This is a genomic window from Vibrio sp. Vb1574 (assembly GCF_033338675.1).
This window is the reverse complement of the sequence record NZ_JAWOTC010000006.1, coordinates 173,015-218,523: the sequence shown is the minus strand read 5'-3', so window position 1 is coordinate 218,523 and position 45,509 is coordinate 173,015. Positions and strand designations below refer to the sequence as shown.

The 45,509-nt window shown below is 43.6% G+C and carries 31 protein-coding genes (1 of these 31 cut by a window edge); 16 read left to right on the top strand and 15 right to left on the bottom strand.

Annotation, left to right across the window (positions count from 1 at the left end; all coding sequences use genetic code 11):
* Positions 1-6,166, top strand: a 6,166-nt coding sequence (locus tag R7O12_RS07200; protein ID WP_318125720.1) for a Calx-beta domain-containing protein, incomplete at its 5' end; no start/stop codon positions are given.
* 52 nt (positions 6,167-6,218) lie between these two features.
* On the opposite strand, the gene R7O12_RS07195 is transcribed toward R7O12_RS07200, so the two are convergent.
* Positions 6,219-7,412, bottom strand: coding sequence for a class I SAM-dependent methyltransferase (locus R7O12_RS07195; RefSeq protein ID WP_318104610.1), 1,194 nt, complete (start codon positions 7,410-7,412; stop codon positions 6,219-6,221).
* A 161-nt stretch (positions 7,413-7,573) separates the two neighbouring features.
* Entirely contained in the window at positions 7,574-8,977 is a 1,404-nt protein-coding gene (locus R7O12_RS07190) for a methyl-accepting chemotaxis protein (protein WP_025766604.1), read from the bottom strand.
* Between the two features lie 90 nt (positions 8,978-9,067).
* On the opposite strand from R7O12_RS07190, the gene yccX reads away from it, so the two are divergent.
* Entirely contained in the window at positions 9,068-9,340 is a 273-nt protein-coding gene (gene yccX / locus R7O12_RS07185) for an acylphosphatase (RefSeq protein ID WP_017634611.1), read from the top strand.
* 2 nt (positions 9,341-9,342) lie between these two features.
* Here the strand turns inward: yccX and R7O12_RS07180 are convergent, their stop codons facing one another.
* Positions 9,343-9,672, bottom strand: coding sequence for a TusE/DsrC/DsvC family sulfur relay protein (locus R7O12_RS07180; protein WP_005377396.1), 330 nt, complete (start codon positions 9,670-9,672; stop codon positions 9,343-9,345).
* 408 nt (positions 9,673-10,080) lie between these two features.
* Here R7O12_RS07180 and R7O12_RS07175 point away from each other — a divergent pair, with 408 nt between their 5' ends.
* On the top strand, positions 10,081-10,455 hold the full coding sequence (locus tag R7O12_RS07175; RefSeq protein WP_042523006.1) for a chromosome partitioning protein ParB: 375 nt from the start codon (positions 10,081-10,083) through the stop codon (positions 10,453-10,455).
* 76 nt (positions 10,456-10,531) lie between these two features.
* Here R7O12_RS07175 and R7O12_RS07170 read toward each other — a convergent pair whose 3' ends face one another.
* From R7O12_RS07170 to R7O12_RS07150, 5 genes are all read right to left on the bottom strand, one after another.
* Positions 10,532-11,194, bottom strand: a complete 663-nt coding sequence (locus R7O12_RS07170; RefSeq protein ID WP_025766607.1) for a Bax inhibitor-1/YccA family protein — start codon at positions 11,192-11,194, stop codon at positions 10,532-10,534.
* Between the two features lie 249 nt (positions 11,195-11,443).
* Positions 11,444-12,193, bottom strand: coding sequence for an amino acid ABC transporter ATP-binding protein (locus R7O12_RS07165; protein ID WP_005377400.1), 750 nt, complete (start codon positions 12,191-12,193; stop codon positions 11,444-11,446).
* A 23-nt stretch (positions 12,194-12,216) separates the two neighbouring features.
* Positions 12,217-13,314 carry an amino acid ABC transporter permease gene (locus R7O12_RS07160; protein ID WP_017821868.1) on the bottom strand — a complete coding sequence of 366 codons (1,098 nt, stop codon included), beginning with the start codon at positions 13,312-13,314 and terminating at the stop codon, positions 12,217-12,219.
* A gap of 1 nt (position 13,315) precedes the next feature.
* Complete coding sequence (locus tag R7O12_RS07155) at positions 13,316-14,521, bottom strand: amino acid ABC transporter permease (RefSeq protein ID WP_005377402.1); 1,206 nt, start codon at positions 14,519-14,521, stop codon at positions 13,316-13,318.
* Between the two features lie 218 nt (positions 14,522-14,739).
* On the bottom strand, positions 14,740-15,768 hold the full coding sequence (locus R7O12_RS07150; RefSeq protein WP_005377403.1) for an amino acid ABC transporter substrate-binding protein: 1,029 nt from the start codon (positions 15,766-15,768) through the stop codon (positions 14,740-14,742).
* Between the two features lie 460 nt (positions 15,769-16,228).
* Here R7O12_RS07150 and R7O12_RS07145 point away from each other — a divergent pair, with 460 nt between their 5' ends.
* Positions 16,229-17,149, top strand: coding sequence for a bifunctional precorrin-2 dehydrogenase/sirohydrochlorin ferrochelatase (locus tag R7O12_RS07145; RefSeq protein WP_318104606.1), 921 nt, complete (start codon positions 16,229-16,231; stop codon positions 17,147-17,149).
* A gap of 116 nt (positions 17,150-17,265) precedes the next feature.
* Here R7O12_RS07145 and R7O12_RS07140 read toward each other — a convergent pair whose 3' ends face one another.
* Positions 17,266-17,748 (bottom strand): YajQ family cyclic di-GMP-binding protein, encoded by a 483-nt coding sequence (locus R7O12_RS07140; protein WP_005377415.1) that lies wholly within the window; start codon positions 17,746-17,748, stop codon positions 17,266-17,268.
* Positions 17,749-17,769: 21 nt separating this feature from the next.
* The gene (locus R7O12_RS07135; protein ID WP_206959240.1) at positions 17,770-18,828 is read right to left on the bottom strand and encodes a 3-deoxy-7-phosphoheptulonate synthase; all 1,059 of its coding nucleotides are present in this window, start codon (positions 18,826-18,828) and stop codon (positions 17,770-17,772) included.
* Positions 18,829-19,202: 374 nt separating this feature from the next.
* Between R7O12_RS07135 and R7O12_RS07130 the strand changes: the two genes are divergently transcribed.
* On the top strand, positions 19,203-19,700 hold the full coding sequence (locus tag R7O12_RS07130; RefSeq protein WP_005377418.1) for a DUF4442 domain-containing protein: 498 nt from the start codon (positions 19,203-19,205) through the stop codon (positions 19,698-19,700).
* A 33-nt stretch (positions 19,701-19,733) separates the two neighbouring features.
* On the opposite strand, the gene R7O12_RS07125 is transcribed toward R7O12_RS07130, so the two are convergent.
* The gene (locus R7O12_RS07125; protein WP_005377421.1) at positions 19,734-21,086 is read right to left on the bottom strand and encodes a hypothetical protein; all 1,353 of its coding nucleotides are present in this window, start codon (positions 21,084-21,086) and stop codon (positions 19,734-19,736) included.
* A 192-nt stretch (positions 21,087-21,278) separates the two neighbouring features.
* On the opposite strand from R7O12_RS07125, the gene R7O12_RS07120 reads away from it, so the two are divergent.
* Positions 21,279-22,112: a S1 RNA-binding domain-containing protein gene (locus tag R7O12_RS07120; protein ID WP_318104604.1), complete on the top strand. Its 834-nt coding sequence runs from the start codon at positions 21,279-21,281 to the stop codon at positions 22,110-22,112.
* Positions 22,113-22,395: 283 nt separating this feature from the next.
* On the opposite strand, the gene rsmF is transcribed toward R7O12_RS07120, so the two are convergent.
* From rsmF to R7O12_RS07100, 4 genes are all read right to left on the bottom strand, one after another.
* Positions 22,396-23,832: a 16S rRNA (cytosine(1407)-C(5))-methyltransferase RsmF gene (rsmF, locus tag R7O12_RS07115; protein ID WP_318104601.1), complete on the bottom strand. Its 1,437-nt coding sequence runs from the start codon at positions 23,830-23,832 to the stop codon at positions 22,396-22,398.
* A 150-nt stretch (positions 23,833-23,982) separates the two neighbouring features.
* A complete protein-coding gene (locus R7O12_RS07110) occupies positions 23,983-26,631 on the bottom strand; it encodes an MlaD family protein (RefSeq protein ID WP_318125719.1) in 2,649 nt (882 codons plus the stop codon).
* Positions 26,624-27,874, bottom strand: coding sequence for a paraquat-inducible protein A (locus tag R7O12_RS07105; protein ID WP_017821871.1), 1,251 nt, complete (start codon positions 27,872-27,874; stop codon positions 26,624-26,626). The genes R7O12_RS07110 and R7O12_RS07105 overlap by 8 nt, the downstream gene beginning before the upstream one ends.
* 24 nt (positions 27,875-27,898) lie before the next feature.
* Positions 27,899-29,695: an ABC transporter ATP-binding protein gene (locus R7O12_RS07100; protein WP_021033889.1), complete on the bottom strand. Its 1,797-nt coding sequence runs from the start codon at positions 29,693-29,695 to the stop codon at positions 27,899-27,901.
* A 92-nt stretch (positions 29,696-29,787) separates the two neighbouring features.
* Here R7O12_RS07100 and R7O12_RS07095 point away from each other — a divergent pair, with 92 nt between their 5' ends.
* The 10 genes from R7O12_RS07095 to rlmKL all read left to right on the top strand — a co-directional run.
* The gene (locus R7O12_RS07095; RefSeq protein WP_005377433.1) at positions 29,788-30,261 is read left to right on the top strand and encodes a GAF domain-containing protein; all 474 of its coding nucleotides are present in this window, start codon (positions 29,788-29,790) and stop codon (positions 30,259-30,261) included.
* Positions 30,262-30,358: 97 nt separating this feature from the next.
* A complete protein-coding gene (proQ, locus tag R7O12_RS07090; RefSeq protein WP_005377435.1) occupies positions 30,359-30,985 on the top strand; it encodes an RNA chaperone ProQ in 627 nt (208 codons plus the stop codon).
* A gap of 17 nt (positions 30,986-31,002) precedes the next feature.
* Positions 31,003-33,009 (top strand): carboxy terminal-processing peptidase, encoded by a 2,007-nt coding sequence (gene prc, locus R7O12_RS07085; RefSeq protein ID WP_017634279.1) that lies wholly within the window; start codon positions 31,003-31,005, stop codon positions 33,007-33,009.
* Between the two features lie 194 nt (positions 33,010-33,203).
* Entirely contained in the window at positions 33,204-33,869 is a 666-nt protein-coding gene (locus R7O12_RS07080; protein WP_005377438.1) for a hypothetical protein, read from the top strand.
* A 226-nt stretch (positions 33,870-34,095) separates the two neighbouring features.
* Positions 34,096-36,702 (top strand): aminopeptidase N, encoded by a 2,607-nt coding sequence (gene pepN / locus R7O12_RS07075; RefSeq protein WP_258667029.1) that lies wholly within the window; start codon positions 34,096-34,098, stop codon positions 36,700-36,702.
* A gap of 65 nt (positions 36,703-36,767) precedes the next feature.
* Positions 36,768-36,986 carry a DUF2835 domain-containing protein gene (locus R7O12_RS07070; protein ID WP_005377440.1) on the top strand — a complete coding sequence of 73 codons (219 nt, stop codon included), beginning with the start codon at positions 36,768-36,770 and terminating at the stop codon, positions 36,984-36,986.
* A gap of 201 nt (positions 36,987-37,187) precedes the next feature.
* Positions 37,188-42,029, top strand: coding sequence for an NAD-glutamate dehydrogenase (locus R7O12_RS07065; protein WP_005377441.1), 4,842 nt, complete (start codon positions 37,188-37,190; stop codon positions 42,027-42,029).
* 311 nt (positions 42,030-42,340) lie between these two features.
* The gene (gene pyrD, locus R7O12_RS07060; protein WP_318125718.1) at positions 42,341-43,351 is read left to right on the top strand and encodes a quinone-dependent dihydroorotate dehydrogenase; all 1,011 of its coding nucleotides are present in this window, start codon (positions 42,341-42,343) and stop codon (positions 43,349-43,351) included.
* A 168-nt stretch (positions 43,352-43,519) separates the two neighbouring features.
* Positions 43,520-44,062: a cell division protein ZapC gene (locus R7O12_RS07055; protein ID WP_318104597.1), complete on the top strand. Its 543-nt coding sequence runs from the start codon at positions 43,520-43,522 to the stop codon at positions 44,060-44,062.
* A gap of 486 nt (positions 44,063-44,548) precedes the next feature.
* Positions 44,549-45,509: the start of a bifunctional 23S rRNA (guanine(2069)-N(7))-methyltransferase RlmK/23S rRNA (guanine(2445)-N(2))-methyltransferase RlmL gene (gene rlmKL, locus R7O12_RS07050; protein ID WP_025766615.1), read on the top strand. 1,160 nt of this gene lie beyond the right edge of the window; only the first 961 of its 2,121 coding nucleotides appear in the window; its start codon is at positions 44,549-44,551; its stop codon lies off the right edge, out of view.

Sequence of the window (45,509 nt, the reverse complement as noted above, 5' to 3'; positions counted from 1 at the left end):
GAACTTAGGTGACACCGAAGTTGGAGACTTAGGCACCTTAGAATACAACACAGGCTCCGGTTGGGTTGCAGTGCCAAACGATGGTGTGGTGACCGTGCCAGCAGGGCAAACTGAGTTTGATGTGCGTATTGCTTCCATTGATGATGCTGTTTATGAAGGTCCAGAAGATTTCAGTGTGACAGTGACTGGCATTGGCGCAGTGCAAGGTAGCGATACCGGTACGGCGACGATTGTGGATGACGGCAGTGGTCCAGGTCCTGATCCGGATGATGACCGCCCGAATGTGACTATTTCAGATGCTGGCACCATCAATGAGGGTGAGACAGCGAACTTCAAAGTGACGCTGTCGAATGCCTCCGAGTCCACTGTTCAAGTCGAGCTAGGCCTGAACTTAGGTGACACCGAAGTTGGAGACTTAGGTACCTTAGAATACAACACAGGCTCCGGTTGGGTTGCAGTGCCAAACGATGGCGTGGTAACGGTGCCAGCAGGGCAAACCGAGTTTGATGTGCGTATCGCTTCCATTGATGATGCTGTTTATGAAGGTCCAGAAGATTTCAGCGTGACGGTGACTGGCATTGGGGCGGTGCAAGGCAGCGATACGGGGACAGCAACGATAGTGGATGACGGTACGGGTCCAGGACCTGATCCGGATGATGACCGTCCAAGCGTGACTATTTCAGACGCTGGCACCATCAATGAGGGTGAGACAGCGAACTTCAAAGTGACGCTGTCGAATGCCTCCGAGTCCACTGTTCAAGTCGAGCTAGGCCTGAACTTAGGTGACACCGAAGTTGGAGACTTAGGCACCTTAGAATACAACACGGGTAATGGTTGGGTTGCAGTGCCAAACGATGGTGTGGTGACCGTGCCAGCAGGGCAAACTGAGTTTGATGTGCGGATTGCTTCCATTGATGACGCCGTTTATGAAGGGCCTGAAGATTTCAGTGTCACGGTAACTGGCATTGGGGCGGTGCAAGGCAGCGATACGGGAACGGCAACGATAGTGGATGATGGCAGTGGTCCAGGCCCTGATCCGGATGATGACCGCCCGAATGTGACTATTTCAGACGCTGGCACCATCAATGAGGGTGAGACAGCGAACTTCAAAGTGACGTTGTCGAACGCCGCCGAGTCTACAGTTCAAGTCGAGCTAGGCCTGAACTTAGGTGACACCGAAGTTGGAGACTTAGGCACCTTAGAATACAACACAGGCTCCGGTTGGGTTGCAGTGCCAAACGATGGTGTAGTAACGGTGCCAGCGGGGCAAACTGAGTTTGATGTGCGTATCGCTTCCATTGATGACGCCGTTTATGAAGGCCCAGAAGATTTCAGTGTGACGGTGACTGGCATTGGTGCGGTGCAAGGCAGTGATACGGGGACAGCAACGATCGTGGACGATGGCACGGGTCCAGGCCCTGATCCGGATGATGACCGTCCAAGCGTGACTATTTCAGACGCTGGCACCATCAATGAGGGTGAGACAGCGAACTTCAAAGTGACGCTGTCGAATGCCTCCGAGTCCACTGTTCAAGTCGAGCTAGGCCTGAACTTAGGTGACACCGAAGTTGGAGACTTAGGCACCTTAGAATACAACACAGGCTCCGGTTGGGTGACAGTGCCAAACGATGGCGTAGTAACGGTGCCAGCGGGGCAAACTGAGTTTGATGTGCGTATCGCTTCCATTGATGACGCCGTTTATGAAGGTCCTGAAGATTTCAGTGTGACAGTGACTGGCATTGGTGCAGTGCAAGGCAGCGATACGGGGACAGCAACGATAGTGGATGACGGCAGTGGTCCGGGCCCTGATCCGGATGATGACCGTCCAAGCGTGACTATCTCAGACGCTGGCACCATCAATGAGGGTGAGACAGCGAACTTCAAAGTGACGTTGTCGAACGCCTCTGAGTCCGCTGTTCAAGTCGAGCTAGGCCTGAGCTTAGGTGACACCGAAGTTGGAGACTTAGGTACCTTAGAATACAACACCGGAAGTGGCTGGGTGATAGTGCCAAACGATGGCGTAGTAACGGTGCCAGCGGGGCAAACCGAGTTTGATGTGCGCATTGCTTCTGTTGATGACGCTGTTTATGAAGGCCCTGAAGATTTCAGCGTGACGGTGACTGGCATTGGGGCGGTGCAAGGCAGCGATACGGGTACGGCGACGATTGTGGATGACGGCAGTGGCCCGGGTCCCGATCCGGATGATGATCGTCCAAGCGTGACTATTACCGATGTTGGCACCATTAATGAGGGTGATACGGCGAACTTCAAAGTCACCTTATCGAACGCGTCTGAAGCGGAAACGCAAGTGGAGCTGGGTCTTAATCTCGGCGATACCGAAGCCGGTGACTTAGGTACCTTGGAATACAACACCGGAAGCGGTTGGGTTGCAGTGCCGAACGATGGTGTGGTGACCGTGCCAGCGGGGCAAACTGAGTTTGATGTGCGTATCGCTTCCATTGATGACGCCGTTTATGAAGGTCCTGAAGATTTCAGTGTTACAGTGACTGGCATTGGTGCAGTGCAAGGTAGCGATACGGGGACGGCGACGATAGTGGATGACGGCAGTGGTCCGGGCCCTGATCCGGATGATGACCGCCCGAATGTGACTATTACCGACGCTGGCACCATCAATGAGGGAGATACAGCCAACTTCAAAGTGACGTTGTCGAACGCCTCTGAGTCCACTGTTCAAGTCGAGCTAGGCCTGAACTTAGGTGACACAGAAGTTGGAGACTTAGGCACCTTAGAATACAACACAGGCTCCGGTTGGGTTGCAGTGCCAAACGATGGCGTGGTAACGGTGCCAGCAGGGCAAACTGAGTTTGATGTGCGTATTGCTTCCATTGATGACGCCGTTTATGAAGGCCCTGAAGATTTCAGTGTGACGGTGACTGGCATTGGGGCGGTGCAAGGCAGCGATACCGGTACGGCAACGATTATTGATAATGATGCTCCTCCTTCTATTTCAAATATTGTGAATGCAGTTGTTTCGGAAGAAGGTTTAGCTAATGGTATCCCTGATAATACAGGATCACCTTCAGACACCACTAACTCCGCAAGTTTCTCAGGAACATTCACAGTTGCCGATCCAGACACGGCGAATGTTTCAGTGGTATTGGCAGGCCCTAACAACCTAACATTAGGAGGGGAGCCTATATCGTGGACGTGGGACAACAGTACTCAAACGCTGACTGCGAAAACTGCTCACCTGAGCGTTGTTGCTACTGTTGTGCTGAGCGAGCCTTCAGCTTCAGGTCAAGGCTCTTGGGACTATACTATTACTCTGTTTGAGCCACTTGATCATCCTGTTAATGATGTGGAAGACATCATCAACTTTGATTTACAGATTTCTGTAAGTGATGGACAAACAACAACATCTCAAAGCTTAAATGTGGCCGTTGAAGATGATTGCCCATACGTGCCTGTGGTTGTTCAACCCGTCGATGTGTCGCTTACTGGTGCACCTAACGTTCTGACAGGGCGCATAGATTTTGCAGGAAGTGAGGCAGACGCAACCAGTCGAACATTTGGGGATGTTGTTGTGACTGCAAACGGTTTTGTGTCTGACGAATCTGTGATGCTGGGAACAGCTGAAATCAATCAATCATCAGAAGGGATTGGCGTTAAAAGTTCTGGTAACAACGGCTTCCAATTAGAAAACGAAGTCGATTATCGATTCGCGGGTAATGAGGGTGTATCAGAGCAGTTAATCATAGACTTAGGCAATAAAGTTGCTTACGGAGCAGAAATAGAATTTGAGAAAATGTTTGGTGGTGAACTTGAGAAAGGAATCGCATCTTTTTATAGAGATGGTGTATTAATTGCTCAGCAATCGTTCAGCTCTGACGCAAGCAGTGGTGATTACGCGGCAAATTTCAATGTTCAACAGGGAGGCTTTGATAAAATTATCCTCGAGGCGACCAGTAATGGCAATGGCCCGGATACTGAAGACAACAGTGACTTTACCGTTAAATCAATAACCTTTACAGGTGCGTACTCTGGCGTGCCAATTGCTAGTGCGGATGGGAACCTCGGTGCTGTATATGGAGCTGATGGCCCTGGTTCTATAGTCTTAAATGGAGGTGAGGCTGGTTTAGAGACTCTAGATGGTAAAGACGTGTTGATATACGTTGATCCACAAAACTCTAATAGACTGATTGCAGAGGCTGATGGAGAGCTTGCATTCGAAGTTCAACTTACACCTAGCACTGGAAAATGGGAGTTCTTCCAATACTTACCTTTGACCTCACCTTATGGCGATGGGGATATCGATTTTAACTACACGATTACTGATAATGATGGAGACAGTAAAACGGGGTACTTTTCTGTCAACCCTTACGCCCCACCAATTGTAGAAGGTGTAACTCTAAACGTTTCTGAGGAAGGCTTAAGCAACGCCATTGCTGATGACTCTGCTCTAAACGGCTTTGATGACACAACTGACTCGAGTACTGATGTAGAACAATTGACGCTGGGTCAAACCGTTGATTCTGTTACGCTCAGTGAACCATCTACAGCTCTTACTAGTAACGGGATCTCTGTAACGTGGACGTTATCAAATAACGACCAAATGCTTATCGGTTCAGCGAACGGTGAAGGGGTTATCAAAATATCAGTCAATGATACTGGAGTGGTATCTACGGAGCTTCTTGGTCCGATTGATCACTCCAACCCATCTGGAGAAGACACCTTAAATATTGAGGTGCCTGTGCTTGTCTCGAATGCTCGTGGTCTTACTAACTCCACAACGGTCAACGTTATTGTGGAAGATGACTCACCAGATTCTGCATCTATTATTCACGATGTAGTTGCAGAAACTAAAGAAAGTGCCAACGTTCAGCTCATAATGGATGTCTCGGGTTCTATGCGAACGGATAATCGCTTGCAGATAATGAAAGATTCGGCAACTCAGTTATTGAATCAATATGAGTCTATCGGTCAAACGCGAGTTCAAATTATTACTTATAGCAGTACAGCATCCACTTACGCTATAGGTGCTGCGACGTGGCTGACGGTCGAGGAGGCCAAAGCGTATATTGAGACGCTAACTGCGGGTGGCGCGACTAACTATAACAACGCGCTAAATGAAGCAAAACAGTCATGGGATGATGTAGGTAAGTTAACCAGTGCGTCGAATGTTAGTTACTTCTTGTCAGATGGTCAGCCAAACCCTGCGTCATCATTTATAAACGACGCTCGCGAGCAGAGTTGGATTGATCACCTAACCGATCCTGATAATCAGATAACAGCCCTAGCGTATGGTATGGGCGTTAATCTTATGCCGGAGCAATTAGATCGCGTAGCATATGATGGCTTTTTGAATCAAGACCTTGATGGTGTTGTGGTTCCTGACGTAACTCAATTACCTCCGGTTATGTTGCAGTCAGTGATTCAACCTGTTGGGGGGAACTTGATGTATACCACTTCTCCAGATACAGGTATTGGTGCAGATGGTGGTTATATTAGCGAAATAGAACATGACGGTGTCACTTATTCGTTTGATGGTTCAGACCTAATAGTAACTGACAATAACGATGGTATTTCGCATGCATTTGACGACACAACGATGCAGCTTACTATCTATATCGACAGCAAACATACTCTGGAAATCGACTTAAACGACGGTGCGTATGCATTTTATGGTGCGGTGGGTGATACAGTTGAAACGTTAGACTTCGATTATGTATTGACGGATAACGATGGTGATCAAAGTGAGAACACCCTGCAATTCGTTATTGATGAAAACGGAGGAGTAAATGCTTCAAGTAATGGCTCTGCAAATATTATTGAAGCTGAAGTGGACGTAAGTCATGACATCTTGATCGGTAATGATAACGAGGCAGATGTCTTTAAATGGGTCAACGACTCCTTGGATACAGGAACAGATCTAATTAGAGGTTTTGAGAGAGATTTGGACACCTTAGATCTGAGTGAAGTCGTTGAAGATGCAGGGCACAATACGATAGAAGAACTTCTCAATAGTATTGACTTGAACATTGATGGCGATGACTTATCTCTAGAAATAACCCATAACGATGGAAACTCAATTCAAACTATCGTAATAGAAAACGGGGCGACAGAGTTTAGTGATTTAATCGTGGGAAATGCGGACTTTGAGAGAGATGTGTTATCCGCACTAACTAAGGTTAACTTAGAGCCATAATGAAAAGGGCCAGTAGGCCCTTTTCTTCTGCTTTGTCTTACTTATTCGTAGCCTAAAGCACTTTACATGCAAAACCTTTTAAGTAGAAGCCTTCTGGATATGCTGTATCGGTTGGGTGGTCAGCGGCTTGCTCAAAACGCTCCACAAACTTTACTTGGCGGTTAGCGTCTACGGCTGCATCAGCGATGATTTTCTGGAACAGAACTTGATCCATCAAGCCAGAGCACGAGTAGGTCAGTAGCGTGCCGCCCGGTTTTAGAATTTGCATTGCTAGCATGTTGATGTCTTTGTAACCACGACATGCGCCGTTTAGTTGTGCTTTGCTCTCTGCGAACTTCGGTGGGTCCATGATCACAACATCGAACTGAGTTCCTTGATCACGATACTCACGAAGCAGCTTAAACACGTCTGCATTTAGGAAGACGGCACGCTTCTTCGAAATATCAAACTCGTTTAGTTCTGCGTTGAATTTTGCGGTATCTAAAGCAGGTTGTGACACGTCAGCGTTAATCACACGCTTTGCATCACCTTTTAGAGCGTAAAGTCCGAAGCCACCAGTGTAAGAGAAGCAGTTAAGAACTTCTTTGCCTTTCATATATTTCATCGCTTGCTGGCGACTATCACGTTGATCTAGGTAGAAACCTGTTTTGTGTCCGCCAACGATATCTACACTAATCTTTACGCCATTTTCTTCGATGACGACCGATTTAGGTGGCTCTTCGCCGTGCAAGACGCCCGTGATCTCTTTGAAACCTTCTTTTTTACGAACGGCCACGTCAGAGCGCTCGTACACATTACAATCAGGGAAGCACTCAACCAGAGCGTCAACAATAGCCTGCTTATTGTGTTCTGCGCCAGCACTGAGAAGTTGGCACACAAAGAAATTTTGGTAACGGTCGATCGTAACGCCTGGTAAGCCGTCAGACTCTGCTGCGATAAGGCGATAACCCGTAAGGCCATCACGTTCGATAATGTCTTCACGAAGAAGTTGTGCGTCTTTAAGTCGTTTAACGAAAAACGCGGTGTCGATTTCTTCTTTATCAAAACTCCAAATACGAGCACGAATTTGTGAAGCTGGCGAATATGCCGCCTTAGCTAGCCATTTACCGTCGTGAGTGAATACATCAACCGTTTCGCCAAGAGCAGGTTCGCCCTCAACTTTGTTGATGCCTCGAGAGAAGATCCAAGGGTGCTTGCGCTTGACCGATTTCTCACGACCTTTAACCAAATAGATAGCAGCTGTCATTTCATTAGCTCTTGTTGAATTTTGAAAGGGGCGTATTGTCCGGGATGTGAATGGTAAAAGCAATATCCCTCGGCAATCCAGTACATTGTAGTGACTTTTAAATACAAAAAAGGTCACTAAAGTGACCCTTTTATTTGAATTTGCTGTAACAGATTCCGTTGCTATGCTTTAAGTCCAGTAAGTAGTGCTTCCATGGTGTCGCTTTGCTTACGCAGTTGATCAACGTTTTGTGAAGTCGTGCTTATCATATTGCACACGTTATCTGCTTGAACTCGAATCTCTTCAACGCTTGAGGCGATATTGTCCGCGACTACACCTTGCTCTTCAGCTGCTGTTGCAATTTGAATGCTACTGTCGGAGATAGTTTGATTTTTATCTGCCAAAGAGCCGATTTCGTGATTCACTTCCGTCATGAGGTTTTGTCCCTCATTTGCATTATTAACTGTCACTTCCATCAGCTTAGTAAGCGACTGGCTGTTACGCTGTAACGATTCAATCATCGTTTGGATTTCAACTGTCGCTTGCTGAGTGCGTCCCGCAAGAGCGCGAACCTCATCCGCAACGACCGCAAATCCACGACCTTGTTCTCCAGCACGTGCAGCTTCAATAGCCGCGTTCAGAGCAAGTAGGTTGGTTTGCTCGGAGATCCCATTGATGGTTGTCACGACTTCATCAATTTGTGCTGCATTGGCATCTAACTCGGCAACGGCTTGAGACGCAGATTGAATCTCATTAGAAAGGTTCGAAATCGAGTGAAGCGTATTCTCAACTTTCACTTGTCCAGACTGAGCCACGTTTCGCGCATCATCGGTTTGCGTGCTTGAATCGTGAGCTAGTGTCGCGACTTCTCGAATCGTTGATGCCATCTGTTCAGTTGCACTCGCAAGAGAGTTGAGGTGTTCCTGCTGAGTCGCTGAAATATCTGAACTGTGATGAATCGATTGATTCAGATCTGAGCTAATTTGTTGCATTAACGCCACAGACTCTTGAATCGACAGCACCATTTGTTGCTCTCGTTCTGCAACTTTGTCTATCGTAATAGCAATTTCACTAAACTCGTCGCGAACAGGGAAGAAGTTCATTCTCGCAGTTAAGTCGCCACCCGCAAGAGTGTTTAATGCTTTGTTCATCGTGAACATCGCGCCGCCAATAAACGTCATGATGTAGTAAACGCCAAGAGCGAGAATAAACAAGCTCACACAGATAATGCTTACTTGAGTCGTTGATAGGGCAGCCCATAAAGAAAGTTCATGGTTCGCAACCAAACTGTACGTACCATTTAAAACAGACACGGATTGCGAACCAGAGCCAATAGAAACGGTTTCTGAACCAGCGATGAGGCTTGCTACTTGAGATTGAGAAAGGTTGCCTGCCTCTATCAGACCTTTCATAAGCATGAGCTCTTCTTGGTACATACTTGAGATCAGTGTATTAGCCGCGCTATTAAGGACGAGAGTGAGAATGACTAAAGCAAGAAGAGGGAGAACGAAGAGCAAATAGAACTTTTCTTGAATCTTTAAGTGAATGAGATACTTATCAATCCAGCGGAATGGAATTTCTTTCATAATTATAATAACCGTGCAAAAACCCACTATCCTTAGTGGGGTGAATAGACGAAAAGAATATATCACTCAGTAAAAAGAAGCGGTACAAAGATGAACGTAAAGTGTGAGAGATTTATAGTAAAAGGTCACGTTCAAGGCGTCGGCTTTCGTTACCATACTTCCCATCAAGGATTGAAGCTAGGGTTAACAGGTTATGCGAAGAACCTAAACAATGGCGATGTTGAAGTGATGGCGTGTGGAACAGACGCGCAAATAGTTGCGTTTTCGGAATGGTTACAAGAAGGACCGCGAACGGCAACAGTAGAGCATGTGATGCAGGAACCTGCGTCGTATAAGCCGTTACGCGGTTTTAAAATTTTATGAATCTACAAGCATTTAGCTGGCTTTGGTAGGCCGGCTAATTTGGTTGCTTGTTTGGCTGGCCCCTTTTTAAACAGCTTGAATAGATACTTACTGTTACCTTTTTCTGGGCCGTGCGCTTTTTCCATCGCTTTCACAAGCATACGCACTGCAGGGGAGGTATTAAACTCTTCATAAAAGTCTCGCACAAAATGCACAACTTCCAAATGAGCATCCGTAAGCTCGATGTCTTCTTCTTTTGCTAAAAGCTCAATCATACCTTCTTCCCATTGAGTATGATCCAATAAGTAGCCTTGAGCATCCGTTTCAATTTCTTTGCCGTTGTAAACGAACATAACGTTTTATCCGTTAAGTAAACATGGATGTTTATAGATTAGCGACAGCCGAGAATGTTCTCAACAAAAGAATCTCGAAGTCGTATCGAGCGAAGCAAAAGCGTACAAAATGGTGAGTGTTTTTGACTGAGCTAGGCACTTTGATATAAATGCTCTTTTATTCAAATAAATAGGAAACTATTCAGTTTGTTAGAAATTTTACGGGGTGAGTACCAACGAAATTGCATGGATATCCAGGCTTATTCATTTTTGTTTTGGTTTTTTCTTGGCTACTTGTCTGATTATGGGATTTTATGGGTGAATGAATAGCTGACAACGTTGTGTTTGTTTTCATAGACCGATATTCTCATTGGATTAATGAAAGCCTGTATTCAGGTTAGAAACAACAATGATGACAAGGAGTTAGTCATGTCGAAACAACGTTACATTGAGATTAATGACAATGTAAAATCCACTTGGTCCATCGAGCGAATTTGGCAACTTGCAGAATCCTTACCTGTAGAAGAAATTGCGATTGCTGATATAAAAGGCCCAAATGAAGTGACTTGGTTTAGTCATGAAGGGCCACAGCCAACCTGCCGTGAAATTGCAAAACATTGCCAACGAATCAACAATGCTGATTTGTCGTATCCGGTAATCTTAACCAGTGACTATCGTGTTTTTGACGGTATGCACCGAATCGCCAAGCAAATCATGTTAGGAGAGGAAACGATTAAAGTGAGACGCTTTAGAGAAAACCCAGAAGCTGACGAAGTTATCGAGTTGGCGGTAGACCAAGCGTAACAAACTGAATTACTTGCAAAGAAAAAGCCCGAAGGAATTACCTTCGGGCTTTTTGATTCTACTTAACGAGAAACGATTAATCGTCGTTCATGATGCCTAGAATGCTTAGTAGGCTGATGAAGATGTTGTAGATTGATACATACAAAGTTACTGTCGCAGAGATGTAGTTTGTTTCACCGCCACGAATAATGCTTTGTGTTGTCATCAGGATCGCCATAGTAGAGAAAATGATAAACAAGCTGCTCAACGCCAAGTGTAAAAGGGTTGATTGAATAAAGAAGCTTGCAATCATGCCCACAACCAGCACAACAAATAGTGATAGCATTAAGCCACCCATCATCGATAGGTCACGTTTCGTTGTTAGTGCGTATGCCGATGCTGCCATGAAAGATAGTGCCGTACCACCGAGTGCGGTTAATACGATATCGCCCATGCCTGCACCTATGTACATGTTTAGAATAGGGCCAACGGTGTAACCTAAGAAGCCAGTAAATAGGAACGTAAACACAAGGCCAAGACTGTTGTTACGGTTTTTCTCTGTTAAGAATAATAGGCCGTAGAAACCAACCAGCATTAGGATGATACCTGGATGTGGAAGGTTAAATGCCATTGCAACGCCAGCAACGACTGCCGACCATAAAAGTGTCATTGAAAGTAGAGCGTAAGTATTACGCAATACTTTGTTCGTTTGTAGAGCACTTTCTTGAGTTGAAGTGCGGGTAAACATTGGACTGTTCATAATCTTCCTCGATAAGAGACTTTCTTTTAAGTACATTTATGGGATTGAAAGTTCAAAAAATCAAGCCCTAACCATACGTAACTTAGATAAAATAATAATAGAAATAAGATGTTATGTATTTGGCAACTTGTAACACAATATTACTGACTAGCATAGCTATATTGATTCTTACACAGATTTTTGAATTTAGTAACAAAAAGCACTGGCTTCATAGAAACCAGTGCTTTTTTATGTCGATTCGGCTAAATCTTAGTGGTGTAAGATTTGCGCTAGGAAATTTTGGGTCCTATCCGATTGAGGATTTTCGAAGAAATCAACAGGGTTGTTTTCTTCGATGATCTCTCCTGCGTCCATGAATATCACGCGATCGGCAACTTCTTTAGCAAAGCCCATTTCATGTGTCACACAAAGCATAGTCATGCCTTCCTCGGCGAGTTCGACCATTACATCCAGTACTTCGCGAACCATTTCCGGGTCGAGTGCAGATGTTGGCTCATCAAAAAGCATGACTTTAGGGTTCATACACAAAGAGCGAGCAATCGCCACACGTTGCTGCTGACCACCAGACAACTGACCGGGATACTTCTCCGCTTGGTCTGGAATTTTTACACGTTCCAGATATTTCATCGCAACTGCTTCTGCCTCATCTTTTGGCATCTTCTTCACCCAGATAGGCGCGAGCGTACAGTTTTCCAGTACGGTTAAATGAGGGAAGAGATTAAAGTGTTGAAAGCACATGCCCACTTCTCGGCGCACTGCTTCAATGTTCTTTAAGTCTTCAGTTAATTCCGTACCAGAGACGTAAATGCTGCCTGCTTGGTGCTCTTCAAGACGGTTAATACAGCGAATCATCGTTGATTTTCCCGACCCTGATGGACCACAGATAACGATTTTCTCCCCGCGCTTAACGTCGAGGTTAATATTTTTTAGTACGTGAAACTCACCATACCATTTATTCATGTCCTTCAATTGGATCATGTAATCTTGTTGTTGCGTCATAATACGTCCTTGATCTTGATGAGTTATCGTTTGTGACCGGTATGAAGTTTGTTTTCAAGCCATATCGAATAGCGCGACATGCCAAAACAAAATACCCAAAACACTAACGCGACAAATACATAACTTTCTGTAGCAAAACCTAACCATTCAGGGTCGGTGTTTGCTGCTTGCCCTATACCGAGTACGTCAAACATACCAATGATGAGTACCAAACTGGTGTCTTTAAACAAACCGATGAAGGTGTTCACGATAGAAGGAATAGTAATCTTTAGCGCCTGTGGCAAGATAATCAGCCCAGTCTTTTTCCAGTAACTTAACCCAAGCGCATCAGCGGCTTCATATTGACCTTTCGGAATGGCTTGTAGACCACCGCGTACCACTTCTGCCATGTAAGCGGAGGCAAACATAACCACACCGATAAGGGCGCGAATCAGTTTATCTGTCTCTGAACCTTCAGACATAAATAATGGAAGCATAACCGAAGCCATGAACAAAACCGTAATCAGCGGAACGCCACGCCAAACTTCAATGTAGACGGTACAAATGCTGCGAATGATCGGCATCTCTGAACGTCTACCAAGCGCAAGTACCACACCAATTGGCAGTGAAACTACGATACCAACTAACGCAATAATGAGCGTAACGAGTAATCCACCCCATTTGTGTGTATCGACCACTTCTAGTCCAAAGACACCCCCGTACAACAGCCCAGCGATGATGAATGGGTAGATGTTTACGAAGAAAAGCCAAATCCACATCCGTTTCGGTGTCTTCTCATACGCGAGTAAAACAGTAAACATGGCCAATGTGATATAGAAAAGGCGAGGGCGCCATAGTTCGGACTCTGGATAAAAACCATACATGAACTGCTCCCAGCGCACGCTGATAAATACCCAGCAAGCACCATCTCGGCTACAGTCGTCACGCGTTGAGCCAATCCAGTCTGCGTTAATAAACGCCCAATCCACGATATACCATATTGCAGTTACGACAATATACGCAAGAATGACAGTAACAATGGAATTGATAGGGCCATTAAATAGATTTTTCCGCATCCAACCAACGAAGCCTACAGTATTGGCGGGTGGCGGGAGATCCGGTTGAAATTGATGAGTACTCATATTATCTCTCCACCAGCGCGACTTTACGGTTATACAAGTTCATTAATGCAGACGTAATCAGACTTAATGTCAAGTACACGCCCATCGTCATCGCAATGATCTCAATCGCTTGTCCCGTTTGGTTCAGGGTAGTACCAGCAAACACAGAGACAAGATCTGGATAACCAATCGCCATCGCTAACGATGAGTTTTTGGTGAGGTTGAGATATTGACTGGTTAAAGGTGGAATAATAATTCGTAACGCTTGAGGAATGACAACAAGCTTTAAAGTTTTCGAGCGTGGTAAGCCTAGCGACATCGCTGCTTCGGTTTGACCATGGCTAACCGCATTAATACCAGAGCGCACAATCTCAGCAATGAAAGAAGCTGTATAAACACTCAATGCCAAAAGTAGCGCAGCCAATTCAGGAATAATGCTAATACCACCTCGGAAGTTAAACCCTTTTAGTTCAGGATAATTCAGTGAAATTGGCATACCAGCAAGGAAGTACACAACCAATGGAAGGCCAACAACTAAACCCAAAACTATTCTTCCCATTGGGGTTTGTTGCCCAGTGAGACGTTGCTTATTATTCGCCCATACATTAATTAATAAGCTTGCGATTACCCCGAAGATTAACGCGGCAATAACGTAGCTACTGCCGGGTTCCATAGTCGGTGCAGGGAAATATAAGCCACGAACGTTCAGGAAAATAGCTTCACCAAGACTTAAGCTTTGGCGTGGTGAGGGTAATGCTTGAAGAACAGCGAAATACCAGAAGAATATTTGCAGAAGAAGGGGGATATTTCGGAAAGTTTCGATATAAACTGCCGCTAAACGACTAACTAACCAGTTAGAAGAAAGGCGGGCAACCCCCATGGTAAAGCCAATCACAGTAGCCAGAATAATACCTAATACGGAGACTAACGCCGTATTAAGAAGGCCGATGATAAATGTTCTACCGTAAGAGTACGTTTCATCGTATTCAATTAGTGTTAACCCAATACCAAACCCGGCTTCTTGATTCAGAAAACCGAAGCCCGTTGCAATACCACGAGCATCTAAGTTATTGAGAGCGTTGTTTACAATCGTGTAAAAGAAAAATACCAGTGCAGCAATGGCAATGATCTGGAAAATAGCAGAACGAAAGGCAGGATTATAAATCAGGCTCTTGCTTCCGCTTGGTTTGGACATCGTACTTGGCGATGCATCTTGTGTCGGTTTCATACAGCGATAACCTCAAACCTTAGTTATAGATATCGGCATGTATAAAGAAGTTTCGTCCTTGCTGGCTAAAGAATAACGCTCTCATGTCTGGTGACTTACGAACCTTTAAAGCCGTTCCACCAAGCGAGCGCTTTTCGCCATCCAATGAGCGATCCTTACTCATACAGTGAGATATAATCAAGAAAAAGGGCGGCATGAACCGCCCTGATTAACTCTTTCTATCGGATTGGTGGCGCGTACATAAAGCCGCCTGCATTCCATAGCGCATTAACGCCACGAGAGATTTCTAACGGCGAACCAGTACCGACTGTACGCTCGAAGCTTTCACCATAATTACCAACTTGTTTGATAACTTGGTAGCCCCAATCATCACGAATACCCAAACCTTTGCCTTTAGGGCCATCAACACCGAGGATACGTTTGATGTTTGGATCTGTTGACTTCAGCATTTCATCCGCATTCTTCGAACTAATACCGTATTCTTCAGCGTTAATCATCGCAGACAATGTCCACTTAGCGATGTTAAACCATTGATCATCGCCTTGACGAACAACTGGACCTAGTGGCTCTTTAGAGATGATTTCTGGAAGAACGGCCGCAGAGGACGGATCTTTCAAATTCAAACGTAGTGCATAAAGGCCAGATTGGTCAGTTGTTAATACGTCACAGCGTCCCGCATCAAAACCTTTCGAAGTTTGCGCCGCTGTGTCGAATACCACTGGTTTGTACGCCATGCCTTGGTTGCGGAAATAATCTGCAAGGTTTAGCTCGGTCGTTGTACCTGATTGAACACATACCGACGCACCATCAAGCTCTTTAGCACTTGAGATACCAAGTTCCTTCTTCACCATAAAACCTTGACCATCGTAGTAGTTCACACCTACGAAGTTTAGGCCCAGTGCAGTGTCACGGTGGAGAGTCCAGGTCGTGTTACGGGAAAGCACATCAATCTCACCAGATTGAAGCGCAGTGAAACGTTCTTTTGCGGTTAGGGGTACATATTTAACTTTCGTTTTATCCCCAAGAACGGCTGCAGCCAGTGCTTGGCAATATTCTACGTCGATACCTTCCCATTCGCCTTTTGAGTTAGGGTTAGAGAAACCAGGTAGACCGGTACTTACGCCACAAGTAAGAAACCCTTGTTTTGTGACTTTGTCCAGAGTAGTGTCTGCTGCTTGAGCTGATGTTGCCATCATCGCAGTAGAAGCCGCTACGACGGAAGCAAGAACTGTGAGTTTATTTGCCATTTGTATCCTTCCTGTATGATCCATGTTTAATCAGGAGTGACCTGAAATAACGTGTCCAATTCGTTAGAGTTATCGTCCTACGTGATTGATTTTCGAAGAAACGGCATTCGATAGATCAACCAGTTATAAGCGTAGGAAAGGATCTGTTAATTCTCAAATATATAATTTAAATGAAGTTTTGAGAGAACTTACAAAGTGCCTTGAGATTTAGAATGACGAAATGTTAATTGTTTGTAAATAGTGCAATTCATGGACAATTTGGTGCATCAGAACAATCAATAGAAGAGTGAACAATACAAAAGAATAAAAAGTTGTTATCAAAACTGTCATTAGCTGAGCAAGGTGAAGTTCAGTAAAAATTCAAACAAAAATTATTTGTGATACCGAAACAGGGTGATGAGCTTGCCCCATTTTTGGTAGCATGGTCTACAACAGCTAATTAGAGTAATCATGGATTGAAATGCGATATTTTCCTCTGTTCTTAGATTTAATTGATAAACCCGTTCTCGTCGTGGGTGGCGGTGAGGTGGCAAGCCGAAAGGTGGAAGCGTTGCTAAAGGCTGGGGCGGATGTGACTATCGTTTCTCCGACGTTGGTTGATTTTCTGTCTAAGCTTGCTTCTGAGCATCAACTGCGCTGGGTACAACGTTTCTATTCGAGTGACATTGTCACTAAAAACTTTGTTCAAGTGTGGGCGACGACAGACAATCCTGAGCTAAATCACCAAGTGTACAAAGATGCCAAAGAGCTAGGCATCTTGGTTAACGTTGTGGATGATAAGCCTTATTGTGATTTCATCACGCCGTCAATGATTAATCGTGGCCGCATCCAAATCGCTATCTCTAGTGGTGGAGCTTCGCCAGTTTTAATTCGAAACATCCGTGAAAAGCTTGAATCGATACTGCCACAAAACATGGGGTTGATGGCGGATTTTGCTAACTCAAAGCGAAACTCAATTAAAGAGGCACTGCCTAGCGTCGATTTACGCCGCAAGTTTTGGGAGCAATTCTTCTCGAATCCCGAGGTGGAAAACGCGCGAGATAATCGTGAGTTAGAAGCAATTTACCAAGCGACCATGGCAACACCTTTAGATGAAAAGGGAAGTTGTACTTGGGTTCATGTTGGGAAAGATGTTGAGATGTTGCCAATAAAAGCCGTACGCTATATGCAACAAGCGGAGCTGGCTCTGTACTCAACTCGATGTGAAGCGAATGTGTTAGAACTAATACGAAGAGATGCAGAAAGAGAAGCTTTCTCGAGCGCTGCTGAGCTTTCGGATATGCTGGCCAAGGCTAAAGCTGAAAAGCTTCGTATTTGCGTGTTCATACCACAAGGAACGAGCGAATTCGTATTGTTGCAAGGGCAGGACTTAGTTATCTAGCAATGCCAAATACTAAAGTGCCAAATACTAAAGTGGATACGTAGTTCGTTACACTAAAGCCAATAAAAAACGCCAGCGGATTATGCGCTGGCGTTTTTATTTACTTCTCAGATTGATTAATCACGGAAGTTGTTAAACTGGAATGGGATACCCATCTCTGCTTCACGAATCGCTGCCATTGTCGCTTGCAGGTCGTCGCGTTTCTTACCAGTAACACGTACTTTGTCGCCTTGAATAGAAGCTTGTACTTTTAACTTTGCGTCCTTGATAAGTTTCACTACTTTTTTTGCCGTTGGAGTATCAATACCTTGGCGGAAAAGCAGAGTTTGGTGCCAGTTTTTACCAGTAACGTCTGGGTCTTGTGCATCCATTGCGTTCGCGTCAATGTTACGCTTCGCTAAGTGGCCGCGTAAAATGTCGCGCATTTGCTTAAGTTGGAAGTCACCTTCCGCAGACATTTTTACGTTTTCTTCTACTAGCTCAAAGCTCGCATTTACGTTGCGGAAATCGAAACGAGTAGACAATTCACGGTTAGCATTATCAACGGCGTTACGTAGTTCAACCGTATCGATTTCAGAAACAATATCAAACGATGGCATGAAGATTCCTTGATTATTTTGTTATAGGGACTTTCGGGACTTAACAGCGCTTGCCAGCATATCTAGCATTGTAGCAGTGTCTTCCCAACCTAGGCATGGATCTGTAATAGACTGACCATACGTTAGGTTATTGATGTCAGTCATTGGCTGATTGCCTTCAAGAATAAAGCTTTCAGCCATGATACCCGCAATACGAGTGCTGCCTAACTTAATTTGGTTACAAATGTCTTGAGCTACGTCGATTTGTTTTCTGTGTTGCTTCTGACAGTTTGCATGGCTGAAATCCACAACCAAACGTTGTGGCAATCCAAACTCAGCTAAAGCATCACATGCTTGTTTGACTGATGCTTCATCAAAGTTAGGGCCTTTTTCTCCACCGCGCAGAATAATATGACCGTAAGGGTTGCCACTTGTGCGGTAAACCGTCATTCGACCGTTCTTATCTGGCGAGTAGAAGTAATGCGATGCTTTCGATGCGCGAATTGCATCAATTGCAATTTTTACGTTGCCATTTGTGCCATTTTTGAAACCAACTGGGCAAGATAGTGCCGACGCCATTTCACGGTGAATTTGTGATTCCGTTGTGCGAGCACCAATCGCGCCCCAAGTGATCAAATCCGCGATGTATTGACCAGTGATCATATCAAGAAACTCAGTAGCAGTCGCAAGACCAAGCTTGTTGATATCCAGTAGTAGTTTACGAGCTTTATGAAGACCAGCTTCAAGTGCGTAAGAACCATCTAGGTTAGGGTCCGTAATCAAACCTTTCCAACCAACTACTGTACGAGGCTTTTCAAAGTAAGTACGCATCACGATAAATAGCTCGTCTTTGTACTTGTCTTGGATTTCACTCAGACGAGTGGCGTAATCAATGGCAGCTTCAGTGTCGTGAACAGAACACGGACCTACAATCGCAAGAAGGCGATTGTCTTCACCCGATAAAATGTTTTCAATCTGACGACGAGATTGAGCGATACGGTCTGCAACGTCATCCGTAATAGGATGTACACTACCTAGCTCTGCTGGGGTAGGCATTGGACCCAAAGGTTGGGTTCTCAATTCATCTGTTTTTATAGGCATGTTATAGCTTTATTCTCTATTGCGAAGGGGTAAAGATAACGGAATTACAGGCAGGAATAAACCGTTTCACGGGAATCTTCGCCAGGAAATACCGAATTGTATACAAAGGTGTAGGTATTCATTTAAATGACTTATGTATAAATGACAAAACTTGATCATTAAATCAATATATATATACATTTGAATTTATAACCATTTTCTCTATCTCGCTGTAAGGTAATCTAAGTAAATGCGATAAACTTCATACCTTACGGGTGACGCCGTCACTTTATGAGGGTTAAATAACTCGTGAGATCGAGCTTTTGTTAACATTTCTTTGACATCTATTTCTTTCGTTGATTAACTGGTCTGACTAGATTGGTAAGGAGACCAAAATGTTATCAGCTCTACGTCGTGCGAATTTGTATCTAAATCTGTTTGGCTTTTCAAAAGTGCCGCTGATTTGGCTTTGCCACCCTAAAATCATTGCGATAGATAGCAAGCATGTTGAGGTTCGTATCCCATTGCGCAGAAGAACGAAGAACCACCTGAATAGCATGTATTTCGGCGCTTTAGCCGTTGGTGCTGATGTTGCTGGTGGTTTTCTTGCTATGAGTAAAGCGCAAGAAAAGGGAGAAGCGATCTCGCTAGCATTTAAAGGTGTGAAAGCCGAGTTTTTAAAGCGCCCGGAAGCCGATGTGCACTTTGTTTGTAACGATGGTCATGTCATTGATGAGATGCTCGAGCACACCTTGGCAACGGGTGAACGAGTAAATCGTGACGTAAAAATTGTCGCGCTGTGTCCTAACTTACATGGTGACGAGCCAATGGCTGAATTCTCGCTTACTCTTTCGATAAAAAAAGCAGCCCAACAAAGAAAAGAGGCTGCCTAGTGGTTTGTGGCTCGTTTGTTTAAAGGCGTTGGCTTAATTGAGTTCAATCTTCTCGATAGAGACGATTTTGGAGCGATTTAAGACCACTTTCCAGCGGTAATAAACAGGCTCATCGGTGTGGTTGTCCTCTTTGACAATCACATTGAGCAAATGACGTTTCTCTACTGACTCTTTGGTTACTTGACCTTCATTTAAACGGTAAACTCGGTTTGAGCTTTTATCCATCAAGCGGATGATAGGGCGCAAACTGATGTTCAATGTTTCTCTCGTTTGTTCGTAACCACTCAAGAAAAGAGAGGTCGCCATTTCGGTTTTCTCGTGATAATGAAGAATCTGCTCTTCACGTTGCACGACGCGCTTTTTACGTATTCTTTGAATCTTATCCGGCAAGCTACTTAAGGTACGATAATCGAGCCACTCCAATTTTTTGCCAACCACTTTTTTCGTCGTTGGGTCAACGTACTTCTTACGCCATTTTGGCTTGCCTTTACGGATCCATCGCCACATAGCATCGCGTAAATCATCTTTAAAGATTTCTCGTAAAGCGTAAATAAAAGACATCGCGATAATGAATGAAGCAGAAATTTCCCCCAGATAATCGCGAGCGAGAATCACGGTAGAGGTCACGACAACCATCACTAAACCAGTTGCAATGCCTTTGATTGCACGCTTGATGTTGTTACCCATCGATATGGTTTCTTCACGAAGCACGATAGGGTGTTCAATCAATCGCCTTAGCAAGCGCATTTTGTTAGATAAGCGAGTAACGTCTTCAACGACTCTTGATGAGTTGTATTTGTTGAGTTTACGATGGGCTTGCTCTTTCTCACATAGCGTGATCAGGCGCTTCTTGATCGTGCCATAGTCGCCTTCACGTGGTAGGTGGGCCACCAGTGACAGGAACTTTTGCTCGGTATACCAAGACAGATAGTTATCGATGTTAACGTAGTAGCGTTTTAAGTTCTCTTCGTAAGGAATAGAACGCCGCAAGCGCTTTAAGATCTCAAGCGTGAGCTCGATAACTTCGTCCACTTCATCTTCCGTTACGGAGTTGTTCTCATGCTTGTTTAAACTTGCTACCGCTTTGTCTAGCGCGATAACGTATTGGTAAGCGAACAAACTCAAACTTACTCGGTATTGCTGATTCGACAGGCGTCCACGTTTGGCAAGTCGACTGTGTACTAGCGGAAGAAGGATTTCAGTACTGTAATAAGATCGTTGCTGTGTGATTGAGGTGTAATAAAATTCGGATTCACTGATGATATCGGCGTTTAAACCAAGCTCACCAGGTATAAAAAAGTAAATATCTAGGTCGACACTTTTGCTCTTTGCGAGTGCATGACTGATTTTTAATGTTATTGAGTCTTGTTTATCGACGGTGACCAAAGAAAGCTCCTGACTTTGCTAAAGCATTCTTAACTTATGCGTTCCGTTGAGCAGGTAAGTATAAGAGTGCTAAAAGAGTGACTGGGGCATATAGCTGAACGACAACAGCATAACAGAGCACTATGCTTTTCTCTCTGATTTTCTTGTTAGTTTAGGTATAATTCCACGTAAATTTAAAAAGAGACAAAATCAATGATTAAAATTGGTCAAATTAACAGCTTAGAAGTCATTAAAAAGGCTGATTTTGGCGTATTTCTGGATGGCGATGATTACGGTTCTGTTCTACTACCTAGTAAGTATGTACCAGAGGGTACTGAAATTGGTGAGCATGTAGACGTATTTCTGTACTTCGATTCAGAAAGCCAACTTGCTGCGACCATTGAAAGACCAATTGCCCAAGTGGGTGAATGGGGTTTAATGAAGATTGAGGGTGTGAATGCGACAGGTGCTTTTGTAAATTGGGGCATCAAAGAAAAGGACTTACTGATTCCTTTTAGTGAGCAACGCACTCGCTTCTCTGCCGGACAAACCATTTTAGTGTATGTTTATACCGACAAAGCGTCAGGTCGCATTGTTGGTACGACTAAGTTCAATAAATGGTTAGATAAAACTCCAGCGAATTATGAAGTTAACGAACAAGTTGATTTGATCATCGCAGAGCGTAGTCAACTTGGTTATAAAGCTATCATTAACGGTAAGCATTGGGGCATGATTTTCCCATCGGATGTTTTTGGTAAGCTTTACATCGGTAAAAAGCTGAAAGGCTTTATTAAGCACATTCGTGAAGATGGTAAAATCGACCTTGCTCTACAAAAAGTAGGTGTGGCGAAAATGGACGATCTTTCTAGTAAGATCCTTGACCTGCTAGAGAAGAAAGGCGGATTTTTGCCTTTGAATGACAAGTCGTCTCCTGAAGCGATTTTTGATGCTTTCCGCACAAGTAAAGGGACTTATAAAAAGACCATCGGTGGCTTATACAAGCAGGGTAAAATTGTCATTGAGAAAGACGGTATTCGTCTAGCGTAGTCCAAACTCACGTATAGTGGAACTGCAGCAAAAAAAACGGCCCAAACTTTTCCTTTTTTTGGGCCTAGGGGAAACGGCTCCGCAGAGCCTGCGCTAAACTTGTCCAACAATAATTTTGTTGGTGAACATAGAGAGAAATGCCACATCAAAGCATTACTTTGATACAACTAGTTTAGTACAGCGTGTCCGGATCGCTAGCGAGCCCACTTGCTTTCATACTTACGAATTAAAAAGCCATCGCAAATACGATGGCTTTTCATTTATTTATGGTTCGTTACGTCTTTTAAAATAAGTTCTTATCTCGTACTAATTCGCGAGGGAGGCCATTCTTTATTCGGTTGCTTACCCACTTGCCAAGGCCAATAACTGCGCCTTGATAGGTGACAAGCACTTCGCCTTTACCTGTTTTCATTCCCTCAGGAATGGTTTGTGGGCGAACATCACGCCCCATGTACCATTCGCGCGCTTCTTCAATACTGAGTTCAATGGCGTTGCTTTCAGAACCTGTCGCCAGGGCAGTCGCGACTTGGTGTTGCCAACGGTAGCCATTTTTATGGGCTTCCGCGATCTTTATACCCATACGGGAAAAGCGTAATTCGCCGATCATCGGTTCTAAAGCATTAGGGAACAGCCAGACATCTTTATCGCGAAGCCATACAGAACTGTCATTTGGAAGTTTAATACCTAACGCGCTTTGGAGTTGTTGAGCAATTTCTGTCGATTCTTTTTTTGAAGTTTTAGCAAAGGGGAATTTCCCCATGCGCTTTTTGACTTCTGGCGCCTCAACAGCAGCCAGTTTGCGAATTCTTGCAACAAAGAACCCTTCACAGTCGTAGACCTGCGGGAAAATATGCAAAAAGCCTTCTTCAGTTAGAGCTGCCTCTGCGTTTTCAAACAAGTTCTCAAGGCTTTCAAACTCTACTGCATCCCCAAAGGTTTCTTTCAAGTGTTGACAAACTTGTTGGTTTTCTTCTGTACTGAGCGTACATGTTGAGTAAACCATCACACCACCGGGCTTTAATGCATGGAAGGCGCTTTCAATAAGATCTTTCTGTGTGTCAGCGATGTCGAGTACGGAAGCTTGCGTCCAGTTTTTCATCGCATCTTCGTCTTTGCGAACGGTGCCTTCTCCAGAGCAAGGCGCGTCGAGCAAAACCGCATCAAATTGTTCTGGTAGCCAACCGCCAAAAACGCGTCCATCGAAGTTACTTAGTGCGGCGTTACGTACCCCACAACGTTCCACATTAGCGTGCAGTACTTTTACACGACTTGCGGCGTATTCATTGGCCACAAGTACACCTTCGTTGTTCATTAAAGCTGCAATTTGAGTGGTTTTTGAGCCTGGAGCGGCTGCGGTATCTAACACGGCATCGTAAGATTCATCATTCATAAACAGAGCAGATACCGGCATCATCGAACTGGCTTCTTGAATGTAGAATAAGCCAGACATGTGTTCTGCTGTGTTGCCTAATGGTACAACTGACTCATCCGCTTCAATCCAAAACCCCGTGTCACACCAAGGCACAGGAGAAAGCTTCCAGCCTTTTGTTTCTGCTCGTTCTAAAAACGCTTCAACGCTGATCTTCAACGTATTAACTCGAATACTTTTGCGCAGTGGCTTTTGGCAAGACGCGATAAAGTCTTCCATGTTGAGATGAGCAGGAAGGATCGTTTGGATTTTTTCCAGAAACGCGTCTGGGATGTAAACATTAGGATGCAATGTGGGATCTCGTTTGCAGAATTTGTGGCAAATAATATACGAAAGCGAAGCAGAAACGAATAGTGACAAGGGCCGAGCAATAAAAAAGAGCAGCGATTGCTGCTCTTTTAAAGTGATCAAACTTCAATTGTACGTGAATTGAGCTTTATTCTACGGCTTAGGAATCGCTGTACGCCATTGAGTCCAACCTTCTTCAGCTTGTGGATACAAAAAGAAAGATTGCCCATTCTTTGCCGCTGGTGGAATAGTCGATTGCTCTGGCGTTGAAAACGCAATTCCTCCGCGAACTAAACTATCAAAGGTTCCCGCTTTGATGTTAGCGCCGGTAAGCCCGATGGAAACATCTACTCCTGAAACATTCCAGAACACACTGTTTTGACGAACGAGGTAAGCATATTCAGGCTGTATTTTGATAATCATGACGATGCGATCAGCAAATTCTCCTAGGCTTACGTCGGTCACTTGGCCAACTTCCATCTGGCGGTAAAGAATAGGGGTACCGACTTGTACTGAGCCTCTTTGTTCACTTTGTAACGTAAACATGATTCCATGCACGCGTTCTGAACTATTTTCTAATTGAAAATCAAATTTAGCTTTACCTTTACCTGGTTCAACACTGATGGATTTCGAAACCAACGCCCCGAGGTTTTTAACGCCACCTAAACCAATTTCTGGTTCAGTTAGCCAAAAATGTGAGCCTTCAACCGCAATGTTTTCTACGTATTCAGGTAGGATTCTTGCAGTGACTTCAACCATGTTACGACGAAAATTCGGTACAACCAGAGTGATTTCACCAACTTTAACACCTTGATATTCAATCGGCATTCCTTTAGCAATCTCTTGCGAACCGTCGGTTTCTAAAGCAATGACGCGCCCAAACTTGCGAGCGGTTTTTTGATCAGAATACAGCTTCCAGTTTTCTCCGATTTTGTTTTCAACGCCTGGCACGGAGTCAAAAGCGATGCCACCTTCGATTAACGACTTCAAAGGGTGTGCTTTCACACTGACGCCAGCTAATGATGCATCTATCTCAATCCCTGAACGATTCCAAAAAACGGTTTGTGGCGTTACAAGATAAGCGAAGCGGTTTTCGATAGTAGCCTTAATTAGTACTCCGCCATCAACTAGTTGGAAATCGGAGACGTTACCAACTGGAAGATTACGATAGAGTAGAGGGCTGCCTTTGGAAATCGGCGGCAATTCAGAAGCAAATAGTGTTAGCGCCCTAGAGCCACTTTGATTGTACTGCGCCAATTCAGCCAATGATTCATTTTGGAACAGTTGATACTCTTTTTGAATATCCTGCTTGCCTTCGCTCACAAAACTAATTGACCCGGTTAACAACTGCTTTGCTGGAGGAACGGTAACGCTGAACCCCGATTCAGTTAACTCTGCTGATGCACTGCCGGTTACATAAAAACGATTGTTTGATTTGATCAGATGTTTGTATTCATGGTCAATCAATACATCCATAAATACTTCGTGTTGTGATTTTTTATCTTCCTTAACTAGGCCCACTTTGATGATTGAACCAACAACGATGCCTTTATAAAGTACATTGGCACCGCTATCTAGGCCAAACGAATTGTCGGACACCAACCGAATCGCGATAGACTTTTCTTGCTGTTGGTTAAACACGTTTTTACGAATCGCAGTAAAGCGGCGAGAGCGTTCACCCGCGCCCGGCACGATCGTTAAGAAGTTTCCTCGCACTAAATTAGCAATGTTTTCAACACCAGAAAGGGACACCTTTGCTTCTTCTAAGACAAATCGAGTACCTGTCGTCAGCATGTCACTAAAAGCGGGTTGAATTGCCGCTGACGCCAATATCACTTCTCGACCTTCGGAAAGGCTCAAGTCCGTAACTTGGCCAATTTCAATTCCGCGATACATAATTGGAGCGCCTTCTCCGCTGATCTTGCTGTCATCAGGTAGGACGATTTTAACCGCGATGCCTCGACCAGCAGTTTTCAAATCTTTATACAAACGGAACTCGGTGTTCTCTTCTACAGGCTCACCATCATCCGGAGAGTCGACGGCGATGGCGCCACCTAGTAAGGCACTCATGCTTTCTAGTCTTACATCGACACCTTCAAAACCGATGCTGGCACCAATTCCACTGACGTTCCAGAATCGACTGCGGTTGTTAATGATATGTCGGTATTGATCCTGAATGTTGGCCTGAATAGTGATAGATTTTGCATCTTCATCTAGCTGGTAACTGTACACTTCACCGATTGGGATTTTCTTATAAACAATTTGAGAGCCAACCGATACACCACCTAAATCACGGCTTTTGAGCTTAATATTCAAACCTTGAGAAACGCGTAAATCTGTTGGAGCAGAGTCTAACGCATGGAATGTTGTCTCAAACTCTTGACCATCTCCGGGTTGAATCGAGATGTAGTTACCTGAGACGAGCGCATCCAGTCCGGAAACTCCCGTTAGGCTAGCTGTTGGTTTTACTAACCAAAAGCGTGTTTTATCGTTCAGTAACTTTGCAGCTTCAGGATAGATATCAGCATCGACATAAATACTGCCGAGATCTTCGGTGAGGTTAATGTCTCTTACCATGCCGACTTCTAATCCTTGGTAACGGATAGTGGTTCGGCCGGCGACAAGACCAGCGGCATCAGAAAAATAGATTTGCACTCGTTGTCCTGCATCGTGTATCGACTTCACAACAAGCCAGCCAGCTAAGACCATGGTCAAAATTGGCAACAGCCAAAGAGGAGATATGCCTTTACTCCGCTTTACATCTGGTACGTATGACGTTTGAGAACTGTTCTGATCACTCATTCATTGACTCTTTTTCTGATTGTTTTGGGTTTGTTTGGTCCCAGATTAGCCTTGGATCAATACTTTCTGCTGCAAGCATGGTCAACACTACGACAACACCAAATGCTACGGCGCCATATCCTGGTGTGAAATCCAGTATCTGACCACGATCGACTAACGTCATCATGATAGAAATAACAAACAAATCCATCACAGACCATTTACCGATCCATTTAACAACAAAGTAAACCATCATTCGTTGTCTCTTAAACACCGAACGTTTGAATTGGATGCAAAGCATGATGTAGGCGAGCCCAAGTATTTTAATCACCGGGACAACGATACTCGCAACAAAAATGATCGCAGCGATTCCATACATGCCGCTTTTTACCAAACCAGCCACGCCTGAAAAAATAGTGTCCTCCAAACGCTTACCATTGGTAAGCAAGATGGAAATAGGGATCAGGTTAGCAGGGAAGATGGCGACCGTTGCTGCGATGAGGTAAGCCCATGTTTTCTGAATGGAGTTTGGCTTGCGATGATATAACTCGTGATGACAACGCTGGCAATGGTCACCTTCAGGCTGGGACAAGTGGCATTCATGGCAATGCACATCTTTATGCTCAAAAGCATATAAACTTTCTGGTTTCCAAGCTTCCCAATAACGACGCACGCTGATTCTTGAAACTAACAAAACGGTAAATATCTGCAAAAGAACCAGACCAATTAACCCTGGACCGACGAAAATGTCGGAATAATCTTGGAGTTTAAAACAGGAAATGGCGATGCTAACTAAGAACACATCCAACATAACCCAATGCTTCAAATGTTGAATTAGCCACAGTGAGATACGAAGCCCACGGAACCATCGTTGATGTAAAGAAATATGCGCCGTTACCACTGAAACACAAACCGTCAGTGGCGCTAGAGAGCTACAAAATAGAATGAGCAATGAAAGAAGAACAAATCCTTCTTCCATCAATGTGATCATCCCTGAAGGCAGGGTTGCCGGAATCATCACACCAAAGAGTCGGATGCTAATAAAGTTAAAAAAGTGCGATGGAATAAATAGTAGGATACAGGTTATCGCGACGGCTAGATTACCAGAGAGGCTAGGGCTACCTCCGCGATATAATTGTGTACCACAACGAGGGCAGTGTGCATTTTTGCCATGGGGTAAGTCGACGATGTCGACAGGCAATTCACAACCTTGGCACAGACGTACGTTATTGGGTTGCATGGCGTGCTTAGACAGAGAGGTCATAACGACCTCTCTAGCTTGAACGATTTAAGCGTGGGACTGTATGCCCCCATATAAGGTTTGATATAAGCCTTCTTGCTCAACTAACTCACCATGAGTACCTGTTTGCGTCACTTTCCCATCTTCAAGCACGTAGATCAAATCGGCTTGTTTAACAGCGGATAGTCGGTGCGCAACGATTAATGTTGTTCTACCACGTAAGAACTCGGTCAGTGCTTTGTGTAAAGCCGCTTCAGTAGCGGTATCTAGCGCAGACGTGGCTTCGTCTAAAATAACAAATTGAGGATTACTCAGCACCATTCTAGCAATGGCAAGCCGTTGTCGTTGACCTCCTGACAAACGAATGCCATTACGACCAACTTGAGTATCCAAGCCGTGGTTCAGTTGAGAAATAACATCTTGCAGCTGAGCCACTTCAAGCGCACGCCAAAGTGACATTTCGTCAAAATCCCCACCAAGCGTTAGATTATGCCTCAAGGTGTCGTTAAATAGTATAGGTTGCTGTAATACCACGGCAATTTTGTCGCGAATTACTTCAAAACCAATATCTTCTGTTAATTCATCATTAAAGCGAATGCTACCGGAGTTTTGACGGTAAACCCCAATAAGTAATTGTATCAAGGTTGACTTACCACCGCCGCTTGCGCCAACTAACGCCACTTTCTTTCCTGCCGGCATATGTAAAGAAAGATTATCTAGGACTTTGTTTTCATTATTGTAAGAGAAATTAATGTTTTCTACTTTAACGTCAACTTCTCTACCTTCTTTGAAAGGATTTACCTTAGGAACCGGTCTCTGCTCTTCTTCTAACTCTAATAAGTCGTTGATGCGTTTTAATGCGGCTTTAGCGCTGTACCAAGAAAACTGAATCCCAAGCAACTCTTGAACAGGAGAAAGCATGAACCATAGGTAACCAAAAACGGCAAATATTTGGCCAATAGTAAGGTCACTGAACATGACCATTAACATTGCGACAGCTCTGAATAATTCAAAGCCGATCAAAAAGAGAAGAAAAGAAACGCGACCAGCCGCTTCAGATTGCCAAGCATACTTGTCTGCATCAACGCGAACTTGGTTCGCACTGTCTTTGAGTTGTTGGAGGAATTCTCGCTCTTTATTGGCTGCGCGTAGTTGGTAGATTCCATCTAATGTTTCAACCAAACGGTTTTGGAAAATTTCAAAAGAATGATTTTCCTTCCGTTTCAGATGTTTAACCATACTGCCTAGTTTACGTGAGAAGTAAATGACAATAGGGTTAACTAACAGGATAAACAGACCAAGTCGCCAATCGAGCCAAAGTAGAACGATAGCAGTACCAATAACAGTCAGAAAACTGATAACGAATTTTGCTAACGTAGAACCAATAAATTTATCAATGGTCTCAATGTCAGTGATAAGGTGTGCGTTGATTCCTCCGCTACCTTTGGTTTCGTATTGTCGGATGCTGATACGGCCGAGTTTGTCGATCATTTTACTGCGCATCTCAAACGTGATGGTTTTTGAAACAAGCGTAAATTGTCGGCTTTGAAGGATATTTAATCCTTGGCTCGCAGCTCGCATAAGAACAACCAAGAACAGGGTGAAGAAAATATAGCCTGTCGGAGTGTGCCACGCTTCAGGGAGAATGGCATTCATGGCGTCTAAGCCTTTTGCAGGTTGGTCCAATAAGACCTCATCAACCATCAAAGGCATGAGGAGGGGAATTGGAACACTAATCAAGGTTGCAAGCACCGCTATCAAGTTCGCTATGATCAGCTTGGACTTGTGCTTTTTTACTTGTGTTATCAACCAAGAACGGCTAATAGTGTCATTTTTCAGAAGCATTGTAATTGAGAATAAGTCCTATTATAAAGTAGGGCTGCATTTTAGCGCCATACATTGAGAATGGAAGCTTTTATAGTAAGTAGGAAGTTAATATGAACTTAGAACAATACCAAAGACTAACCAAACAAGCTGTTGCTCTAATTGAGTCTGAACCAGACTTTATTGCGAACCTAGCAAACTTGAGCTCATTGCTTTTCATGGAACTTGACGATCTTAACTGGGCAGGCTTTTACCTAACAAAAGGTGAAGAGCTTGTTCTTGGTCCGTTCCAAGGAAAACCAGCTTGTGTTCGTATCCCAATGGGTCGAGGCGTCTGCGGTACTGCTGCACAAACTAATACTATACAAAGAGTATACGACGTTCACGAATTTGAGGGGCATATTGCGTGCGATGCAGCGAGCAATTCAGAAATTGTGATTCCATTTTCTATTAATGGAAAGGTGGTTGGTGTACTTGATATTGATAGTCCAAGTATTGGCCGATTTAATGAAACAGACGAAGAAGGTCTCACTCATTTCATGGTTGAAGTAGAAAAGCTGCTTAATTCACACGCGAACGACGCATAAATTAGCCTTCGAGTGTGGTTTTTCCTTGGCATGTCACTATAATACGAGAATATTTTTTCTTAATGCTCGCGGAAATCCGCTCAAATCAGGACCCCTCATGACTGAAAAGTTAAAAAACAGCAAAGAAGTTATTGCATATATTGCTGAATGTTTCCCTAAGTGCTTTACTTTAGAAGGTGAAGCAAAACCTCTGAAAATTGGTATTTTTCAAGATCTTGCGGAACGTCTAAATGAAGACGAAAAAGTAAGCAAAACACAGCTTCGTGCAGCGTTAAGACAGTACACTTCATCATGGCGTTACCTACACGGTGTAAAACCAGGTGCAGTACGTGTAGACCTAGATGGCAACCCTTGTGGTGAGCTAGAAGAAGAGCACGTTGAACACGCGAAAGCGACACTTGCAGAAAGCAAGGCGAAAGTTCAGGCTCGTCGTAAAGAACAAGCACAAAAAGCTCGTGAAGAGGGTAAGGCGAAAGCGAAACCTGCGGCTAAAAAGCCTCAACAGCCTCGTCGTACTAATAAACCAAAAGTACAAAAACCAACTAAGCCTGTAGAAACGCGCGCTCTAAATGCTGATGAAATCACAGTAGGTAACGCAGTTAACGTGAACATGGGCAAAGGAAACATGGCAGCGACCATTGTTGAAATCAATAAGGATGATGTACGTGTTCAACTTGCTAACGGCCTACAAATGGTTGTGAAAGCGGAGCACTTGCGCGCATAAAGGAGATACTCCTACGCATGAATTGCCGTTCAAAAGTGACCCTGATTGCTGCTAGCTTATGGCTAGCAGCATCAGCTCAGGCTCTTGAAGCCAAACTACATAAAGATGACCTGCCGGTTCTTTCTCCTGAAGTTCAGCATGAAACAGCTAGCAAACGAGTCACCTCGCGATTTACCCGCTCTCATTATAAGCACTTCAGCCTCAATGATGATTTCTCTAAAGCGATCTTTGAACGCTATGTAGAGTTGCTTGATTACAATAGAAATATTTTCACTCAAGCAGACATCGATTCATTTAAAAATTGGTCAGTCGAGCTTGATGATCAGCTTAAATCGGGCAACAACCAAATTGCTTTTGATGTTTACAACCTCTCAATGCAGAAGCGTTTCGATCGTTTTGCTTATGCGTTAACTCTACTCGATGAAGAGATCAAGTTTGATACCGATGACGAGATAGAGTTAGACCGCTCTGAGGCCGCATGGCCAAAAGACGAAGCAGAGCTCAACGAGTTGTGGCGCAAGCGTGTGAAATATGACGCGTTAAATCTGAAACTGACTGGCAAAGAGTGGCCAGAGATTAAAGAAGTTTTAGAGAAGCGTTATAACAACGCGATGAAGCGCATCACACAGACCAACAATGAAGACGCATTTCAGTTGTATATGAATGCCTTCGCGCGACAGGTTGACCCTCATACAAGCTACCTTTCTCCACGTAATGCCGAGCAATTCCAATCGGAAATGAACCTTTCTCTAGAAGGCATCGGCGCCGTTTTGCAAATGACAGACGATTACACAGTAATTCGTTCACTTGTTGTTGGCGGTCCGGCATCAAAGAGTAAGCAACTTGGTGAAGGGGACCGAATCACTGGTGTTGGACAAGACGGTGAAGAAATTGTCGACGTGATCGGTTGGCGTCTGGATGATGTTGTTCAGTTAATCAAAGGCCCTAAAGGCACAAAGGTTAATCTACAGATCTTGCCAGAAGGTAACGATGCAAAGAGTTACATTGTCACAATTGTTCGTGACAAAGTTCGCTTAGAAGATCGTGCAGTTAAGTCAGAAATCATCGAAAAAGACGGTAAGAAGATTGGTATTTTAGAAGTACCAAGTTTCTACGTCGGCTTATCGAAAGACACCGATAAATTACTAGCTGAGTTGAAAACCAAAAACGTTGACGGCGTAATCGTTGATCTACGCAACAATGGCGGTGGTGCGCTAACAGAAGCAACGGCATTGACAGGTTTATTCATTAAAGAAGGTCCTGTAGTTCAAGTTCGTGACAGCTATGGCCGCATCAAGGTGAATGCCGATACCGATGGAAAAGTGAGTTATGATGGCCCATTGACGGTGTTGATTAACCGCTACAGTGCTTCAGCATCTGAAATTTTTGCAGCGGCAATGCAAGATTATAATCGTGCAATCATCTTAGGTGAAAACTCTTTCGGTAAAGGTACAGTTCAGCAACATCGTTCACTGAATCATATTTACGATCTTTTCGATAAAGAGCTAGGTTATGTTCAGTACACGATTCAGAAGTTTTATCGTATTGACGGTGGAAGTACGCAAAATCGTGGTGTTGCACCAGATATTTCGTACCCAACGCCAATAGAGGCTTCTGAAACAGGTGAAAGTGTTGAAGACAATGCTTTACCTTGGGATCAGATTGATAAAGCACAATATCAAACGTTTCCAAGTAACGACGCCTTAGTTGAAAAACTTACTGCTCTTCATAACAAGCGTATTTCTGATGAAATGGAGTTCCGCTTTATCAATGAAGACATCGAGAAATATCGTAAAGAAAAAGACGATAATACTTTGTCTTTGAACGAAAAAGTTCGTAAAGCTGAATCGGATAAAGCGGAAGCCCTTCGATTACAACGCATAAATGAACGTCAAGTTGCTTTGGGTAAAAAAGCATTCAAAACATTGGATGACATACCAAAAGACTACGAGGCTCCTGATGTTTATTTAGATGAGTCTGTCGCGATTATGGTCGATCTACTTAAGCAGGAAAATCAGTCATAATAACTGGCAATTTAGAATAAAAAGAGTGAGTCTTTCAGATTCACTCTTTTTTTATGCCTTTTTGTCTTCCGCTGTCTCGATATCGAGCAAGATATTCGCTTATTTTCCCCCAATAATTTACGTGATCTACATCTAAAATTTCGCGAAAGTGAGGACTACTGGCTAAGCTAAAAGAAAACGATAAGGATGCCGATATGAAGTGGTTCTTTATTTTACTTAGCTTTTGCTGCTTTAGTGTGTTTGGTGGAGAAAACACCAGAGAAGATGAATTAAGTCACTTTGACACGCCGTTTCTCATCGGAGACTGGTATTTGATGAACCCAAACCCCGAAGAGTCGGCTGAAAACTTTCGTGCGATCAAACTCTCATTAGGTTCTGACTACAGCTTTTCTATTGATATTCAAAAGAAAGACTATTCCGTTGACCATTGGGAAGGGCTGTATAACGCAAATGAAGACACCATCGTTCTTGGTTTAAACACCGACGAGCCTCAAATTTATGCCTATCGCAACAACCATAATACGCTTGATCTTAATGGTGTAACGTTCACTAAAGGATTATCTAATTCACTTGCAGGTATTTGGTCTAGCTCTCACGTATCTGGCGACGGTCTTGTGGCCAACAACATTAATCAGATGGATTTGATACTTCAACCTGATTTCGTATTCATGTTTAGGGTTTCGAACGAAGAAGGGGATGAGTCCATCAAACAAGGTGTGTTTTACACAGAAGATGAGTTTTTGGTTCTGCTGTATGAAAATGGCGAGCATGGAACCACGTATAAGCTCAACAAGAATGAGCTAACGATCGAAGATTCCAATGGTGATATGTACGCCGTACTCAATAGAGTTACGCCATGATGCCTTTAACATGCGCCAAATTACGCGTGCGTACGGTAAGTCATTAATGTTGTTTAAATGTTAATCAAAAAACGGAGCTAGAGCACTAAAAGCTCCGTTTTTTGATGGAAAGACTTGTATTCTGATACCACAACCCCTACAAATAGCTTATATAGTGATACCAGAAATGCATTTTTGATCATGCAGTCTGGTATTTTTGTTGTTCGACATACAAGGATTTATGCTCATGTCTCAAGCTCCCCTGGCCAAATATCGTAAAGATTATAAAGAGCCATCTCATGCGATTACTGATATCGATCTTACTTTTGATCTATATGACAATGACACAATCGTTACGGCGGTATCAAAAGTTGCTCAAAAAGGCGATACAACAACGCTAGAACTCGATGGCGAAGGGCTTGAGCTACGCGCTGTAAAAGTAAATGGTGAGGATTGGGCTCATCACGAGGTGAAGGAGTCATCGCTGGTACTGACCGATCTTCCATCCGAGTTTGAACTTGAAATCGTCACCAAAATTGATCCTGAAGCGAATACAGCACTCGAAGGTTTGTACAAATCAGGCGGCGCATTTTGTACTCAGTGTGAGGCTGAGGGCTTCCGCCGTATCACGTACTATCTAGACCGTCCGGATGTTCTAGCAAAATACACAACAAAAGTGATCGCAGATAAAGCGGCTTACCCATATTTGCTGAGCAATGGTAACCGAATTGCAGAAGGTGATGCAGAGAACGGTCGTCATTGGGTTCAATGGCAGGATCCGCATCCAAAACCAGCTTACTTGTTCGCCCTTGTTGCAGGCGACTTTGATGTATTGCGTGACAAATATACAACGATGTCAGGTCGCAGTGTTGATTTAGAAATCTTTGTTGATAAAGGTAACCTAGATCGTGCAGGCCATGCGATGACATCTTTGATCAACTCGATGAAGTGGGATGAGGAACGCTTTGGCCTGGAATACGATCTGGATATTTACATGATCGTTGCTGTTGATTTCTTCAACATGGGTGCAATGGAAAACAAAGGCTTGAACATTTTTAACTCAAAATATGTGCTGGCGAACGATCAAACTGCGACAGATCGTGATTATTTAGGCATCGAAGCTGTGATCGGTCATGAGTACTTCCACAATTGGACTGGAAACCGTGTCACTTGTCGTGACTGGTTCCAACTAAGTCTAAAAGAAGGCTTAACCGTATTCCGTGACCAAGAATTCTCTTCTGACTTAGGCTCTCGTGCTGATAACCGTATTGATAACGTACGTATTATTCGTGGTCCTCAATTTGCGGAAGATGCAAGCCCAATGTCTCACCCGATTCGTCCTGACAAAGTCATTGAGATGAATAACTTCTACACGCTAACGGTGTATGAAAAGGGCAGCGAAGTTATTCGTATGTACCATACACTCCTTGGCGAAGAGGGCTTCCAAAGAGGAATGAAACTTTATTTTGAACGTCACGATGGTACCGCCGCGACGTGTGAAGACTTTGTTTCTGCAATGGAAGATGCCACCGGTGTTGATTTAAAACAGTTCCGTCTGTGGTACAGCCAATCGGGTACACCAACGCTGCGCGTAAATAGCGAATACAACGCTGATGCAAAAACTTACGCACTAACGGTAGAGCAATTTACGGAGCCGACGCAAGACCAAGCAGAAAAACAAGCGCTGCATATCCCGTTCGATATCGAGTTGTATGATTCGAAAGGTCAAGTTATCCCATTGATGAGTAACGGTGAATCTGTTCATAACGTGCTGGATATTAAACAAGATAAGCAAACGTTCGTATTTGAAAATGTCGAAGAACAGCCAGTGCCATCTTTGTTGCGTGAATTCTCGGCACCAGTCAAATTAGAATACGATTACAGCGATGACGAGTTAGTCTTCTTGATGAAGCACGCAACGAACGATTTTGCTCGATGGGACGCTAGCCAAATGCTATTGGCTAAATACATTCGTCAGAATGTGAAAAACGTTCAAGCGGGACAAGAAGTATCGCTTTCTGAAGGTGTGATAGATGCTTTCCGCGGTGTGCTGTTGGATGAAACGCTTGAGCCAGCTTTCATTGCTCAAGTTTTCTCTATGCCTTCAATCAATGAGATTACTGGTTGGTACCAGCAAATTGATATCGATGCCGTAGACAAAGTCCTAAACAGCATTACAGTGTCACTTTCCAAAGAGTTAGAAGATGAGCTAAGTGCGACTTATCACACGCTTAAGCAAACAGAGTATACGATCGACCATGCTGCTATTGGCAAGCGTGCTTTACGTAACCGTTGCCTTCAGTACCTTACACATACGGAAAAAGGTAATGATTTAGTCAACGCGCAGTACGCATCTGCAAATAACATGACAGATACGATTGCTGCGATGAGTGCTGCAAATAACGCTCAGCTCGAGTGTCGTGAAGCACTTATGGCTGATTACAGCGATAAATGGAAGCACGATGGTTTGGTTATGGATAAGTGGTTTGCACTGCAAGGTAGCAATCCTGCAGAGGATGCTCTTGAAAAAGTAAAAGCAACCATGAACCACGAAGCATTTAGTTTGAAAAATCCGAACCGTACGCGCAGCTTAATTGGCTCGTTCTTAAGTGCGAACCCTGTACGTTTCCATGATAAATCCGGTGTAGGTTACCAGTTTGCCGGTGAAATTCTTCGCCAACTAAATGATTCGAACCCACAAGTAGCTTCTCGAATGATTGATCCTTTGCTTAAGTTCCGTAAATACGATGAAGCTCGCCAAGCAATGATTCGTGCAGAACTTGAAAAGCTCAAAGCAATGGATAATCTTGCTAAAGATCTATTCGAAAAAGTGACTAAAGCACTAGACGAATAGTAAACAACACAATAGGGTGGTCATTAAGGCCACCTTATTTGTTTATGTCACTTAGTTTTCACTTCATGAACTATTACTACTTCAATCTCAACATTTCATATCAAACGTTTTTATCTCATTATTCTGGTGCGGCAAGTGTTGTTCAAGTTGTCACACACAACGGTTTGCGTTTGCAGTTACCCGCCGCGAGATTTAGACCATTTCTTAGTCAATTGGGCGTTAGAGGCCAGTTTAGACTAACAACTGACCAAAATAATAAGTTTCTTAAGTTAGAAACTCTGTGATGTATTGTATTTGCAGAGAGTTAAATAGGAATCTTAGTCACAGAATCGGACATTTCACCTCTTACCACTACGATTAGTTGTTAAACATTTGTAATTATGCTTTTACAATGGGCACATGCATTACCTATGCTTAGTTTCTAAGGTAACAACCTAGCTACTAAGTCCCCCTACAAAACAACAATTCTAATGTGGAGTGTGAATATGACCGCGCGTGAAAATGTAGTGCCGGTTCTGCTTGAAAAGGTTTACCAACTGATTCAAGACAAACTCGAGCTTTCTCACCAAACGCTTGTAACTAAACTTGCTCAACACTTATTCAGTAACATTGCTGATGATGATCTAATTCAGCGAAACGAATCCGACCTTTATGGTGCTGTCGTTAGCCTTTGGCACCATATCAATGAAAAAAAACCAGAAGAGATTTCGGTTCGAGTATTTAACCCGACCGTAAGTCGTCAAGGCTGGCAATCCACACACACAATCGTAGAAATTGTTGTTCCAGATAGTCCATTCTTAGTGGACTCAGTCAAAATGGCTTTAGCACGTTTGGATCTTGTTTGTCACCTAATGTTGAATAACCCAACACAGATTCAGCGTGATAAAAAAGGCCAAGTTACAGACGTAAACGGTGAGGGTGGTGTTCTTCAATCACTTTTCCACATAGAGGTAGACCGCCTTACTAGTAAAGACGAGATGCAAGCGCTTAAAGAAGAGCTGTTAAGAATTCTATCTGATACTCGCTTAGTCGTTGATGACTGGAAGCAGATGGTTGATAAGCTTAAGTTTGTTACTGATGAACTTGAGAAAAATAAAGATCGTGTTTCTATCCAAACTGATCGTATGGATGAAACGATCGCATTTCTTCGTTGGCTAGAAGATCATAACTTTACCTTTATGGGTTATAAAGATTATGACTTAAAAGAGGTCAATGGTGATACCGAACTTGTTCCTGCTAAAGAAAAAGGACTAGGTCTGTTTGCTGATGACAAGCGCGTGCGTAGCGTCAAGCTCTCTGAATTATCAGATTCAGCGCGATTAGAAGCGAAAAAACCATACGCTCTGATCATCACCAAAGGTAACAAAGCATCTCGTATCCACCGTCCGGCTTATACTGATTACATCGGTATTAAGAAGTTTGATGAAAACGGTAAAGTAATAGGTGAGCATCGCTTTACTGGTTTATATACCTCCGCCGTTTACAACCAAGCGGTACAAAGTATTCCTTTGATCCGCGAAAAAGTTGACCGTATCCTTGAAGCAAGTGGATACCGTCACGGATCATACTCATACAAAGCATTGCACAATATCTTAGAAAACTACCCACGCGACGAGTTGCTTCAAGCTAATGAAGAAGAGCTGCTTGAGGTGGGAATGGGTGTTGTACAAATGCAAGATCGTGACTTGCTGCGTTTGTTTGTTCGTAAAGACCCATTTGGTCGTTTCTTCAGTTGCATGGTTTATGTCACTAAAGATCGTTACAACACAGAATTGCGTCGTCAAACTCAACGCATTCTTAAGCAGTACTTTGGTTGCGAGCAAGAGGTTGAATTTACAACGTACTTCTCAGAAAGCCCACTAGCGAGAACACATTACATTGTTCGTGTAGACAATAACAACATTGACGTAGACGTGAAAAAGATCGAGCAAAATCTAATGGAAGTTTCTACCTCTTGGGATGACAGACTAAAAGAATCCATCATTGCTAACTTTGGTGAAAGTAAAGGCCTTCCTCTTTCAAAAGAATATATGAGTGCGTTCCCTCGCTCATACAAAGAGGACATGATGCCAGGTTCTGCGGTTGCAGATATCGAGCGCTTAGAAGCGTTAAGTGATGATAATAAACTTGGCATGTTGTTCTACCGACCTCAAGAAGAGGGTGCAGATTCCAAAGCTGTCCGCTTAAAGTTATACCATCGCGATGAACCAATTCACCTTTCTGACGTAATGCCGATGTTGGAAAACCTTGGTTTGCGTGTGATTGGCGAATCGCCATATGAGATCGAGAAAAACAACGGGCAGACTTTCTGGATCCTTGACTTCTCTATGCTGCATAAGAGCGAGAAAACCGTTGACCTTCGTGAAGCTCGTGATCGTTTCCAACAAGCATTTGCTGCCATTTGGGCGGGTAATCTTGAAAGTGATGGTTTCAACCGATTGTTATTAGGTGCGTCTTTATCTGGCCGTGAGATTTCCATTCTTCGCGCTTACGCACGATACATGCGCCAAGTCGGCTTCCCATTCAGTCAGCAGTACATCGAAGACACGCTAAGCCACTACCCAGACTTAGCGACAGGTCTAGTCAAGCTGTTCACCAAGCGATTTGATCCGAAACACAAAGGCAGCGAGAAAGGCCAAAACGATCTAATTAAAAAGCTAACAGAGCAGTTGGATCGTGTAGAGAGCTTGGATGATGATCGTATTATTCGTCGTTATATTGAAATGATCATGGCGACGCTTCGTACCAACTACTACCAAGTAGACGAGAATAAGCAGCCTAAGCCTTGGTTATCTTTGAAAATGAAGCCAAGCGATATTCCTGAGATTCCGCAGCCTGTACCTGCATTCGAGATCTTTGTTTACGCACCAGATATTGAAGGTGTTCACCTTCGTGGTGGAAAAGTGGCTCGTGGTGGTTTGCGTTGGTCAGATCGTCAAGAAGACTTCCGTACGGAGATTCTTGGCTTAGTAAAAGCGCAACAGGTTAAGAACACTGTAATTGTACCAGTGGGTGCAAAAGGCGGCTTCGTTTGTAAACGCCAGCCATCTCTCACCACTCGTGATGAAATTTTTGCGGAAGGTCAGCGTTGTTACAAACGCTTTATCCGTGCACTGCTAGATGTGTCAGATAACATCATTGAAGGAGAAGTAGTACCACCACAAAACGTTGTTCGTCACGATGAAGATGACCCATATCTAGTAGTGGCTGCCGATAAAGGCACAGCAACCTTCTCAGATTTGGCAAACTCTGTTTCTGCAGAATATAACTTCTGGCTAGGTGACGCATTCGCTTCAGGTGGTTCAAACGGTTACGATCACAAAGCAATGGGTATCACCGCAAAAGGTGGTTGGGAATCTGTTAAGCGTCACTTCCGTGAAATGGGCATCAACTGTCAGACCACTGATTTTACTGCAATCGGTGTAGGTGATATGGCAGGTGACGTGTTCGGTAACGGTATGCTGTTATCGAAGCATATTCGATTGCAAGCTGCGTTTAACCACATGCACATCTTTATTGATCCAAATCCAGATTCAGCCAGCAGCTGGGAAGAGCGTAACCGCTTGTTTAATCTGCCAAGATCAAGCTGGGAAGATTACAACAAAGACTTGATCTCTCAAGGTGGTGGCATCTTCTCTCGTCGATCAAAATCGATCCAGTTGACGCCAGAAATTCAGAAAATGTTAGGTACTAAGAAAGCATCTTTAGCGCCTAACGATCTGATAAAGATGATCTTGAAAATGAAAGTCGATCTGCTTTGGAATGGTGGTATCGGCACTTACGTTAAATCATCGACAGAAACTCATACAGATGTTGGTGACCGTGCTAACGACATGCTGCGCATTGACGGCCGTGACTTAAGAGCCAAAGTGGTTGGCGAAGGTGGTAACTTGGGTATGACTCAGCTTGGTCGTATCGAATACGCACTAACTGGCGGTCGAGTGAACACGGACTTCGTTGATAACGTAGGTGGCGTTGACTGTTCGGATAATGAAGTCAACATCAAGATCTTCCTCAATGGACTGGTTTCAAATGGCGATCTTACGGTTAAGCAACGTAACCAAATTCTAGAGTCTATGGAAGACGAAGTGGGTGAAATTGTCTTGGATGATGCTTACCGTCAGTCGGAGTCGATCTCTGTTACTGAACAGCAAGGTGTTGGCATTGTTAAGGAGCAAATTCGATTCATCCACACTATGGAGAAAGCAGGGTACTTGGATCGTGCTCTCGAATACATTCCTGATGATGAAACGCTAATCGAGCGTGAAAAACAGGGACTAGGTCTGACTCGCCCTGAGCTATCAGTGTTAGTTGCCTACGGTAAAATGGTACTTAAACAGCAACTTGTTACGGATGAAATCGCAAATGATGAATTCCATGCAAAACAACTTGTTGAATATTTCCCAAGTGCGTTACGACGTAACTATAAAGATCAAATGGTTAATCACCCACTGCGAGCTGAAATTATCGCTACAGCATTGGCTAACCAGATGGTTAATGAAATGGGCTGTAACTTCGTTACTCGTTTGCAAGAAGAAACTGGTGCAAGTGTTGTCGATATTGCCAACGCTTACAGTGCGGCTAGAGAAATCTTTGATTTAGAAGAAATCCTCAAGCAAACTCGCAAACTTGATAACGTTGCGACAGCGCAAGCTCAATACGAAATTATGTTTTACGTGCGCCGAGCACTGCGTCGAATTGCACGCTGGTTGCTTCGTAACCGTAGCGGCAAATGCACGGTCGGTGAGTTGATTGCTATCTACAAGCAAGATGTCAATGTTATCACTGAAACCCTAGACACTATGTTAGTTGAGTCTGAAGTTGAAGAACACAATGAGTTGGCTCAAGGTTGGATAGAGAAAGGGGTTGAAGAGAAACTCGCTCACCAAGTTGCCCGCTTATCAAGCTTACAATCTGCACTGGATATTTCATCAGTAGCAAGTGAAACAGGTAAAACGGTTGAGCAAGCATCGAAACTCTACTTTAACTTGGGTGACCGTTTATCGTTGCATTGGTTCTTGAAGCAAATTAATAGCCAAGCCGTTGATAACAACTGGCAAGCACTTGCAAGAGCGGCATTCCGTGAAGATCTGGACTGGCAACAACGTCAACTTACCGCTCAGGTACTGACTTGTGGCTGCTCAACCGAAGAGCTTGACGTGATGGCTGCGTTAGAAGATTGGATTGAAACTAACGAGCAATCGTTGCACCGCTGGGAGAGTATCTTAAACGAGTTCAAAGTTGGCTCAGTACACGAATTTGCTAAGTTCTCTGTAGCACTTCGAGAGCTAGTACTTTTAAACCTCAACTGCTCATCGAAAGAGTAGTGGAATAATCAAGTCATAAGTAAAAGCCTCGTTATTTAACGGGGCTTTTTATTATCTATTATTCACATTTGGAACGAAAATAGTTACATTGTCACATTGAATTGAAATTAAAACAGAGTGAAATCGATTGCTTTTAAGCGGTTAGTTACGATTTTTATCGCAGAAACTTGATTGTAATTGTTTGTTTTATATTTAAAAATCTTATAAAGATATAGGTTTTTACTTATTACGTTCATTTTCATTGAATTACGATGAAAAACGGTAAATAATATTGTCCCGTTTATACGGGGCTTTTTTCTTTCGGAGGCACAATGCTTTACCGTCTAGCCAGAACTGGCTTTTTCCAACTCGATGCCGAGAAGGCACATGATCTTGCAATCAAGAACTTCCAACGCTTTAACGGCACACCACTTGATCTCTTTTACCGCCAACAGTTACCAACTCGTCCAGTTGAGTGTATGGGTCTAACATTCCGTAACCCTGTTGGTCTTGCGGCTGGTTTAGATAAAAACGGCGAATGTATTGAAGCATTTGATGCCATGGGCTTTGGCTTTGTCGAAGTCGGCACTGTAACGCCACGACCACAACCAGGTAATGATAAACCACGCTTATTCCGTTTAGTGGAAGCAGAAGGGATCATCAACCGCATGGGCTTTAATAACCTAGGCGTTGATAATTTGATCGAGAATGTTAAACGAGCAAAATTCAATTGTGTTCTCGGAATTAATATCGGTAAAAATAAAGATACGCCAATTGAGAAAGGGGCAGAGGACTACCTGATTTGTATGGAAAAAGTGTATGAGTATGCTGGCTATATTGCAGTAAACATCTCATCGCCAAACACTCCAGGTCTTCGTTCACTTCAATATGGTGAAGCGCTTGATGAACTGCTTTCCGAATTAAAAGCGAAACAAGCGGAGTTATCAGAGAAGTACAACAAGTATGTCCCGTTAGCATTAAAGATTGCGCCAGATTTAAGTGACGATGAAATCTGCCAAATCTGCGATTCTTTATTGAAAAACAATATAGATGGTGTGATCGCGACTAACACAACTTTGGATCGCACGATCGTAGAAGGGATGAGACACGCCAATGAGGCAGGTGGCTTGAGTGGTCGCCCTGTGCAATCACGCTCTACGGAGGTCTTACGTAAGCTTCATGAAGAGCTTGGAGACAAACTTCCAATTATCGGTGTTGGTGGTGTAGATTCCTATGTTGCAGCCAAAGAAAAGATCATGGCAGGCGCTAAACTTGTTCAAGTCTACACTGGCTTTATTTACCACGGCCCAGGTCTCGTACGTGATATTGTTAAGAATCTTTAACACATACATCAAAAACTACTGAAAAATCAGTACCTGTTACATAAAAAAGAGGACTTTGTTTCCTCTTTTTTTTTATCCGTTCGTTTGTAGAATTTAAAAATCACGAGTAGGTAATTAAGCGTCTTACCTCTTTACCACTGATTTAACTAGTCAAGAGAGAACGGAATAATGCTTAAACCCAGCGACAAATGGAATTGGTATTTTGACGAGCAAAAAGCTTGCTTAATGCTGGATCTGGGGGAGGAAATGATTTTCCAAACCAATCTATCCCGAAAATTGTTGGTTAACTGTGCCTTCTCAAACAGTGAATTTACCGTTGATGACGCCAGCGCATTTCAAACGTTTAATGAGCGCATTCGTTGTCTCGATATCAGTGAATATCGCCAAGCTGAATTAACACTGTATTGTGTTGCTGCAAAGCGTTTTCATAAACCTGTACAGCCTAAGAGCTGGTTCTTCGATGCACAGTCCTCTGATTATGAACCTCAAGAAGGGGACATGGTCTTTCTCACAAATCAATATTCTGATGGTATGTTCATCGTTCTAGAACCAGGCGAAACATCGAGCTTATGTGCTTATGTTAACCAAGAAGCCTTTGTTCTTGATGGCAATAAGGCGCTTCAATTTGGGCAGCCGATTAAAGTAATGTATGATCGCATGGCTTGTGCAAACCACCTCTTTGCAATGACCCCTATGGCAATGGTGGGTTAAAGCGGTTTAATTTTTCTTTATTTCGTTCCTTTGTTTGCCTTAATCGACCTTATTGGGTCGATTTTTTTTGTCCTTTCCTCTGACACTCCAATCCGAAAGACCATGAAACTGTTTGTTTTCTATGCATGCAAACATGAAGCTGGTCACTTTTATTTTACTTATTTCAATTTGATTACTCCTTTAATTAGGCAACCTAGCGCCTAAAACAACCCTATTTATTCCCCTATAAAGGGCATTTGTAAGTAATTTACATCAACCAATCACGACTGGTATATACCAAAATGCATGTAAATAAGTATTCACTTCTTCTAAAGGAAACAAAATACGTTCATGAATGAAAAACATTCAAACTAAAGATGTTGAAAGTTTTAGATCATTTGAGTGGTGATGATTTGAACTAACGGGTGGGAAAATACCTTTAAAAACGAGGCATTGATCGTAAAGTCAGGTATAATTGAAGCCATTTTTTATCAGCGAAAGAACACTATGAATCAATATCTCGCGGTAACTTCAAATGGCATGGAAAATTTGCTTGTTGAAGAACTGACTAAACTAGGCATTGAAAATGCGAAACCAGTACAGGCAGGCGTAAAATTTAAAGCGACAAACGAACAGGTTTATCGCTGTTGTTTGTGGAGCCGTTTAGCGTCTCGATTTGTACGTGTTTTATCTGAGTTCACGTGTAACAACGACATGGACTTGTATCTATCCACTTCCACTATTAACTGGGTTAACCAATTTCATAGCTCTAAACGCTTTGTTGTGGACTTTAACGGCACAAACCGTGAGATTAGAAATAGCCAATACGGAGCTATGAAGGTCAAAGATGGCATCGTAGATTGCTTTGAGAATAAAGGCTTGCCACGTCCTAATATCAGCAAAGAACGCCCAGATATTCGTATTCACGTTCGTTTGCATAAAGATAAAGCGTTGCTTGGGATAGACATGGTAGGTAGTGGTCTTCATCAGCGTGGTTATCGACCAGAATCGGGTCGTGCGCCATTACGTGAAACGCTTGCTTCTGCGATTATCATGCGTTGTGGCTGGGATGGGCATCAACCATTACTCGATCCAATGTGTGGTTCTGGTACTTTGCTTATTGAAGCGGCAATGATGGCAGCCAACATGGCACCTGGCGTTAAGCGCAAACAATGGGGCTTCGAAGTTTTGGAAGACTTTGAACCGGAGACCTGGGCTGAGATTAAATCAGAGGCTAATGTTCAAGCTAGACGGGGTGTCAAGAAAGTTGACGCTAAGTTTTTTGGATTCGATAACGACCCCAAAGTATTAAAAGTCGCTCAAGAAAACGCCCGCAGAGCAGGTGTTGAAGAGTTGATTGAGTTTGCGCAAGGTGATGCTGCAACTATTACTCGTCCCGCAGGATTTGAACACGGTGTTATCGTTTCAAACCCACCTTACGGTGAGCGTCTAGGAACTGAGCCGGGGC

What these genes read in the sequence shown, in the direction of transcription:
- R7O12_RS07195 (WP_318104610.1), bottom strand. Translation starts at nt 7,412, where the DNA reads ATGACAGCTGCTATCTATTTGGTTAAAGGTCGTGAGAAATCGGTCAAG.
- R7O12_RS07190 (WP_025766604.1), bottom strand. Translation starts at nt 8,977, where the DNA reads ATGAAAGAAATTCCATTCCGCTGGATTGATAAGTATCTCATTCACTTA.
- yccX (WP_017634611.1), top strand. Translation starts at nt 9,068, where the DNA reads ATGAACGTAAAGTGTGAGAGATTTATAGTAAAAGGTCACGTTCAAGGC.
- R7O12_RS07180 (WP_005377396.1), bottom strand. Translation starts at nt 9,672, where the DNA reads ATGTTCGTTTACAACGGCAAAGAAATTGAAACGGATGCTCAAGGCTAC.
- R7O12_RS07175 (WP_042523006.1), top strand. Translation starts at nt 10,081, where the DNA reads ATGTCGAAACAACGTTACATTGAGATTAATGACAATGTAAAATCCACT.
- R7O12_RS07170 (WP_025766607.1), bottom strand. Translation starts at nt 11,194, where the DNA reads ATGAACAGTCCAATGTTTACCCGCACTTCAACTCAAGAAAGTGCTCTA.
- R7O12_RS07165 (WP_005377400.1), bottom strand. Translation starts at nt 12,193, where the DNA reads ATGACGCAACAACAAGATTACATGATCCAATTGAAGGACATGAATAAA.
- R7O12_RS07160 (WP_017821868.1), bottom strand. Translation starts at nt 13,314, where the DNA reads ATGAGTACTCATCAATTTCAACCGGATCTCCCGCCACCCGCCAATACT.
- R7O12_RS07155 (WP_005377402.1), bottom strand. Translation starts at nt 14,521, where the DNA reads ATGAAACCGACACAAGATGCATCGCCAAGTACGATGTCCAAACCAAGC.
- R7O12_RS07150 (WP_005377403.1), bottom strand. Translation starts at nt 15,768, where the DNA reads ATGGCAAATAAACTCACAGTTCTTGCTTCCGTCGTAGCGGCTTCTACT.
- R7O12_RS07145 (WP_318104606.1), top strand. Translation starts at nt 16,229, where the DNA reads ATGCGATATTTTCCTCTGTTCTTAGATTTAATTGATAAACCCGTTCTC.
- R7O12_RS07140 (WP_005377415.1), bottom strand. Translation starts at nt 17,748, where the DNA reads ATGCCATCGTTTGATATTGTTTCTGAAATCGATACGGTTGAACTACGT.
- R7O12_RS07135 (WP_206959240.1), bottom strand. Translation starts at nt 18,828, where the DNA reads ATGCCTATAAAAACAGATGAATTGAGAACCCAACCTTTGGGTCCAATG.
- R7O12_RS07130 (WP_005377418.1), top strand. Translation starts at nt 19,203, where the DNA reads ATGTTATCAGCTCTACGTCGTGCGAATTTGTATCTAAATCTGTTTGGC.
- R7O12_RS07120 (WP_318104604.1), top strand. Translation starts at nt 21,279, where the DNA reads ATGATTAAAATTGGTCAAATTAACAGCTTAGAAGTCATTAAAAAGGCT.
- R7O12_RS07110 (WP_318125719.1), bottom strand. Translation starts at nt 26,631, where the DNA reads ATGAGTGATCAGAACAGTTCTCAAACGTCATACGTACCAGATGTAAAG.
- R7O12_RS07105 (WP_017821871.1), bottom strand. Translation starts at nt 27,874, where the DNA reads ATGACCTCTCTGTCTAAGCACGCCATGCAACCCAATAACGTACGTCTG.
- R7O12_RS07100 (WP_021033889.1), bottom strand. Translation starts at nt 29,695, where the DNA reads ATGCTTCTGAAAAATGACACTATTAGCCGTTCTTGGTTGATAACACAA.
- R7O12_RS07095 (WP_005377433.1), top strand. Translation starts at nt 29,788, where the DNA reads ATGAACTTAGAACAATACCAAAGACTAACCAAACAAGCTGTTGCTCTA.
- proQ (WP_005377435.1), top strand. Translation starts at nt 30,359, where the DNA reads ATGACTGAAAAGTTAAAAAACAGCAAAGAAGTTATTGCATATATTGCT.
- prc (WP_017634279.1), top strand. Translation starts at nt 31,003, where the DNA reads ATGAATTGCCGTTCAAAAGTGACCCTGATTGCTGCTAGCTTATGGCTA.
- R7O12_RS07080 (WP_005377438.1), top strand. Translation starts at nt 33,204, where the DNA reads ATGAAGTGGTTCTTTATTTTACTTAGCTTTTGCTGCTTTAGTGTGTTT.
- pepN (WP_258667029.1), top strand. Translation starts at nt 34,096, where the DNA reads ATGTCTCAAGCTCCCCTGGCCAAATATCGTAAAGATTATAAAGAGCCA.
- R7O12_RS07070 (WP_005377440.1), top strand. Translation starts at nt 36,768, where the DNA reads ATGAACTATTACTACTTCAATCTCAACATTTCATATCAAACGTTTTTA.
- R7O12_RS07065 (WP_005377441.1), top strand. Translation starts at nt 37,188, where the DNA reads ATGACCGCGCGTGAAAATGTAGTGCCGGTTCTGCTTGAAAAGGTTTAC.
- pyrD (WP_318125718.1), top strand. Translation starts at nt 42,341, where the DNA reads ATGCTTTACCGTCTAGCCAGAACTGGCTTTTTCCAACTCGATGCCGAG.
- R7O12_RS07055 (WP_318104597.1), top strand. Translation starts at nt 43,520, where the DNA reads ATGCTTAAACCCAGCGACAAATGGAATTGGTATTTTGACGAGCAAAAA.